Below are 56,832 nucleotides of genomic sequence, written 5' to 3'. Positions count from 1 at the left end.
TTCATCTCACTTATTTTGCTCTCATGTCAAGTACATTTTTTATTTGCTCGCTGATGTTTATCTTGTTTTTTTTGTCAAGTTCATACTATACCAAATTAGATGAGCTTACCCTGCCTGAAGAACCAGAATCACCTTTAGATGATATTCGTAAGCTGATACAACAAGCTGAATCATAACTGTAACAACACATGAACACTATATTTCACATTACCCAACGACAACAATGGCAAGAAGCAAAAGTCCTCGAAAGTTATCGCGGTGATACGCTGGATTCTGAAGGATTTATTCACTGTTCTACAGCAGCGCAATTAGTTAAGGTTGCCAATAGATTTTTTGCTAATCAAAAGGATTTGGTAATTCTTTTTATTGACTCTGATAAGGTGCAAGCTGAAATTCGCTATGAATTGGCTGAGGTAGATGAATTATTTCCTCATATTTATGGTGCTTTAAATATTGATGCTGTGTTTCAGGTGATTGATTGTGAACCTGGGGAGGATGGTTTGTTTACGTTGCCGCAAGAGGTTGTAAATTTAATTTAATACCAATTCAGCATGATATTTAAATATGTATGATCCCCCCAGCCTCTCTTTTTAAGGGGGGCTAAGAGAAATGCTATAACGAACCGCAAAGGACGCAAAGAGCGCAAAGTGAAGAAAGGAGAAGAATAAAATGGAAAGTCGTGTTTTTGATGTGGGTGTGTATGTTGATCAAATGTCTTTGTTGTTGGGTTTAGAGTTGAGGGATGAGTATCGTGATGGGGTGGTGGCAAATTTTGAGAGAATAAATGCGATCGCAACTCTCGTTAATTCTTTCTTGTTACCAGATGAAGTTGAAGCTGCACCGATTTTTGAACCATGAATGATGCTGTATCAATAGCTGCTGCTGTGGGCGAAGGCCAAGTTAGCGCGGTGGAAGTAACTCAAGCTGCTTTAGCACGCATTGCGGCGCGGAATCATGAACTTAATTGTTTTACGGCTGTGACTGCGGAAACGGCTTTGGCTGATGCAGCACGGATTGACAGGGAAATTGCTAAAGGTAATGATCCTGGTGTGTTAGCCGGTGTACCTTTTGCTGTCAAAAATCTCTTCGATATCGCTGGTTTAACAACTTTGGCGGGGGCGAAAATTAATGCCGAAAATCCCCCAGCGACTCAAGATGCAACCGCAGTCGCCAAGCTGAAACAAGCGGGTGCTGTGTTGGTTGGCGCTTTAAATATGGATGAGTACGCCTATGGGTTTGTGACGGAAAACTCCCATTATGGCCCTACTCACAACCCCCATGATTTACAAAGGGTGGCTGGGGGTTCTTCAGGTGGTTCGGCGGCGGCGGTGGCTGCTGGGTTGGTTCCGTTGACGCTGGGTTCTGATACTAACGGTTCCATTCGGGTTCCGGCGGCTTTATGTGGTGTTTTTGGCTTTAAGCCAACTTATGGGCGGTTGTCTCGTGGTGGGGTAGCTTTATTTTCTAGCAGTTTTGACCATATTGGCCCTTTTGCTGGTTCGGTGGGAGATATTGCTACAGCTTATGATGTGCTTCAAGGGGAAGACGCACAAGATCCCATTTGTACAAAACGCCTTCCTGAACGGTGTTTACCACAACTTAATCAAGATATTTCTGGTATTAGAATTGCGATCGCAGATGACTATTTCACGAAAGGCGCTGAACCTGAAGCCTTAGCAGCGGTGCAACAGGTGGCTGAGGCGTTGGCTGTAACTGAGTATGTGACGATACCAGAGGCTAACCGCGCCCGTGCTGCGGCGTTTGTGATTACAGCTAGCGAGGGAGCAAATCTGCATTTAGATAAATTGCGATTGTGTCCTCAAGATTTTGACCCAGCAACACGCGATCGCTTTTTAGCTGGGGCGCTAATTCCCAGTAGCTGGTATCTGCAAGCCCAACGTTTTAGAAGATGGTATCGCGATCGCCTTCGAGAAGTCTTTCAAAATGTCGATATAGTTATCGCCCCTACCACACCAATTACAGCACCGTTAATTGGTCAACAAACTATGCTTTTAGAGGGTCAAGAAATTCTTGTTCGTCCTCATTTGGGATTATTTACTCAACCATTATCTTTCATCGGTTTACCCGTTTTATCAGTACCTATTCAGCGACAAAATGCCTTACCTCTGGGAGTGCAATTGATAGCTGCCCCCTACAATGAAGCGCTAATTTTGCGGGTGGCAGCGGTGTTGGAGGCAAATGGTATAGTTTCAGTTTAAAATTTGGGCATTGCTAAATAATGAAGAACTTCAAAAATTCTCATTCGCAAATAGCATTTTATCTCTTAATTCAGCAACGCCGAAATTTTAATTACTTGGATTAAACCCGATCAAAAGCTGGTGGATAAACAACCTTACCTTTGTACTTTTTCTGATAGCTTTGCAGTAGTTTGACCATGAAGAAATCCTCTGGCACCGCAAAGGGAGACTCGATTTCATAATTAACTGATGGCTCAAACCCAAAGCGATTATAGAACTGGGAATGACCCAATACAATAGCTATGGCTTCTCCTCTAGCATCCGCTGTCTTTAAACCTGCTTGTACGAGTGCGCTGCCAATTCCATGCCTCTGAAACTGGGGACGAACTGCCATAGGTGCTAAACCGAGTACCTGTAGAGTTTCTTCACCCACCAAGTCAATGTAGCTGAAGAGAATATGACCAACTACAATGCCTTCAACCTCCGCAATTAAAGAAAGTTCGGGAATATAGCGGTTAGAATAGCGAATTGCCTCGATAAGTTTAGCTTCGTTCTCCTGCCCAAACGCTAGTATATTCACCTCAGATATTGCTGGGTAGTCTAGAGGAGTTTCACAATGGATGTTCATGATTTCAGATGATATATTACTATGGGTTCTTGGCAGTTAGTTAATAAGTAATTTAAAATATAATACCTGTAAAATATAAAATTCCAAATTCTCAATGGTGGCAATTCCAGTAATTAATTTAGCTGCCTTCAGCAATGGTGATTTAGCAACTCGCCAAACCGTCATCAAACAAATTTATCAAGCCTGCCATGAAATTGGCTTTATGTACTTGCAAAATCCAGGAATATACCCAGATTTAGTTGAGCAAGCATTCACACAAAGCAAATCTTTCTTCAATTTACCTTTAGAACTGAAACAACAGCAAGCCTGGAGTGATGAATTTAGCAATATAGGTTACGTTGGTATAGAGAGAGAACGCCTTGAACCCAATAAACCAGGGGACTTAAAAGAAGCATCTAATCTAGATAAAGCCAAATCAGCCCAAAACCCGGAAATTCTCGCCTTTTATGACGCTTGCACACAACTAGCTAACAGAGTTTTAGAAGGATTTGCTTTAGCATTAGAATTACCAGCAGATTTTTTTGTCACTAGACACAATCAGCAAAATCATACCTTGCGATTGCTGCATTATCCCCCGTTGCAGACATCACCCAAACCTGGACAAGTGCGTGCTGGTGAGCATTCTGATTATGGCAGTATTACCCTACTATTCCAAGATGACATTGGAGGACTGGAAGTGCAAACCGCACTTGGAGATTGGATTCCAGCCCCGGCAATTCCTGGTACGGTAGTAGTCAATACTGGTGATTTAATGCAGCGGTGGACAAATCACGTATTTTGCTCAACTAAGCATCGGGTGATCCTTCCCAGTGACAGCAGAGTCAAGCGATCGCGATATTCTGTCGCTTTTTTCTGTCATCCTAATAATGATACAGAAATTGCTTGTCTTGAGAGTTGCCAAAAAGAGGGATGTCTAATGACAAGCCGCGTTACGTCTATACCCATTTATCCCCCCATCTTAGCAGGGGAATATCTGTTGAGCCGTTTACGAGCAACATACTCAACTCAGTGAGATTAGGCTCCTCACCTGTCTTAGCATTCAGAATGTCTAACCTAAAGCGGAATCTGAATGACGAATTCTGCACCTTTACCTGGGGAAGAAATACACTGTAATTTACCGCCATGTTTCTCAGTCACAATCTGATAACTAATCGAGAGTCCTAATCCAGTGCCCTTACCCTCTGGTTTAGTAGTAAAAAAGGCGTCAAATAGTCGCTGTCGCACTTCCTCTGGCATACCAGATCCATTATCAGTGATGCTAATCATCACTTGATCGCCCAAAGTTTCGGTGTGGATAGTGATCATATTGGGATTCTTTTCAATATCAGCAAATGGCCTGCCATTATTGGACTCTTCCAAGGCATCAATAGCATTTGCCAGCAAATTCATAAACACCTGGTTCATTTGTCCAGGATAACACCCAACTAACGATAGATTGCTATACTCTTTGACAACTTGAATAGCGGGACGGGTTGGGCTAGCTTTGAGACGATGCTGCAATATCATCAAGGTAGTTTCGATACCCTCATGAATATCAACTGCTTTTTTGTCAACACTATCAGTGCGTGAGAAGGTACGCAGAGACTGCATAATGCCGCGAATACGTTCAGTTCCTACTTTCATTGAAGAAATCATCTTAGGCAGGTCTTGTAGCAAGAACTCCAGATCAATTGCCTCAATCTCATCGGCAATTTCTGCGGGTGGGGAGGGCAAGTTTTTCTGGTAAAGATCAAGTAGATTAATCAGGTCTTCAACATACTGTGTGACGTGAGATAAATTGCCTGAAATGAAGCTTACAGGATTGTTGACTTCATGAGCTACCCCAGCGACTAATTGCCCCAGAGATGAGATTTTTTCAGTCTGCACTAATTGCGCTTGGGTTTGCTGGAGTTGTTGTAAAGATTGTTGTAACTGCTGGGATCTTTCTTGTTCACGTGAGTAGAGGCGGGCATTTTCGATGGCGATCGCCGCCTGAGAAGTCAGGAGTTTGAGGATTTCCAGGCGATTTTTCGTAAATGCTTCAGTGGCTAAGTTATTCTCCAGATAGAAAATGCCTGTAAATTTACCTTGGTAAAAGATGGGAGCGCAGACAACAGATTTCGGTTGATGTTCTTTTATATAGGGATCTTCCCTAAAAAGCAGATCAGAACTGGCATCACCTATTACGAGTGTTTGCTGAGTTCTAGCAACGTAGTTGACAAGAGTTATGGGGATATCTTGACTTGTTTCTACTGGCGTTGATTGTAGAACAACAAAAGAGGAATTTTGATCGCTGTGAATAACTTCGATGAACAGTTTCTTGTCTTTTTCTAGAATCAGACAGCCCTTTTGAGCAGCAGCATTTTCTAGGATGATGGCTAGCAATTTTCCGAGGAGTTTATCTAGAACAATTTCGCTGCTAATCGCTTGGGAAAGTTTCATCACTGTAGCCATATCTAGAATTTGACCACTGCTGGTTGTACTTCCCGTTTTTGTGGTTCTAGTATTCCTGCTAATTGTGCTGGATATATTTACATCAGACTCTGTAACCTTATCACTACGGATAATCAATTCAGGATACCGTTCCTCTAAATCGTGGACTTTAGCGATCGCACCCCAGCTGTTATAACTATAGTAAGCTTCGGTCATATAAGTTTTGGCAATTTTTTCTTTGCCTAATGCTAGGTAGAACTCTGCTGCTAGTTCATTAGCCAGTGCGACTTCTTGAATATAACCATTTTCTGCGGCTCCAGAAATTGCGCGATCGTACAAAAGCATCGCTTGCACATCTTGCCCCAAAACTCTGGCTTTTTCTGCTTCTATTAGCTCATATTTATGTCGGTAGTTACAGGGAGCGTGGTAGGCCCATTTTTTCATGTTTTTCTGATTAAGTGCCACTTGCTTGAGGTATTGCTTTTGTTCAGAAGATGAAGTGTTTTTGAACTCAGCCAACAACGCCAAAGAATAGTAGAAGTTATTGACTAAATACATTAAGAATGCTGGATTATTATCTTGGTATTTTTCTGTAGTTAGCTTGGCGCTCTGAATAGCTTTTTTATAATCCTGAAATAAATAATAAAGGATGGTTTTACAAATGTAAAGAGCGCTTAACCAAGAATAATTTCCCTCAAAAACAGATATCATCTCTGTTTCATTAAATGCATCTCCTACTAAAATAGTTTTATCTAATGAGCGTCCTAAAAAGTTTAAAGAACATTGTCGAAGGCATCTGATTGCTAAAGCTGTAGGTTCTAGTTTTAATTGCCGCATTAAATCAACAGAATCTAATAATTTGTGTTCAACTATTTCCCTATTTTCTCCGCTCGATAACAAATGAAAACTTAAAGCAGTAGTGCAATAACTGGCAAATTCTATATCTCCAGTTTCCAACCCCATCTGTATCCCTTCCTGCAAGGATATGATTGTTTCCTTCAAAGGATCTTTAAAGTGACGAATCATACTATTAAATACAAATAAGACTTTACATCTGAGCGATTTATCCTTCATCTTGTCCAGCACTGCAAGGCCTAACCAGCCAAATCTATAGCCTGCTTCTATATCTCCTAATTTGTCACACAACATAGCTCCATAAAAACTATATCCAAAAGCAGCAAAAGTTGAATTGTTATATTTCACTGATAATCTGACCATTGCCATAATAGCCAGTGGAAACTGCAAAGAACCTGATTGAGAAGCGGCAGGAGTGATCAGCATTAATATTTGCATAGCTGCCAGCTTATAGGGGTCGGTCATTTGTGGCAAAGCAGCTAAATCTTCAATTCGTTTTCCAGTTAAAGTTAACTTAGTCTTTATTACTGCTGTTAAAACATCCAACTTCTTGGGTTTTTTCGGCAGTCGCACACCGAGGACTGTTAGAACTTTAACTCCAATATCTAAGGCTTCTTGTAGTCTATTTTGTGCAGTATAAGACTGGATTTCAATTTCATATACTTTGACTTTATCTAAAATATTATTAGCTTGTTGAAGGGTGATATTCGCTATTTTTCTTGACCTCTCAAAGTTGCCGTGTAAATACTCCACTTCTGCTGTTTCTCTATGCAAATTAAGCATAAGTTCATAGTTACTCTGCCAACTATTTACTACTAAAAGATTCAACCCTAAATTCAAATACTTGATTGCTGCTTCATAAGCATTGGATGTTTTGGCTTTCTTGCCAGCCAAGAGATTAAGTTTTGCCAGTTCATTTTTTTCAGCTTGGTTTGCCAGTAAATCCACACCAATATTTAGCTGGTTGACAATATCCAAGACATTTTCCACTAGTACTTCAGGTGGTGTCTGTTTTAGAAGTAACTGACCTATTTTCAGATGAGTTATCTGTTGTTGGTTTTGAGGAATGAGTGAATAGGCAGCTTGCTGCACTCGATCATGCAAGAACTTATAACCTACCCGTTTTGTATCAAAAGTGAGGTTAACTGCTTCTTCCTGACTAAATACTAAGGGAATCCGGTAAGCCTCACTTAAGGGCAAGATTAATCCAGCTTCTAAGGCTGCATACAGTTGATTGGCAGTACTTCCAGGTGACTGCTCATTCACAATTGACAGCACATCTAGGGTAAATTTATCCCCTATACAAGCTGCTAATTTTAAAACTTCTTGTGTTTCTTCTGGAAGCCTTTGAATTCGACTGGATACCAGTTCTACTATACTCTTATCAGTTATTCCAATAGCTTGTATTTCCGCAATACTCCATTGCCATGAAGCAGTAATAAAGTCAAATTTTAGCAGTTTGTCTTGATAAAGCACCTGGAGTAATTGTGTCAAGAAAAATGGATTTCCACCTGTCTTATTAAAGATTAATTCAGCTAGTCCATAGCTTCGTTCTGTATTATCATGCAATGTTTCAGTAATTAACTGAATTACATTAGTTATTGTTAACGGTTGCAATACAATGTTATTTATAAAGATGTCTGTATTCTCAATTTCCTCGATTGTCTGTTTTAAGATATGCCCAGCCTTGACTTCATTATCCCGATATGCACCTATGACTAGCAGATATTTGCTGTCGGGGTCAGTAATTAACAGTTGCGTTAACTTCAATGTAGCGGAATCTGCCCATTGCAAGTCATCCAAAAAGATGACTAAGGGATGCTCTTTTTGGGCGAAAACTCGCGTAAATTCTGAGAAAACACGATTGAAGCGGTTTTGAGTTTCGGTTCCACCCAGTTGTGGTACTTCTGGCTGAGATCCAATGATTAATTCTACTTCAGGAATCACGTCAATAATTACTTGCCCATTTAATCCAACTGCGCTAAGTATTTGGCCTTTCCATACATCAATCTGGGCGGCACTTTCTGTAAGTAACTGCTGCATCAACGAGCTAAAAGCTTGAATCAATGATATATAGGGAATATCGCGCTTGAATTGATCAAATTTACCACTCACAAAGTAACCTTTTGAGCGGGTTATAGGTTTATTAACTTCATTGACTATAGATGATTTGCCAATCCCTGAATAACCAGAGACTAGCATTAATTCAGTGCTTCCTTGACTAACACGCTCAAAGGCTGATAAGAGTAAATGAACCTGAGTTTCTCTACCATAAAGCTTTTGCGGGATGAGCAACTGACTGAGAACATCTAAGCGTCCTGGAATAAACTCAGTAATCTCATTTAGCTTGTTCAACTGGTTTTGACAGAGTTCTAAGTCGGCTACAAGTCCTGCTGCACTTTGATATCTGTCTTCAGCGTTTTTGTGCATCAGTTTCATGACAATAGAACAGATGGCTGGTGGTACTTCTGGCTTCAATTCTTTAATTGCCAGAGGCTGTTTGGCAAGATGACAGTGAACCAATTCTAGGGGGTCATTGCTTTGAAAAGGTAATTGACCCGTTAAGATTTCATAGAAGGTGATACCTAAAGAGTAAAAATCGCTACGATAATCAACTGGGCGATTCATTCTCCCGGTTTGTTCTGGGGACATATAGGCAAGAGTGCCTTCTAGTTGATTGGGGTTAACGAGTGGCGGTGTTTCTTTATAAAGACGTGAAGAGATACTGAAGTCGGTAAGCTTAACTTGTCCTGAAAGCTGGTTGATGATGATGTTAGCGGGTTTAATATCTTTGTGAATAAGCCGGTTATTATGCAGTGACACCAAGGCTTGCGCCAGTTGCAGGGCAATACTTAAAAAGGTACTCATGTCCAATTTTTGATGGGAGAGCAGCTGCTTGAGCGACTGTCCACCAAAGTCTTCACATACAAGCACTAAACGATTTTGATGGGTTTCGAGCCTCAAAAATTTGACTATGCCCTCAATATCTAGGTTTTCCGTCATTTTGTATTCGTGCTTGAGACGGGCAATGTCATCAAGGGTGGGATAGTCAGCTTTGAGGATTTTGAGGATGACGGGTTGAGCGTTGAGTTGCGCTGTACCTCGATAGATAATAGTGTGAGCGCCCTCGTGGATGATCTCGGTCAGGTCATAACCTGTAAGTATGGGGGATGCAAGCATTGCCAAATTTTAGCGGGATAATAGTGTGCCATATTTAGAATGCCCGCTTATATTCCTTTTTAAACAAATTTAGTATAAATAAAATTTTTCGGTACAGATTAAAAATAGTTTAATACCGTTGCCCGGAAGTCAAAAGTCAAAAAGCTTACATTGTATGCTGTTCGTTGATTTTGAATGGTAGCTTTATTTCCGGCCTCGTGTACTAGATTTTAGCTTTGCTTTTTTACTCTGACCAAAGTAAAATCTCTGACCCTTGTATTGAGATAATTTTTGCCAGTTAAGGTGTTTTGTAGAATTCAAATCCGGGTGAAATTGCTCAACCCAATAAACACTCTAATTTTCAGAGCAGTCTTGATACCCAGCAGCTATGTTGCGAAGAATATATTTGCTGCCTCCATTTAGCCGCACCCAAGGGTGGGTGTCGGCTAGCGATCTTTAGTTTGCTTGGAGGTAAATTTACTGAGGAGATATGTTTGACACTTGGTTACATGATGAACCAAACTTGATTTTGCCTAATTTGTTAATCTGTATTCTTTAAAAACAAGTCTACAGCTTTGGCATTCTGTTATCTCAGTGAATACACGTTGACCTTCATAGTGAAAATCATCGTAGTATACAGGAGCTATTCCTTCTACTTCTTTAAATCCCAAACGTTTGGTATTAATTTGATGGGCAATATGTCCCGTTGATTCTCCAATGCTACCCACATAACCCTTTTTATGGGCGATGCTTTCTGCTATCTTAATTAATCTCACTGATAGACCTGCATACTCTTTGTAGACACCTACCATAAATATGTGATATAACTGACCTGATTCAACTGGATATTGTTGCTTGTATGCTTTGTCAAGACTACCTAACAGTTCAAAAATGGGTAAAAATTTAGAGGATACAGTTTTAATTCTTTCTGGTGGCTCAGTCACAAAATCTTCACCAATCAAAACACCTACTACTTTGCCATTTATTTGATCCAGAGCTACCAGTGAAAGCTGATCATTAACTGCTTTTTGTAATAAAATTTCGGCAAAATATTCAAACTCCTCTAAGGTGATTTTTAATGCTTGTGTCATGGGTTCTCTGGACTGAAAAGTGCTAGAAAGGCATTCAATGGCACTTGATAAATGTCCCTCTGTCAGAATCTGATAACTAACATTTTTGCGTGATAATTCTATTACCGTTGATGTTTGCATTTGTTTCTCCAAATATTTCTAATTCATTAAAAATCGTTGCTTTTTGCACTACCTTGCTCAGATTTAGACTTACGCATTTCCATCCAGGTATGCTATTTTGAATGGATTTTAGACACCCATAGGGGTGGTTCTCAAAGAAGAAAATCTTCAATATCCAAAAATCATCTGCATTTGGCTCATAATGATAGTTGTATAGTGGTGCGTAAGTCTTACAGATTAATTTGAGGGTGTCATCTACCATTGATACTCAACTGAAATTCTGGCCAATTGTTAAGGGGTAATTAGTCATGAATTTCCAGTAACTACCAATTAAGGATCACCCAAGTTTGAATTGTAACGACAACTTGATCATACAACCACCCAAAAGTCTTGAATTATTGCTGTTAGCTAACTAACCACTAATTGCTAATCACTATTTTTGCTGAGAATAATTTTTGTCTATCAATTTAGCAAGTTTGTTCAGTCGGCTGATTGTTTCTCGAATGTCTTCTACCGTAGTGCGAGGATTAATTGTACACATACGGATAACTTTACGTTCTTTCAAGATCGTGGTGTTGACTAATGCAAATCCCTCAGTAGCTGTATCGTCTACAATTTTCTGGTTGATGGCATTAATGTATTCACAAGACCGTCCCGCAGGAGCATACCGAAAAGTAAGTACACCTATCTGAGCCGAAGTTATTACTTCCCAATCAGGTAGATTTTGCAACAAACTTTCAGTTAATTCTGCCAGTCCGATCCCCCAGGAGATTGCCTCTCGAAATGCCTCTACTCCAAAAGTTTTCAATGACATCCATAGCTTTAAAGAGCGGAAGCTACGGGTTAATTGAATCCCATAATTATAGAAATTGACTTCTTCTTCCTGACGATTTACATCTTTGAGATATTCTGCTTGACAAGCAAAAGTTTCTTTCAACCAAGAGTTATCACGAACTAAAACACAGCCAATTTCATAAGGCTGAAATAGCCACTTGTGGGGGTCTATGGTCAACGAATCAACACGTTCGAGTCCTTTAAGCAAAAAACGACCCTGTTCAGAAAGAATTGCAGCTGCTCCATAGGCGCCATCGACATGCAACCAAAGTTCTTCCTGTTGACAAAAATCTGCTAGCTCAGAAAGTGGATCGATTGCTCCACTATTGGTTGTTCCTGCATTAGCAACTACACAAAATGGTTGTTTCCCTGCTGCACGATCAGCGATGACTGCTTGTTGCAGGTGTGGTAGAGATAAACGAAAATTATCGTCGGTAGGTAGTTTGCGAATTTGGTCTGGTTTAAACCCTAATATCTTTAGAGCTCGTAAAATTGATGAATGTGTTTGCTCTGAAAAATAAACAGTTGCATTCTCAATTTTATTATTGAGCTTTATCTGACGTGCAGTTGTTAAAGCTGTGAGGTTAGCTATCGAGCCACCGCTGACAAAAATTCCACCTGCTGTATCTGGTAACTTAAAAATTTGTCGTAACCAATCAATGGTTAATAGCTCAATTTCTGATGGACCAGATCCTACTAACCAGGCGCCGGCAAACGCATTAAACCCAGATGCCAGAGTATCAGCCATCACGCTGACAAAGTTACTCGGACCGGGAACAAAAGCAAAGTATCGTGGGTGATCTGGGTGAGCGATATTGCTGAAAACATCTTGTTGAAGCTGTTGAAGTATGTTTGCAGGATCAGTCCCCGATTGAGGAATTGGTTGATTCAGGCGATTTTCTAACTCTGCTCGGCTAGCTTTGCGCGTTACAGGCTTATTAGGTACACTTTCAAAATGTTCGACTAGCATATCAATAACTTGATATCCTAACGTCTGCATTTCTGCGCGAGTTAGCTGTAGGTTTTTTTTAGCACTCAACCCAGAAAATGACTTACTACACTCGTTTATACTGAGATTTCGACGCTTAATTTTGGCTACGCCAAACCCTGGAGTAAGTTTGTAACTAACAGGTATTTCTTGTCGTGGTTCTGTCTGAGCTTGTACTTGGTTCATTAATAGAGACACCTTAATTTACAAAAAGTGATTCGCGTTTTTTAGCGATACCCAGGTAAAATCTGCACTATCTGGTGGAAATAACTACCAATAGTGCTTGCAGAAAGAATACAAATTCTGTCTGTTGTTTAATTGCTGATGGGGATACCTAAGTGTGCTTTAGGCAGTTGCCATCTTATTGATCAAAGCCGGAATTTTAGCTTACAAGCTAGAGAATTATATTATCTCAGTATATATGCCAGTAGTCAATATATAGGAGCGAATTTCTCCCGTATTTATACTACTAGATAGCCAGGAAAAAATTAGACAAATTGATTGATACCGTTTTGCTCTCAATTAAGGTGCGGCAACAAGGGTTGTTTAATCGGCTCTGGTGTTGGTCTGGTTGGATAAATTTTTCTGCTAGCTCTAAGCTGTGCCGTTTTTTGATCATTTTTGCGGTATCTACTAAGTTAACTGGGGAACAACAAACAATACTCTACATTGAGCTACTGATATTAGCAATTCCTCTAAGCCCTATAAAAAAACTCTTCATCATCTCTTTAATAAATATCTGCATAAACACTGTCATATACTAGTCAAGTTTATATTTATTTAAAATATGTGAGGTTCCCGCATTCAGGATATTGTTACAAATTTTAATAATCAATGACGTTGATCAATATATTATTGCAAAATCAGGCGGGAGCAGAATTTAAAACTGAGGATATTTAACTCTCATAAAATAAAAATAACTTTGCTTGTCAAGCGCCTATTTATAGGTAAGCTGTTGAGAAAGCAAATCAAATTACCCACTTGCTGCAAATTCGCTATCCATGAGCAATAACGACTGAAAATCCGTTTAAATACCACTATTTGTATGGATTTATGGGTGATTATGGCTTAAGCTGGTGGATGGAGAACCCCAAGCTACAAAATAAATTAGCAAGCGCCAAAATATTTTTGTTAAGTTGGCAATGTATGCATTTGAATCTCAGGATTTAATGGCGGATCTAGATTAGAAAATGCTCTGCAATTATTGCTAGAGTATGTCAAGTCTAGGGATAAATAGAGTATTTCTATGGGATTATGGGCGTGGTAACAGTTGTATTTCTATGTGATTAATTCCTAGTCTAGTTGCTTGAATTTTAATGTATAATAGATAACAATATTAGTTAGACAAGTTATGAATTTTCCTGATGTGGAGATATTGAATAAATACATGACAAATTTAATATTTGTAGATTGAAAACGTGATTTTATAGGCAAGGTTAAAGAAAAGATCAAGCTAATGAAAGTATGGAAAAGTATGAAAACCTACGACTGGATGGTGGTTGGTGGTGGAATTACGGGTGCTGCACTTGCCTATGAATTGGTCAAAAAAGGGTTATCCGTAATTTTACTAGAGCAACAGAGAAAACCACAGAATGCAACTAGCTATAGTTATGGTGGACTTGCCTATTGGTCGGGTACAACACCAATTACACGCCAACTATGCCAAGAAGCGATCGCACGACACTACATTTTGTCTCAAGAGTTAGACGCTGAAACGGAGTTTCGTCAATTAGATTTATTACTCACTATTTCTACTGACAGTGACCCAGACGTAGCTGCTGCATCTTACGCCCATCTAGCTACTCCACCTCGGTTACTCAGTATTCAAGAAGCTTGTGAATTAGAACCATTATTAAACCAAAAGGCGATCGCAGGTGCTTTAACTGTCAAACATGGCCATATCCACGCAGAAAAAACTACTCAAGGTTACATTCAGGCTTTTCTGCGTGCTGGGGGGGAAATGGAAATCACCCAAGTACTGGAATTACAGACTAGATCACAGAAGAACCTGCTAGCCGAAAGCGAAGTCAGATTTACAGGTGTAAAGACAACCACCGCAACTTTCCACAGTGCCAATATTGTTATTTGCGCTGGTGGACTTAGCCGACAACTACTCAAATCAGCTGGTATTCCCATCAAGCTCTATTTTTCTCACGCAGAGATAATTAAAACCCCACCAGTTGAGCTGCGGTTACATACCTTGGTGATGCCAGCTAATCAGCAACGATTTCAATTAGAAGCTGAATCTACCCAAGTTGATGAATTGTGGAATCAACCGGGTAACCAACCAGTACCACCGATTTTAGATGGGGGTGCAGTGCAGTTTCTCGATGGTAGTGTGGTTTTGGGTCAAATTACCCGCACTCTCACAGATCCTGATGGGAAGGTTAACTCCGAGGAAAGTGAAAAGTGGTTGCGTCAAAGTGTCGGGAAAATTTTACCAGCTTTGGGGAAGCTACCAGGGACTTGGCATCATTGCTTAGTGGCTTTTAGTAGTGATCGTCTTCCTTTAATTGGCGCTATTCCAGGATTTGCGGGTGTTCATGTTTTTTCTGGATTCAGCAACCCCCTTGTAATTATACCACCTTTGGCAAGGCGCTTTGCTAATTTTGTAACTGGTCAGGAAGATGAAATCATTGCCCAGATGTCTCCTGGGCGTTATATCATGTCCGGCTAATTAGTTATGATTCCTACATCTATGCAAAAACAGGGTTTCCCCCTGCAAGAAAGCAAGAACTGCGGTCTTAATGATAAGTCTTTAACCGGACACGATATTAGCTGTTTAATTTCGCTCCAGGTATTTGGAACTCAATGGTATCGGCAGCAATTAAATCTGCTGCTTCTTGTAAAAGCTGATGCTGTTCCTGTTGAATTTCCTCTAAGCGACTAGAAATTTCTGCTAATCGTTGCTGTTTAGTTTGGTAAATTGTTGTATGGCTTACAGGGACTACTTCTGAGGTTTTAACGCCTGTGATTTCTTGGTCTGCATAGCTACCAACTTTTGTCAAGTACAAAAAGCTAACTGTAATCACAGCCTGAAGTAATTTTAAGGGAGCTTGCAGAATTGACCAACTAGCTGTTTCAATCAAGCGGATAATTGCCTTGATGACACTCCAGAGGAGTGCGATCGCAAATAGCAGAATAATTAAACTGATAATAGGGTGATCAGTGGCCCAACCCAGAATTTGGGCTAACCGGAAAAATACAGGGTGTTGTACCAACCAATCCCCGACAGCAGAAGTAATTGTTGTTTGAATTGCGCCTGATGCTCTACTCTTGATTTGTTCGGCAGTCTGCCAGCTATGCTCTAGTGTTGTGGTAACTGTATCAATAGCCCTATCGGTAGCTTGAGTTGCTGTTTCCTGGAAAGACCCTCTGACTTGCTGCGCTGAATTAGTCAGAGAGTTAACTTTAGCATTCACAAACTCTTTGACTATTTGCAAACTTTGAAAAATTCCGTTAGGCAAATGTCTCTCTATTTGAAGTGCCATAGAACATCTTACCGGGGCTGAAATCGAACCTTTAAACCATCTTGAGGGTGATTTGTGGGAATTGGTACCGGAGCTAAACTTTGATGGGGCAATATTTCCCAATCATAGCGGCGTAAAAGCTGGGCAGCAACAATTTTCATTTCCATCTTGGCAAAGGCAATGCCAACACAGATGCGTGGCCCGCCGCCAAAACCAATTAAACTCATAGGATATTGTCTATGTTCCTGACGTTGAGGACTAAACCGTTCTGGATCAAAACGCTCTGGTTCTGGGTAAATTTCTTCGATCTGGTGAGTCATGAGAATCGAATAGTATAATTGCCAACCTGCGGGAATGCGGTAGCCATTAAACTCAAATTCTTTAATTACACCACGAAATCCCCCACCAACTGGCGGATGTAGTCTTTCAACTTCCGATAAAACTTGCTCTAAATATGGCATTTGCCCCAAATGTTCTAAATTCAATGCACCAATACTTGCAAGCTGCAATTGTTCTTCCCTAGCCCGTTGCATTACTTCTGGGTGACGGGCTAATTCTAAACACAGCCAAGTTAACATTGAGGTTGTGGTTTCATGTCCTGCAAAAAGTAACAGCAGTGCCTGGGCGATGAGTTCTTTTTCACTCATGCAATTACCTTCTTCATCCCTAGCTTGGACTAACAAACTGAGGGCGTCGTTGGTAGGATTTAGCTGACGTTCTCTGACAACTTTAGTCAAATGTTCTAGGATTTGATTACGCGCTGCTATTGCTTGACCAAATTTAGTAAATGGTAAGGGCAAAGGGTTAATCGCCAACAAACCATTTGTCAGCCTTTGAAATAATCGACTCAATCGGGCATTTTCTGCACCGGGATTAGTACCCAGTAATAACTGACTGGCGATATCAAACGTTAGTTGTTTAAACTCTTCTAACCAGGTAAATTCCTGCTTTTGCTCCCACTTTTTGAGATAGCTATCGGTGATATCCGCCATTGTGTCTGCATAATTTGCCAATGCGGGCCCATGTAACGCTGGCATAATTAAGCGGCGATTTCGGCGGTGTTCCTCTCCATCTTGCAGAAACAGGGATTCTCCCAGCAATATCTTGAAATTATTTGGCCATCCTTCACGCCAAGAAAAAGACTCCATCTGACTAGAAAGAAAAAACTCTACCGCCTCTGGCCCTACCATGACAACTGTTGGTCTACCCAGAATGTTAGTTTTAAAGATAGAGCCATACTTTTGATAACGCTTTTTAACAAAGGTATAGGGATTAGCTATAAAGGCGAATGTCTCACCAAATAAAGGTAGACCAAAACTTCCGGGAGGATTGAGATCGTTTTTCATAAAAAATTACTTCGGAAATATTAAAAATCAGAGATGAGTCGGAACATTGACTCATCTCTAGTCAAAACTTAACGACTAATAACTAATTATCAAACAAGTCTAAATCTGTGACTGCACCGACACTGCTAGAAGATACTAATTTGGCGTATTTCGCCAGTACTCCTTTAGTGTAACGTGGTGCGGGGGGTTGCCAGTTGGCACGACGTTGGGCTAATTCTGCATCGGAGATGTTTAATTGCAAACGACGAGCAGGGGCATCAATAGTGATGCTATCACCTTCTTCTACTAGAGCGATCGCACCACCAACAGCTGCTTCTGGGGCGACGTGACCAACTACCATGCCGTAAGTACCGCCAGAAAAGCGTCCGTCGGTAATTAATCCCACTGCGTCGCCCAAACCAGCACCGATAATTGCCGATGTGGGAGCCAGCATTTCCCGCATTCCCGGCCCGCCTTTGGGGCCTTCGTAGCGGATGACGATGATATCACCAGCTTGAATTTTACCCGCCAAAATAGCATCTAAACAAGATTCTTCTGATTCAAATACCCTTGCGGGTCCTGTAATTACTGGCTTTTTAACGCCTGTAATTTTGGCAACTGCCCCTTCTGTCGCTAAATTGCCTTTGAGAATGGCTAAATGACCTTGGGCATACATCGGGTTATTCCAAGGACGGATCACATCTTGGCTGGGGGATGGTTCTGCTGGTATGTCTGCTAAGACTTCGGCAACTGTTTCACCGCTAATTGTCAGGGCATCTCCATGTAGTAAGCCATGGACTAGGAGCATTTTCATCACTTGGGGAATGCCGCCGGCTTTGTGTAAGTCTGTCGCGACATACTTACCGCTGGGTTTCAAGTCACATAAAACGGGGACACGTCCGCGAATCACTTCAAAGTCGTCTATAGTCAGTTCTACACCAGCAGCATTAGCGATCGCCAAAAAATGCAACACGGCATTTGTGGAACCACCCACGGCCATAATTACAGAAATAGCATTCTCGATAGATTTACGGGTGATAATCTGGCGGGGTAAAATTTGCTGACGAATGGCATCGACTAAGACAAAGGCTGATTTTTCTGTACTATCAGCTTTTTCTGCGTCTTCTGCTGCCATGGTTGAGGAGTAGGGTAAACTCATCCCCATTGCCTCAAAGGCTGAAGACATGGTGTTAGCTGTGAACATCCCACCGCAGGAACCAGCACCAGGACAAGCCAGACTTTCAACTGCTAATAATTCTTTTTCGTCAATTTTGCCGGCGCTGTATTGACCTACTGCTTCAAAAGAACTGACAACGGTGAGATCCCGTCCGTTGTAGTGTCCAGGTTTAATAGTGCCACCGTAAACAAAGATAGCGGGGATATTCATGCGGGCGATCGCAATCATTGCCCCTGGCATATTTTTATCACAACCGCCGATAGCGATTACACCATCCATACTCTGTCCAGTGCAGGCGGTTTCAATGGAATCGGCAATTACTTCCCGTGATACTAGGGAATATTTCATCCCTTCAGTTCCCATAGAAATGCCATCGCTGATAGTAATAGTACCGAAGATTTGCGGCATCGCTCCGGCATTTTTAATACTAATTTCTGCCCTTTGTGCCAGTTGATTTATCCCCATATTGCAGGGGGTAATAGTACTGTAACCGTTGGCAACGCCGACAATGGCTTTAGTGAAATCTTCATCCCTAAAACCAACTGCACGCAGCATTGCTCGATTTGGCGATCGCTGCACCCCTTGGGTCACAACGTGGCTTTTCAAATTGTCTGACATCTTTTTTCCTTCTGTGCGATCGTCTCATCTGATTTTCTCAAAATATGCTGCACAATTGAGCATGATTCCAGAGTCACGGGTGATTACAGCCTCACGAGTGGCGATCGCCTTTGGCGCTGCGCTCTGCGCAATCGGCAAAGTCTAAGTATGTAGATTGGTGCAAAAAATAGTTACACTATATGATATCACGTCCTAGTTGTATCGGTTGGAACTATGGAACGAGAAGCTGTAACTGTCCGCATTCCTGCCGATCTGCTTCAGCAAGCAAGGCAGTTTCGAGAAGGTAGCGAGTCTTTTAATGAGATGATTGTCGAAGCCATCGCCCGCGAGGTACGACGACGGCGATCACTGGCCGCACATCAGCGGATTGTGGCTCGTAGTGCCGAAGTAGAAGCTGCAACAGGTATTCAATCAAGCTCTGTCGAGTTGATCCGTCAGCTTCGAGCAGGTGAGGAACGGCCTAAAAGGGTAAAAACTGAAGTAAGAGTGAACTAACTCCACTCACAAAGTCAAAAAAACTGGGTTTACCAGCATTTACTTTTTCACCATAGGGTGTTTGCAGTTCTTTAACAAAAGCCTGGGCTGTTTGAATTCCTGGAGCGTTATTTTGGGATGTAAACAGTTGTTCGGCTATTTGGGCATCTTTTAAGGCACTTTGTCTATCTAAGCCTTGGTAGCTGGCAATACCACGAGATAGATAAGCCCCTGCATAGTCGGGTTTAATAGCGATCGCCTGACTAAAATAATCAATTGCTGGTTTTAGATTTCCTTTTTCTGCCTCTGCTACACCCCAAGCATAAAATTCTTCTGGTTTGGCAATTTGCAATGGTATGCCAATTGCCCCTTGTAGGTTAGTGCTGTTGAGATTAACACCAGTTAATTCTGCATTAACTAAATAGGTATTTCTCAAGTCAGCACCCACCATATTTGCCCCACTTAGTTTAGCTTCACTCAGGTTCACTCCAAATAAACTAGCACCGCTCAAGTTTGCACCCCGCAAATCAGCACTGCTCAAGTTTGCACGGCTGAGGTTAGCACCTGTGAGATTGGCTCCCCTCAAATCCGCTCCCGATAAGTCAGCCATCACCAAACCAGCTACCCTGAGATCACAATTTTGACATTTTTTGGTAGCCAATAACTGCCTGATGTCTTCGGAATTCGCCCCTTGGGCTGTTGTTGTCAGGCTAATTGTTGTTAAAAATACAGCTGTTGCTAGAATTTGGCTTTTCATACTGGGTGACGCAATATCTCTTATCGATAGCAGAGATAGATTTATACCTTAAATCCTACGAGTAATCAGAGCATATTGTCCTCCGTAGATGCTCAGATTACTTGGGAATTTCAGTGAGAGCTAAAACCTCTTGGTTGTGCAAGGACACCTTTGCTGTTCCCTGGCTAGGAGAAGACAAACTCATTTGAGCAAATAAATTAAAGCTAAATGTTAAGATAACCGCCAGTATAATTTTTTCCGACATAATAGTAACTCCTCACAACCACCAAGTATCCACCAAAAATATCTCTCCTTCAATTAGTATATTTTATTCTCCTAAATGCCAAGTGACGGCAGAATAACTTAACAGTGATTTAATAGTTAAGTTTGTGTGATCCGGGTCACATATAGAGATTTATTTGTTGGCTATCACCTTTTACTACTTAGTGATTCAAAAGTTTTTTAGGTGATTTCTTTACTGAATCCAGAAGCTTAATTGCATTATTCAGAGCCATGCACACATACTTACATTATATTCACGGAGATTATTTTGTCAATAATATATTTAAAGTCTCTTGAATAGCAGTCCTACAAAACATTTGATTTACTGAATAATTATAGTTAATGCTACTTCTGATCAATCCACTTAAGATGATAATAAACTGCTAGATAAAATTGCCATATCTAAAGAATAATTAATCTGGAAATTTTGTCTTAATTTGCTTAAAAAATCAGTTTATTCTTCAAATTTTATACATAAACCTATATCTACCTATATCTAATGACAGATAAAAAGTTACTCCAATTGATTGAGGAGAAATTAATAAAAAAATGTAGTAATAAAGTCATTGACAACAATAAAAAATTCAAAAATTAAGTGTTGTATATTTTGTTAGGAGAATATAAAGATGGTTGTAGCTGTGCGTAAGCGTGCTGTAGGTGTATTTCCTCACCGCCGGGATGCAGAAGAAGCGCTGCATGAATTAAAAAATTCCGGCTTTCCAATGGACAAAGTTTCTGTAATTGCGCGGGATGCAGAACATAAAGGCAATATTGCGGGAACCGAAGTACAGGAAAAGGTGGGCGATAAAGCTGATGAAGGTGCGAAAGTCGGGGCGCTTTCTGGCGGTGCCTTGGGAGGTTTGACTGGCTTATTAATTGGTCTTGGCACTTTAGCAATTCCCGGAATCGGCCCTGTCATGCTCGCCGGAGCTGCAGCAACCACTTTGGCGACAACTTTAGCTGGTGCTGGTATTGGTGCAGCAGCTGGTAGTTTAATTGGGGCTTTGATTGGTTTAGGAATCCCCGAAGAACGCGCTAAAGTTTACCACGAGCGAGTGGAGCGAGGAGAGTATTTAGTTATTCTTGATGGTACAGAGGCCGAAATTGCTACAGCACAAGCAATTCTCCATCAGCGGGGTATTGAAGAGTATGGCATTTATGACCACCCAGATGGTAGGCATGGGACTACCGATGTTACTCCCACTACTACCAGCCAACACGCTAGTACCAAACGGGCTATCGGCGTCTTTGCTCATCGCCGAGATGCAGAAGCAGCGCTGAGAGATTTACGAGATGCTAGTTTCCCGATGAGTCAAGTTTCTCTGATTGCTAAAGATGGAGGTAGCGATCGCGTCGGAGCAGGTAATAAAGCCGATGAGGGGGCAAAAGCCGGAGCAGCTACAGGCGGCGTATTAGGCGGTTTAGGCGGCTTATTGGTCGGTCTTGGCGCTTTAGCCATTCCTGGAGTCGGGCCCGTAATTGCCAGTGGTGCATTGGCGACTGCTTTGGCGAGTACAGCGGCTGGTGGCGCTATAGGTGCAGCAGCTGGGGGTATTACTGGCGGACTTATTGGCTTAGGAATTCCCGAAGAGCGGGTGCGAATTTATAGCGATCGCTTCCAAAGAGGTGATTACTTGGTGATTGTCGATGGCTCAGAAGCAGAAATTCACCAAGCTGAAGCAATTCTCAAACGTCGAGGAATCGAAGAATTTGCTATCTATAATGCCAGGGATGTAGGCGAACATCGCCTTAGTTCCGACCGAGTGGAACATCGTGAAACGCCAATTGTTAACAATATTCACCCCCATCACGCAGACGATCCTGCTGTATTGATTATTGATCGCCGAGATCAAAAAGTTTAAGCCAATTTTTAGGAGCCAGATTTTGAGCCTCTTGCTCCTAAAACTCCCATAAACACCATTTTGTCATTTATATCAAGAATTCAACCAATGAAAAAACTAACTCCCTTCCTAATTAGTTCTTTTTTAATCTTGGGTGCAGCGGCTTGTCAAGATACAGCCAAAACAACTGTAACTGCACCAGAACCTGGTGAAGCACCAGCAACACCAACTTCACAAGTAACCCAAGCGGCTAAAGAAGATGCCCAAAGTGAAGTCCGCAGAAGACAACTTAATGCTGATATTCGCGCCCGTGAAGAGCGGAATAATACAACTGGGGGCGATACAAATAGAGCCACAGGAGACCTTGCTAGTGAAGTTCGCTCTAAATTAGAAGCTAACATTCCCAATGGTCAACTAACAGTTAATGCTACAAAAGATGGCATTGTGACTGTAGCAGGAACGGTGAACGATCAGCAGCAATTAGCCAAAATTGAACCTTTGGCAAAAGAAATTAAAGGTGTCAAACAAGTGGTAGTCAAAGCAGCCGTTGCTCCTCCAAGTCCAAGCCGCTAAAGTGGCTAAAAGCAAATTCCAATAAATAGCTGGACATCATAAATAAATCCTAATAGTTAAGGCTCAAAAGAGATTACCCAAACTTTGTGCAGCCTTACTAACGATTGCAAGTCAGGGGCTACACAAACAAAGGTGGATTACATTTATTTGCTTGTGCCATTTTCCATCCCTGGGTATTTTTTTTAGTGATATGCTCTTGTTTTGGCTCAAGACTGTTATATTTATTTACGTCCAGTTATTGATCAAAACTGTTGTGCTTGCCCAACAAGAAACACTATGGAAACCCAACAACAGCAACCGGAATCAGTCAATACTATCTCATCACAAGGTGTACTAGCCCTTGATGGTACAAACTCTGCTAATGTGCCTAAGCTACTGCCAGCTAGGGAATCTGAAGCCCAATGGCAGCGAATTGGCAGACAAGTTTCTGAATTTTTAGCGCAATTGCCTGAATATTTAGGCAGTCTTTTTAACAAATATAAGCAGGCGCTGTTATCCCTTGCTTTAATTTTGTCGGCGGTTGTTACAGTTAAGGTAGTGCTAGCATTACTGGATGCGATTAATGATATTCCACTGCTATCGCCGACATTTGAGTTAATTGGCATTGGTTACATAACCTGGGTTATTTTCCGTTATCTTATCAAAGCTGAAACTCGGCAAGAATTAGCTGAAAAACTTGGATTCTTCAAAAAACAAATTGTCGGTAGAGAAGGTTCACAAACATTGAACTAGCTCTATAATCTAAGGTGGAAATTCTTCAGCTTACACCAGTTTTTCTCAGGTGAATGGAACACATATCTTGTAGAGACAAGGCTATTGCGTTCTAGATATAACCCGCCCAGAATTGAAGTTCAGGGCTAATAACTAAAGTTCGTTAAAATCGACTAGAAATTTCTTTTAGTCGTCTAAAGACGAATCAGTGCTATTAGACTCAGAATGAATTCTGAGGCGGGCTTCAGCCCTACTTTGTAAAGCCCTTTCTTACGGAACGCTCCGCGAATGGGCATAGCTGTGCTTACCGCCTAGCTTCGACGACAGGAGATAGAGAGGGCTAAAGCCCTTACTACCAACCTTGAATTATTTACGCCAAGCTACTTATTTAAATTTTAACCATAAATTTGTTTTGGGTAAATTAGCATTTAAAATGCATCTCTAGACACAGAAATATGGTTAATGCTTTAGTTTTATTCACTCCTCTAGATAGTATCTTTATTAAGTTCAATAGCCTAATCTAGTTTTCAAAGTTATTCTGCAAATTTTTCAGGAGGATATGATTTATGGCTAATGAAGCAGCTAATAAAGCGATAGATTCACATGAGCGAGCTGAAGTTGATACTTATGATAGGGGAATTATTCCCGCCGAAACTGCGGCTCGTATAGAAAGAGAAGGACAAAACTACAAAACCCTACCGACAGAAGAAAAGCTGTCAAATGAGCCTACCGACGACCAAACCGATAGCGAAAGCATACGTACCACTGATGGCTATACAGTGGATAATGAAGGGTTGTTGAATAACTACGCAGTTGAACCGGAAATGTATTATGAAGAACCGGGTGATGCACGCCAAAAAGCCGCACAAGAAACTGCACAAAGGGTTGAAGCACTGCGAGAAGTTAATGAAGATCAGGAAGGTAAGTTAACAGAAAAAGGTGACAGACGGGGTAAGGGAACGGGAATAATTTAGTTGTTTTCAAGATGGCATTTTGATGGTGATGATCAGGTTTGATTCTTGATCATCGCTGTTTTTCAAATAATTATTGGCTCAAGTTCTTGATTATGCCACTGCTGCTGATACCATTCGGCAACTAAAGGACGGACAATAAACTGAGGATAGCGATCGCCTTTGACATCAATGCGTAAACAAGAGTAAGGTCTTCGCTTGCGGGAACCTTGACCACTGCGACCAACAAAAAGATGCGATCGCGCTACTAAGCGATTTTCTTGTTTACCCCCATCCCCGAAACTTTCCAGCAAATCCGGCCCTTCAGTCCGCTGACGTCGGAGACTAAAGCCACTACCACCACAAACAATCCACTGGATATGAGCATCACCATGTCCTGTATCCCCTGTTTCCAGGTGTTCTAAGCAGTGTGCATGACCGTTTAACACCAAATCCACCAAAGGACGCCCTTGACTCAGGGAACCTACGGTTTTAGCTACGGCATCCAGCACACCACGTAGGCGGCTACGAATTGCCAAAGTTTGCGCCTGTTGCCATTTTGTCGCCTCTGTGACATAGGGAGGATGGTGAAAATAAATCACCCTGCCGCGAACTTCTGCCGTATTCCAAGAACCAATTAGTTTTTCCTTCAGCCATTCTAGTTGTGCAATATCAGTCTGGGTTGATTGGTCAGAATGTAGCTGTTTGTCGATATCAACAATAATTTCCTCAATTTGAGACAGCTTGGTTTGCAAGTCGTCCAATTCGTCAGCGTCCCTGGGGTTTTCGGGATTTAGCTTGGTTGAAATTTCCATAATTTGCAGCTTTTCCTGTTCTAAATCCTCTCGGCGTTGGGCCAGAAGTCTGCGGTCTGCTGCGCCTTTTTTGGTTTTCGGTAGGGGTGGCGGATCATTAAATGTATTTGAGTCCAAAGCAAAGAAGTCAAGACCACCGTAGCGAAAGGTGTAGTAACGATTGGGGAGACGGGTGAAACTTCCTGGTTGGTAGTGAAGACAGCGCCCGTTGTCTATCTCGGCAGTGTAGTATTTATCTAAGTGTTGAGCTAACTCTGCTGGCGAATTAAACCGCTGAAGGTAGTCGAGAAATGCCTTTGCATAAGCGTCACCTACTCCTGAACCATGCAACCCCACATCCAAGTCTAGACGCGATCGCCATAAATGACGGACAGGAAGTGTTGCCAGGGATATTAAACTCAAGAGAATTGGCAAATCATAATAATCGTGATTTCCCAGCACAGGCAGAATCGGCAGTTTAAAAATCATTTGGTCATAGCCGATGCGGTGGGGGTGTTCACCGCCTAAGAGAAACTCGCGGTAAGGTTGGATAAAGTTCTGCTGGTAGTATTCACTCGACCCCACTAAATAGATCACATCACCTGTGTGCAGCATAAAACGGCATTCTTGGTGATGTCTCAGCATGAGTTCCGCTACCTGGCGTTGGGGGTTGTGTCCCCGGTGAATTCCTGAACCACTGTCACCCACAACCAAAAATGAGAACTCACCGTTATTTTCTTGACCATCTTCGAGCACTAGCCGAGTTTGGTCGATGTTTCGTTCCTTAATTAACGGATCTTGCCATCGTACCCGCTGCTGCATTTTGTGAATTTTTTTAGCGATCGCCGAATCGGAAACAAGTTTCAAAGCAGCTTATTCTCCATTATCTGCCGTGTCTTTCAACTCCACAGTCAAATTAGGCAGTCCCTCTAATTTTTCCGTTAGTACCTCTTCTTCTACTGTAGGCACAAAAATCGTCAAGCCTGCGGGTACACACCTAACTTCTATAGGGGTTGTCCCGACTAACTCACCATCCACAACTACCTTTTGCGGTGGATCAGTTGTGATTTTAAATTGTTTACCTCGCAGATAGCCAATATCATTCCGTTCTACTGCTGTACCAGTAGAAGCAGTTTGAAACAGATGGAAAGTTGCGGCGATCGCACCTGCCTTACTAACCGGAGCGACAATTGTTAAATCTAGCAACCCATCATCCACAAAAATACCTGCTGGCCCTTGAGCTAAAACTGATGTGGGTGGTGCAGCATTTGCCACTGTCACCGCTGCGGCAGTAGTTTTAATGATCTTATCTTCAGTTTCAATTTCCACATTAAATGTCTGAAAGCTTCGCAGTTCTTGGAATCCCGCCAAGACATAGGCCAGCATCCCAAAGCGATTTTTAGCGTTTCTGTCTGCCCGTTCTACAGTTTCTGCCTCAAAACCAATACCTGCCAACAGCACCATCGGCTGGTCATTGCAATAACCTATATCTACCTTGCGAGTTTTACCCTGCAAAATTGTTTCACAGGCAGCTGCGATCGTATCTGGAATGCCTAAAGCGGCGGCAAAAGCATTTGCTGTTCCCCGCGAAATAATCCCAAAGGGAATATCAGTTCCCACTAAAGCCGCCGCTGCCGCTGACAATGTACCATCTCCTCCAGAAGCAATAATCGCATCTACCCCCCGTTTTACCGCTGCATCGGCCAATTCATCAGCATCGATTTCTTCGGTTGTCAAATAAATATCCAGGTCAATTTCTGGCTCTAACATTGCCCGAATTTGTCCCAGTTCTATTTCTGGATCACCCTGACCCGCAACCGGATTAAAAATAAGGCAGGCGGAACGACGCATAAAATTAAAAATAAGCTTTTAAGTAAGACTAATTATTTCATTGTAGCATTTCTATCAAATTTAAACCTCCCTCTAACGATAGGTTTAGCTATTTTTAGGGTGGATGTAATCAACAACAGTGGCAGTATTACAAAGGACATATTCCCAGAAAATATCTACTAGATCAGATCCTCAAACACTGCAAAACCAAAGGCTGGTTGAAAACAAGAGCCTCTTCATAGATGTCATAAAAAGTTTGGTAAATAAATAATAGTACCTACTTTTACCGAAGTATACTGATGTAGTAATTTGTAGCCAATAGCAGCGAGGTTAAAACCCCTGGGGATTTAAAAGTTCCTTTGGTTCGCGAAAATACTACGACAATTTGGTGAGCAGTAGGTGAATAGATATCTGATTACAGGAATGGTTGCAACTGTTTTATGGGAAGCTTTATTCTGCAAAGGTTGGGCCCAGCCACCCAATTGCATTACCAAAAACCTACCTGAAGTGACCAAATCCGCCAATAGTTTTCAGCAGAGTAATGTTATCGTTATTGGAAAAGTGCCAGACCGTCCTTATGTGGTAGTTGTTCCTGAAAAGTCAGACAAAGTGTTAAACCTTGTCAGGAGCTATATTGCCGACGCATTTCTAGCACAGCACAGGCTCGGCGGTTATGTATATGCTGGAGGATTTTCCCAGCGGGAATCGGCAGAGTGCTTGTCTAATTTGTTGAGATCCCACGGATTAGATGCCAGAGTTGTGTATTTCCACTGAAAGTGATGTTAAAAAATGCCCTGCTAACCCCTCATGGGATAGCGGTGGGAGGATGTCAATAAAAAACTATTTTGTTAATCAGTAGAGGAAATCATCTGGAGACACGTATGAAGAGTTGGTGGGCTTGTAACTTTATTTTGGTGCTAGTTGGGCTAGTTGCTACTCTTCGTGCCTCCGCCGCAGATGATCAATTACAGGTTAGTGTCAATCGCTGGATAGAAGTGCGCCGTCCAATTGGGCAAGTGCTGTATTCCCGTGGGCAGACATCCCAACCGGCTCGTAGTGGAATGCGACTCCAAGCAATTGGAGAGGGAATCAGTACCAAGAAAAGCTCCAGTGCCGTGCTGGCAATAGATATAGGCACTGGGTTCATTAATGTATCAGAAAATTCAAATATAAGTATCCAGAAACTGCTGACAGGAAAGGGAGGTGAACGGATCACCCAACTCCAGGTAAAAGCTGGACAAGTTCGTCTGCAAGTTCGTCCATTCACGAATTCAGCCTCGCGTTTAGAGATTAACACACCTGCCGGGGTTGCCGGGGTGCGGGGCACTGAGTTTGGTGTGAGCGTACAGCAGAATGGCAAAATGGGCGTAGCCACCATCAAGGGTAGCGTAGCCACCAATGCTCAAGGGCAGACCGTTCTGGTAGACGCTGGTTTCCAAAATATAACGATTCCAGGAGAGCCGCCTTCGGCACCAGTGCCCCTAAAGGAAGATACTCGGCTAAATATCCGTCAACTCGTAGCCAATGGCAGCCAAGTGCAAATTGTCGGTAGTGTTGATCCAGTGAATCTGCTGATCATCGCCAAACAGCCCCAGAACACCGACAAGAGTGGCAATTTTGAATTGACGGTTCCTTTACTCGCTAACCGCAGAGTAGAAGTTGTTGTGGTAACTCCCTTAGGTAAAAAGCAATTGTATGAACTGGCAGTTCCTTAGTTGGCTATGGTTGGGGCGTGGTCGTAATTTTTCCTTTTTACTGTTGCCTGGAGTATTGACTGGACTGTTTTCAATGGGATTATGGCAAATAGGTGGTTGGCAACCCCTAGAAGCTCTAGGATTTAATTTATTATTCTGCACGCGCAACTTTTTACCTCTACCTCATGGCAGTTGGGATTCGCGGGTTGTTGTCATTGGGATTGACGATGCTACATTGCGTCAGTATGGGCAGTTTCCCCTGTCCCGCGATCGCTATACACAGTTACTGGAAACTCTAGAAGCCTCTCCTCCAGCAGCAATCGGATTTGATATTCTGTTTACCGAGCCTAGCAGTCACGATGCAACACTGGCTGAGGCAATGGCCATCAATGGTCAGGTTGTCTTAGCGATCGCCCCCGATTTGCACAAACAGATGCTTCGTCCAGTCGCAGTTCTCGATCACGTTACTGCCAAAGGGCATATTGCCAGCAATGCCGATCTCGACGGAATAACGCGTCAATTATGGCTCTACGTCGATCAAGTTCCCTCCCTTACCATCATGTTATTGCAAGCATACAACAATAGCTTGCAGCAGACCTTTACCGCAGATTCCACTAACTCCACAAAGTCCCTCATTGCCTTACCACCTCGACCATCGGCAGAGAAAGTCCAATCAATGTGGATTAACTGGGTAGGGCCAACTAAGGGTGAGCGGGGAATCCCCACCTATTCCTTTGCCGATATTATCCAGAGAAAGGTAGATGCAGCCAAACTAAAAAACAAAATTTTGTTAGTCGGGCTGACTGCAACTGGAGCAAACGATCCCTTGAAAACTCCATTCGAGCAAATACCACCAACATCTGGTGTCTATCTGCACGCTGCTGCCATTGACAATCTACTCAACCACCGACAGCTACAACTTTTTCCCCGGCAATTTGAACTCTTGCTATTACTCGGTCTTGGCATCGGTTCCAGTCTGATACTGGCTGCTTTGAAATTTCCCCAACGAATTCTGCTTCTAGGGCTACTGCCTGTTACTTGGTTCAGTATCTCAGTTTCTGCTCTCACAATCTCCAATCTCTGGTTGCCTACTGCCGCACCCATCGGCACGATTCTCTTAGCTGGACTGAGTGTTCAGTGGCTGGAACAAAGAGAAAAACAACAATTGATGAATTTATTTGCTCGTCATGTTTCTCAAGAAACAGCAGCATTAATCTGGCAGCATCGAAACGAGATTTTCCAAAACGGTCAATTGGATGCTCAAGAAATGGTAGCAACAGTTCTGTTTACCGACATTCGCAGCTTTACCACGATTTCTGAGAGCATGAAACCACGAGAATTGCTCGACTGGTTAAACTGCTATCTGGGTGCTATGGCTGAGTGTATTCACGAGCATCAAGGAGTAGTTGATAAATACATTGGGGATGCTGTGATGGCTGTTTTTGGCATTCCCTTGCCCCACACACTCCCAGAGGAAATTCAGCAGGATGCAATTGCTGCTGTCTCGGCGGCAATTGCTATGCAGAAAAGATTAGTATTGTTAAACCAAGAATTAGAAGAGCTTGGCAAACCTACCATTGCCATCGGCATTGGCATTCATACAGGTGTAGTGGTTGCTGGCAGCATTGGCGGATCTCAACGATTGAATTATTCCGTCTTGGGAGATGCTGTGAATATTGCCGCTCGTTTGGAACAACTCAACAAAAGCACCAAAGAAGATAATCCTTATAGTATCTTAGTCAGCGAAACAACGTTTGAGCTGATCAAGCAGCATTTTCATACCCAAAAAGTACAGCAGTTGCAGCTGCGTGGACGGCAACAATCAACAATGATTTACTCTATTACGGGACGAACAGAAGTTTAGAGATTCAAAATTCAAGGTTTCCAGCCTGTGAGTAGATTCGGGTAAGCTGTTGTGGTGGGGAATATTTTCTGGAAGCCCTGCTGACGCCCTAGGGGTTTTTCTTGACTCATGTTCCAGAGAGTTTCATAAAAAAAGAAAGAGACTCCAGCAAAATTGCGATCGCGTACTTTTTGCACTTGTGTCTGAATCTGTGACATCGGCACTGACCTATTTTTTAACCCACTCAAAATACCAATACTTACAGGAATATGACTTTGAGCAGCTTTTACTTCTGGATACTCTAATTCGCTGATAAAGACATTTAGATCATTGCGGTATATCTGCAAAACCAAGTCTTCGATAATTCCCATCCGTTCCCATTTCTGCCAGTCGGCTAAAAAATATTCATAGGAAAAACGCTGGGGATTAGGTGCAACGGAAACAAGGCAATTTTTTTTATTGGCTTTGATAGCTGTGAATACCCGCTTCATAAAGCCGGTGATTTTGTTCGCTCTCCAACTTACCCATTCTGGATCTTTCGGGTTTTTAGAAGGCCCTTGACCTCGGTGTTCTTTTTTGTAGAGCGCTACTGTATAAGCATCGTAGCCTAATTCCGATGGTAAGCCAAAATGGTCGTCAAACTGAATACCGTCGATGTCGTAGTTTTTGACGATTTCCACAATTAAATCTTGGATGAATTGTTGCACATCTGGGCGAAAGGGACTCAGCCAAACCCGTTCATGTGTCCCTTCTTTAACAATCCGCGTACCGTCGCTGCGACTAGTTAGCCATTGGGGACGATTTTTGGCTAAGAGGGAATCAGCCGGTGCCATAAAGCCAAATTCAAACCAGGGAATCACCGTTAACCCTTTTTTATGCCCCTCGGTGACAATTTCTTTCAGCATATCCCGCCTTTGTAGTCCTGGTGTGGGATCGACCAATCGCCCAATCACTTTGGCTGCAACCTTGCTGGGGTAGAGTGTATAACCCCAATTCCAAACTGCGGGATATACGGTATTAAAGTTAAGTTCAGCCAAGCCTTCTAAAGACTTTTTCAGGCGATCGCGCTCAAACAGCACATCACTATCTATATTTGTTAACCACACCCCTCTTAACTCGGATGTTAGCGATCGTACCCCAGTATTTTGGGCATTCAAGGGTAAGGTTAGCATTAGGACAGTTACTATGCTCAGAGCCACCATCCCCAGCCTTCTACTTTGGCCCATATTCCAGCCAGAAACAAGGGCAAAACACCACACTACAAGTTTTTTGATCATTATTCTACAGGCGGAGTGAAATTATGGATAATGACTGGGAATAGTTCCAAATCACATAGTCAAATATAGTCAGACATCTGCAATTTAGATTTAAGCAACTCTACTTTAGGCATGGACACGCTTAAATAGTGGAGTTATCCGCCTTGGATGTACTACCAGACATCCCCTATCCCTCAGAATAGACTTGAGACAATCAAACCCTTCGGGATTACTTTTTCTGCCGATGTTCAGTCCTGCGTTGACATCGGCATGAATCTTAAAACCATCCTTGCTCACATACCACGCTCTTTTGACACGTCGTCCTGAGAAGATGTGTTTTATCTTGTTGTTAGGTTCATGGATTGGGATAATATCCCAATCAATCGCAGAAGCCTTGCTGGTATAGCTTTCTTCTGCAACCTTGACGGTGATACCGACTCTTTGTAGTTTGTAAGTCAGAATCTCGATAAATTTAGCGTGTGGTATCTGAGTAAAGTTCTGGTTTGTACGCTTTCCTAAATTAAGATGTGTTTTCCATTGCTCGTTTTTTCCTATTGAAACGTGAGTTACGCCCAGGCGCAGAAATTCATCTACAATCATTTTTGTAGATTGATGTAGATATGAATCTAGAAAATTATTCCGGTTACGAACTATATTTGCAATTCGCCGCGATTTCCCTTGTACCTTAGGTAGAACGGAGCGAAAAAACGCAACCTGCTTGTTGTAAAACTGGTTGACTGATTTTAATGGCTTGCCATTCACAATAATCGGCTGTATCTCTAGGTCGTTAAAAACAATCGTCGCTAGATTGTCTAAACCAATATCTATCGCCGCATTCAACCCAGGATTTAAGCTACAAAAGAAGTCTGATGTTTCGGGAATTTCATAAACTACTTCTATAACAAAGTATCCGGTTTTGGGAATAATTCGCACTTCACACAAGTCCTGCAACTTTAGTCCAGGTTTTACCGGAATCCTGATTGGCGACATTGATGGAACAATGCAACCCTTACCAAATTCCCTTTTACCAATTGCTTGATTATTGAACTTAACTAGGTTTTTATCGTCAACATAACTGGGTGGCTTTGGTCTACCTGTGAACTTACTTGAATCAATTTTATAGGCTGACAATGCTTTGTAGTAAGCAATCCACCCATCTGCATTCTGTTTCAAAACAAGTTGGGCGACTTTGGCAGGCATTGATTTATAGTTCTGGTTTTGTTTAAATAAAGTGTCTAAGCTCCCTTGTGTTTGAGTCCCCCATCTGTAGAAAAAACCTTGACGTTGGGTGAATTGAGCAGCGTTGTAAAGCTGTCGGGAAATAGTGGTAATGTCAGTGCAATAATCAAACCATTCATGTCTATACTTAATTATGTGCTTTTCGACTTGACGCATATTGATTAATATTGGCAAGGAAATTAGTATATCACTAAAGATATAGTCAAATATATTTGACTACAAAACGCAATTAATCTGTTGGAGAATTTAAGGCTTCCACAATTTTTTCTGTTTTACGTTTTGCCCGGCGCTGACCATATAATCGCCCTGCAAAGCTGGTAATTATCGCCACCAAGTCTTGCATCAATTCATCACGTCCATTATCGGCTAGATTAACAATCTCTAGATTTACCCCTAATCTTCTCAGTAAAATATCGATGTAATGTGTACCAAATCTCCCTAATCTATCTTTATGTTCGACTAGCAAGATATCATAATCATTTTTCAGTAAAAGCTTCTCTAATTTCTTGCGATTGTCATTTAGACCGCTCCCTATTTCCTTGATGATATAGACGATCTGATATCCTTTGGCAATTGCATATTGAGTTAATCTCTCTCCTTGCCTATCCAAGTTATCTTTATTTTCAGCACTTGATACCCTGGCATAAATCGCCACTCTAACAGCACCCCCTGGCATCTTTTTTGGGTCGTAATCAACAATTACGGTTCCTGTGGGAAGTTGCTCTGTTGGGTATGGTATTTTACCTGCTTTGTAATGTCGCCAAGCTGTAAGGTACGAAATCCCCAAGGTTTTTGCATAATCAGACAATTTCATTAGAACTCGGTTTTAGACTATATCTGAATATATTAGACTATATTTTGTTTAAAGTTTTATCATACTAATTATAAGTTGCATTGCCACCTGACACCTACCAATAGATAGATTATTTCAGCTTTCTTTAGTCACCGTGACTATATTCCTTGAGATAATTTCATCTCCAATTAACGCCAATATCGGAATTTAGGGTACAATGGGGGGTGATACCCCATACACCTACTAAATTAAACCGTGGGTAGGATTGTATTATGGTTTACAAAAAGAAGTTCATTTTTGCGCTATACCCATAGCATTTTTGAGTCAAGGCTAAGTTGAATAATTTATCGAAAATTGGTTGATAACTTCTTAAAAAGAAAAATTTAGGATTTTTCATGACTAGCTTAAGTGATTCTGAAGACAGCACAGCCAGCAACACAGTAGCCATTAAAAGGCTAGCGAGAGCCATGATGCTTGCTACAGGCGAATTTGCACTGATTTTGGCTTGTTGTAACTCAGTCACAAGTCAGGAGCAAGTAGTAAATTTGTTAAAAGAATCATCCTCAGCAGACATCCAAGAAATCTTCCTTCCAACAGGGGCCGAAACCCTTTATACCACCATCACTAGTTTACTAGGTGATGCTCAACCCGAAGTTTTGATCGTCAGGGGTTTAGAATCTGTGGAAGGGATTAATCAACTACTCATCAGTACTAATATGACGCGAAATGAGTTTCGGAAGCAGCTTAATTTCCCTCTAGTATTATGGGTAAATGATGATATTCTGTGTAAGTTAGTCTGGTTGGCACCTGATTTCAAAGACTGGGCTGCTAGCACTATTAGGTTTGATGCACCTAATAACCTGTTAATTGATCAAACAGCACTCAGCGCCTAATGTTTTGGGCTGAATCTAGATAGGTTAACTTCAGATTTTAGATGATCCCACGAATAAATTTTGAGATATTCGATTTTAGATTTTCTCTTCAATCCAAAATCTAAAATTGTCACTGTTAGGACAGTTAATTAATATATAGCAATCCTATTTGATTTGTGAACATAAAGTGAGTCAGATACCCGACTTCTTGGAGAAGTCGGGTATCTTTGTGTTCACAAATGATTTAGGACTGCTATATTTTTTGTAAAGTTTCCGGAACAAACAGTCATCACACTCGCGTCTATCTTCATATCTGCCTCTTAAAAACTAATATCAAAACATCCTCAACTATTTCAGTTTTGGGAAAATATGCAATTTTGGATATTCCTAAATCAGGCTAATGATAGGAAGAATTCCAACAAATTTATTGTGTAGTTGCATAAATTTATCAGCCCTTTCTGATAAGTTAGTAGGTATTTGCATTGAAGAGAGCAGATTTTTACATTTCTCTACACCTGCTTTTGTGATTAGTTATTAGTAATTTAATTACTAAATAATCACTACTGGGTACTGACTACTAATAAGCTATCTTGCTAAAATCACTAGGAAAAACCTCATGAAAGGAAACTTAACCAACAATCAAGAGCAATTTTTAACTGCTTTGATTTTAACTGGAATTTTGTCTGTTAGTAGCGGATTAACACCAATAAAAGATGCCTCTGCCGCTTCTACAAATCTGTCGCTAGAAACTACAAATCAAGTTTTAAAAGAGAACGCTAAACCAGACAGTATTAAACCTGTACCAATTCCCGCCAATGAGTTACCACCACCTTTAGATGAAGGTGTGGTACTTCGAGAAATCGCTAGTGGTGGCATTACTGGCAGAACCTACGAAACTGTTTTACGCAAAGATGGCATATTGATCCGTGTGCGGATAGGTGATGCTAATGATTCTGAACGTAGCGTACGCCGCGTTTCTTTGCAACAGGTGCAAAAGTTTGAACAATTACTAGATAAAAAGAGATTTAGTAAATATCAAAATCTGAGTTATCCAGCACCCAACGGTTCTGCGGATTTCATTAGCTACACCCTCACGAGCCAAGTAGGTACTTTTCAGTATAATGATATTTCTCAAGATAGCCTACCAAAGACATTACAGTCTGTTGTCGAAGCCTGGAATCAACTCAGAACTAATGCCCAATAATGTTTTGAAATTTGTTTCTGGTGGTTATTGCTGAAATTGGAGGAAGGGGAGAAGATTTACCGGCGTTGCTGAATTAGAATATGAACTTGGGAAATTCAACCTTTTTAAGCTTGATTCTTTGCGACGAAAGCGCCTTTGCGTGACACATATTCATATTTTTAATCAGCAACGCCGATTTACCTTTTCCTCTTTAATCAAGGCTTTTATAGCGGTTCTCCCTGGATCGATGGGTAATCAAAGTGGACACTCGCACCACAGTTGGGTACAATCTCATAATCCTGCACAGCTAAAGTTGAAATTGCAACAACAGCCACACCGAGAGCAAATGTTTTACTATTTTGCTTATGGATCTTGTATGTGTCCTGTGGATTTAAAGCGATCGCTTGGTGAAAACACTCACCCTTACGTCATCAGCCCAGGAATCTTAAAAAGTTATCGACTAGGATTTTATCTCTATTCTCCTAAACGCAATTGTGGGGTTTTGGATGTAGTCAAAGATCCCCAAGCTAGCGTTAAAGGGGTGCTTTATCGGCTACCTTGGCGACTGAGTGAACACTTAGATAAACGAGAAGGTGTCCTCCAAGGCGTCTATCGCCATGAGTTAGTAGATATTCACTGCCACAATCAGATATATAAAAATGTTCGCACATATACAGTAGTTAATAAGTTGCCAGAAGAAATGCCGCCAAATGATTGGTACTTTAACGTTGTGATGCGGGGTGCTATTACCTGCGGGTTACCAGAAGAATATTGTTGGCATTTGTTTAATCATATGCACCAACTACAACAGCGCCATCAAGAAGGGCAAATTAGGCGATCGCCTTAATTATCTCCCATCACAACCCAAGCAATGACAGACAGAATGTGCAAACATTCATATTAATAACCATTTATTGTACCTTGTTAAGGTGTAAAACTATGAATCATGCTTGTTGTGGCCCTGGTTATGCTTCCCCAGCAGCAGCGATGGAGGGAGAACGGGAAAAGGTGCTTTATGCGATCGCACTTTATACAGGAACAGGTATCGAAGAACCAGATTATCTCGCCACTGTAGACGTTGATCCCAATTCCCCTACTTACTCTAAAATCATACATCGCCTATCAATGCCTTACATTGGCGATGAATTGCACCATTTTGGGTGGAATGCTTGCAGTTCATGCCACGGCGACGCTAATAAATCTCGGCGGTTCTGCGTAATTCCCGGACAAAGGTCTAGTCGCATTTATATAGTTGATACAGCAGAGACGAAAGCGCCAAAACTGCACAAAGTTATTGAACCAGAAGAAATTTTAGCCAAAACCAATTTAACTGCACCCCACACAGTACATTGTTTAGCAGATGGTCATGTAATGATTTCCATGCTAGGAGAAGGGGAGGGAAATGGCCCCGGTGGCTTTTTGCTATTAGATGAGAATTTTGAGATAGCTGGACGGTGGGAAAACAAAGCTGATGGGATGCGGTTTAACTATGACTTTTGGTATCAGCCGCGCCATAATGTAATGGTCAGCAGTGAATGGGGCGCACCTAAAACCTATTACCCAGGCTTTGACCTCAAGGATGTAGCCGCTGGTAACTATGGTCATCATATCCATTTCTGGGATTGGTCAACAAGGGAGATTACCCAATCTGTTGACTTGGGGGAAGAAGGGTTAATTCCTTTAGAACTGCGCTTTCACCACAACCCCGACAGCACCCATGGATTTGTCGCTGCTGCACTTAGTAGTAATGTTTGGCATTGGCAAAAGTCTAACGAACAATGGCAAATAGAGAAAGTAATTGACATCCCATCGGTGGAGGTTGCAGGCTGGCCCATACCTGTACCATCGTTGATTACAGATATCTTAATTTCGATGTGCGATCGCTATATTTATTTCTCCAACTGGCTACATGGAGACATTCGTCAATATGATATCAGCGATCCTGCTCATCCCCAACTCACCGGTCAAGTTTGGTGCGGTGGTTTGCTGGGTAAAGGTGGTGAAGTTCAAGGTCATCAATTGGCAGGTGGGCCGCAGATGTTACAACTAAGTCTAGATGGTAAGCGGCTATATGTGACAAATTCTCTGTTTAGCACTTGGGATAATCAGTTTTATCCTGAATTATCTAAAACTGGCTCATATTTATTGCAGGTTGACTGCGATACTGAAAATGGCGGTCTGAAAATCAACGAAAATTTCTATGTTGACTTTGGTAAAGAACCAGCAGGCCCATCTCGCGCTCATGAAATGCGCTATCCTGGCGGTGATTGCACCTCTGATATTTGGATTTGACTTGGGGGCTAGAAGATTTTTGTTTTACCAGAATCTAGAAAACCTACTGGTGAACTTCTCCCCACCCCCTTTTTAGCTAGATTTCTGGATGCTAGTTGCGCGGATGGGTAGGTGTACAAATTTGATCACTGAAAAAAACGCCTGTATCTCAATGACTGTAAGCATTTCAGCCTCTTATCACCCAATTTCGATCCGCGCAAACTCTGAAAGGCTTACAATAAAAGGGTTTCCGCCTTTTTTTTCTTTGTCCCTCTTTTCAACCAACGGCTGGAATGGTATATTAATGATCGATTCGCGCAACTGCACCTTGAAAACTAAATATAGTATGGGTTCCAGACCCCCGCGGTTGCAATTCATCAAAATCCCTATTAGGGATTGAAACTATGTTAACCCCCCTACGCCATCGAAAAAATGGGGTTGCAATTCATCAAAATCCCTATTAGGGATTGAAACACGTGATAGCGGTAGTATCCGAGAAAGTGGAATCAAGTTGCAATTCATCAAAATCCCTATTAGGGATTGAAACAGGGTGCAAGGAAATAATTGATCAATTTGATCAATAGTTGCAATTCATCAAAATCCCTATTAGGGATTGAAACTTTGACGGCGATCCATCTTCTTTGCACCAAGGCGAAAATGTTGCAATTCATCAAAATCCCTATTAGGGATTGAAACAAAGGAATACCTTCGACAATATATTGGTTGGCGTAGTTGCAATTCATCAAAATCCCTATTAGGGATTGAAACGTAGATATTTACTTTAATCTCCTGACCGTTCAAAACTTTGTTGCAATTCATCAAAATCCCTATTAGGGATTGAAACGAATGTCTGCTACATAAAGATCCTGTGACTGCCTCTCGTTGCAATTCATCAAAATCCCTATTAGGGATTGAAACGATTGATAAGTAAACTTGCACAAACCTATGGTAATGTTGCAATTCATCAAAATCCCTATTAGGGATTGAAACTTCTTCCTCTTCACCCTTTAAAATTTGCTGAACTTGTGCATCGTTGCAATTCATCAAAATCCCTATTAGGGATTGAAACTAATTTATTGGGGACTGATTGCATTTTTCACACGTTGCAATTCATCAAAATCCCTATTAGGGATTGAAACTAGCTTGCACTAATTCCTTATTTGCAATCCTGGCTTGGTTGCAATTCATCAAAATCCCTATTAGGGATTGAAACTTACTTGCGTTTGACACAGTTCGGCACTCATCAAAGGGTTGCAATTCATCAAAATCCCTATTAGGGATTGAAACTTCGGGCTACATGGTATTCCATCAATAATCATTGTTGCAATTCATCAAAATCCCTATTAGGGATTGAAACCATCAAATCAAGAAATTTTCTTTACACCTCGAAGTTGCAATTCATCAAAATCCCTATTAACCCAAGTTGCGGATAATAGGTAATGGGCAATAGGTAATTGGTGATTAAATCCCAGCTTTCATCCTGTTCATCCTTTAATCCTGGACATCCTGATGCTGACAGTTTTCCTAACTAGCAACTTACGTTATTAGGGATTGAAACAAAATCTGCCGCCGTAGTTCCCCATCTGTCTACAGGGTGAAGAATTACGGCGATTGGTGAAAAAGGTTAATTTTAAACCTTAGCCGGCGCAACAGGCAAACTCACCTTCAACCGCTTCAACATCGATTCCCGCGCTTGCATTGCCAAAGTGTCATCTAACTGTGACAAAGTAATAGCCTGCTGATACTTTAGGCGCAAACCAGTTTGAATTAACCAGTCAGCGACAAAAGGATTTTTTGGTAACAATGGCCCGTGGGAATAAGTGGCGATCGCATTTTGATAAAAAGCACCCTCTGTCCCATCCTCACCATTATTCCCCAAACCATACACCACACGCCCCAAAGCTTCCACCTTCCCTAGCTTTGTACGTCCACCGTGATTTTCAAACCCCACCAAATAGGGTGTAGTTCCCGTCATCTCTTTTAAGTCCTGCGCCAACCGAGAAGCGGTAACTTCAATCACCAAATTACCAATACAGCGCTTAGTATTTTCACCAGGATGGATAGAAACTAAATCCAGAATGCCTAAACCTTCAATTCGCTGTCCTAATGCCGGTTCATAATAATGTCCCAGCAATTGGGGAGAACCACAGGTAAAAACTCCCGGTGTGCCATTTTCTATCTTCTCCCGCATAGCCTCGGCCTTTGCACCCTGCAAATCCCGCATGACTATCTCTTGCTGGCGATCTTGTGCACCACCACCGACGATCACATCTACAGACTTAATATCTGCTGCTGTAGAGTTTTGATCGAGAGGTAACACCTTTACATCATACCCCCGCCACTGAGCGCGACGTTCTATAGTAATCACATTTCCGCGATCGCCATAGGTACTCATCAGCGTCGGATATAGCCAACCAATTGTAATTTCTAACTTTCGAGAACTCATAACTTTTTACCCATAACAGCATAATTCATAATTTTTCTCCCTATGCTCGGAGAATCCGGTGCAGATCCAACACTGGGGGGTCAATTTCCGTTTGGCACAGCATATCGTGAATTTGTCCTCGATGGTGGGTTTGGTGATTAAAAAAGTGAGCCACCAACAAGTTAACCGGGTCGGTATAAATCGTACCCTTAACATTTTCGTAAGTAATTGTTCCCACCAAGAAGTCACGATCTAAACCAGCAATAAACGCTTCGATGAACTCATCTTCTAATACCCGCGCTCTACGTAGCTCATCGTAATCATCATAGAGAATAGCATCAACTCCTGCCCATGGCATCTCTTGACCGGCAAAGCGTCCCATCCAAATGCGGTCAACTATGATTAAATGATTCAGCGTTCCATGAATACTTTTAAAAAATGCTGGTCGAATCTGCTTCCGTTCTGCATCGGTTAGCAGCGCACAAACTTCATATAACCGCCGATTTGCTAGAGAATTGTAACGTGCGAGCATCTGAAAATGTAGAATGGGCATATAGCTAATTTGATGATTTCGTATTTTATGTAACAGTTTTTTGGTATCATTGTCACGATAATCACAAAATAACTAACAAAAAATTTAGCCGAAAATCTGGGTATTAGTTAAATTCTTTCTGTTTAGGGCACAGAGGGCTTCAATTTCCCTTCATAACCAGATAAATATTTTTATGGATTGCAAAACCGCCACTTTGGCTTACCAAACAGAGAATCATCTGGAAAAAAATCACAATATTTTTCTAGAAACTTAGGAGTTTTTTAAATAGCAATATTTATTTAAATTCTGTTGTGCTGTTGGTAAATTGTTAATTTAAAGTCTTAATGGAGATTGTATATGCAGCTGATTGAAGCTCCCAATTTGGCAATAATTGCTTCTGAAAATGCGGTTCCTCTTTCTCAACTACCTCTGGTGTGGCAAAATATTGCCACAGGTGCAGCCAGTGTAGGACTCGATAACCCACAGAGTTATATTGAGATGGCCCAGTTGTTCCAATACAAATTAGAACAGGGTGACGTTGACTTATTTAGCGATCGCCCAGAGCTAGCTTACCTCAAACCGGCATTCTCCCAGCTATTCGGACAACTAGCTTATGAAGCTTTGGACTTTTACGGAAATGACCTGATAATTGATAGCTATCCCAATTTTGAAAAAATTCTTCAAGATATTGAGTCAAAAGGTGCAGAATATGCTAATGAGGCAAAAGTTGCTCGCATTGGCATAGAACTTTTCGATGAGTTCGGATACGAAATGCCTGCTAGCTTCTATCACGTCCATCTAGCTCCAATTTACCGGGATCATGTGTTTGAAGAACGCGCTTTACGATTTGACAAGCGTGACATAGCACATAAGCGTTCCTGGGATGCTGTGCTACATGCGGGAAAAGTCTTCGCTATCCAAATGAAGGTACAAAGCATCGCTTCCAAGTACGGTTTTACTTATCAACACGGCTGCGGTTGCAATTCTCACCTATCTTCTATTGATGCATCTGAAGGAGTATTTGAGTATGAATTCAGTGCAGAAAAGCGTCAACGCTGGATTAGAAGTTTTATCTGGACTGCTTGGTATGAGTATGCTTTCTTTCCCATTGTGCCTAACACTAGTTATTTAGTGTGAATTTAAGATCATCCTAACTAACTAAATACAGAACAAATAACCCCTGATATTCCATAGGAGTGTAGCAACTCTACTTAATTAGGACTAAAGCTGCGTGTCATAAGCTGACAATCCTATAATGTGCATACCATCATTCAATCTAACTCTTGTGGGGTGGGCAGGAAAGCCCGCCCTTGATGTTCAAATTAAAAGCCCAACAGCTTACTCAATGTAAGATTGTCGGGTGCGTCAGATAGCGAAAATCTGTTGATTATTACCGAATTATCAAGCCTGAGGTACCCTACAAAGCCATGCCAGTTACGTAAGTCCTGTTTATTAGGGGTTTTTCCCAATTATCACATCATCACCATGTTAGCCATGAGATGATTGATGAGCTATTCAAGTTAATAGCTGGCTTAGTGCTATTCACAATGTTTCTACAGCCGTTGAAGCCTCGTAAACGGGCGAAGCTATTGAGGTAAGGGTACGATTAAGTTAGTCTTACTTTTTTTCGGATTGTAAAATCATAGGTTTGTGATAATTAGATGTATAACCAGGTAAGATTTCTACCCCAGGCTGAGTTAACCTCAGTGTTAAAGAAAGTCGGATTTTACCACTCTGATTACGTATAGAACGATGTACGAGCTTATCAGTAAATAGCACGAATTCCCCAGGACGTAACACTACAGGAATAGCTTTTTTTGCAACTTCATTAGGAATCTCAAAAAAGTGATTACCACTAAAAGGATCAGTTACTTTGATCTGACAGTTCTTAAAGCAAGCATTAGGGATATACTCAAAACCATTATACTCATTAACTTCTGTCAAAGCTATATAAGCATGAATAGTTTTACCATCTCCTTTAAGCAATTTAGGATAAGAGTCTTGATGCCAAAAAGGAATTAATTGTTGAGCCGGATAATTTACCCACAGTTCTGTCCGCCATAATACTAAATTCTCTCCTAAATGTTCAGTTAGCTTTTCTAATAAAGCCTTATTGTGACATAATTGCAAAATTATGGGTGAGTCTAAATGTCTCTCCATGTAAAAAGATTTTTTAAATAATTGAATTATTATCAGGTAAAAAGACCCCAAATCAAATTTAATCAATGCTAATAATAGTTGAGTAAATATTATCCTTTTTGGCAATCTTGGCAAAACTTTAGTTAAAACATTTTTGGTAATATCAGCCAGTTCCTTGCTGTTTAAATTGAGAGAATTTGCTCCCCAAATGCCATCAGTTCCATGATAATTAATTTCCTGCAAATTCTGCTGTTGATTGCAACCAGTCCATAATAAACTACGTTCCCATAGTTCCTGTAGTATTTCTTGATTTTGTGCTATTTTAGGTAATGGAATTTCTTTGTTAAGACTGTCTAAAAATTTTCCACTAATATTTTGATAGTCTGGGGAAGTAGTACAAACAAGCGTGCTATATGCTCCAGCTTCCGGGGAAATACCTAAACCTAAATATTTACTCAGGCGATGCCATATAGTAATATTTGATTGCACAAACCCTGGATGAATTGCGTTAACAGTAATTTGAAAATTATTTAATCGTTGAGAAAGTTCTTGAGTTAATAGCAATAAGCAGAGTTTAGAAATGGCATACAGGTTTATAAAATTAAACGGTGTTTTTTTCACTAATAAATCCCAGTTAATGCCACTTGGATACAATGCTAAATCTGACGATATCATAATAATGTGACCAGGGGCAGATTTTTGCATTTTTTCTAGTAATAAATAAGTGAGCAAGAAGTGCCCTAAATAGTTAGTTCCCCAAATTAGTTCAAACCCTTCTTTTGTTGTACCTCTGCGGTTAAATATACCTGCATTATTGACCAATATATGCAACGGTAAATTTTTGTTATTGAATAGTGTGACACAGTTACGAACTGAATCTAAAGAAGCTAAGTCAAGTGGTAAAAATGCGACATTTTGATTCCCTGTAGTTTGCCGGATGTATTCTATAGCCTTTGCTGCTTTAGTTGCTGAACGACAGGCAATAAATACATAATTACCTAATTTGGCTAAACCTACAGCCGTCATTAAACCTACACCGGAGTTACCACCTGTAACTAGACAGACTTGCATAATTGACTATCTCTCAGTATTTACTCACAATCAGTTGCTAATCTTGATCAAAATGTATTTTATTCACTTTGTAGTCATGTTTCTCAGGGAATTTACTGTTTTAATAACCGAATCTAATAATACTATCACACAGTAGCTTTTCACTCTCCCCACCTCTAAAATAAGAGTTTGCAGTCAGCAATTCCAAATTCAAATTTTGACAGGAGGTGAAGTCTACCTTGACGATAAAGGAGTATCTCTTCAAAGGCATCGAGACAGAGCCGATGACACTGAGTTTTGTGGTTTGATTAAAGTAATCCAAAATTGGCAGTTTTTGATCCAAAATCTACTCATTAACTGTTAGCTGATTTGAGACAATATATCGACTTCTAATATTCAGATTTATTCTTAAAATAAATGTGAAAAGTAAAAAAGTCATGCTGCACACAGCCATAGCTACGCGAACAGCATGACGTTTTACACTTTCCAAACATCCTCTTACAAAATTTTCCGACCAGTCAAGACTTCCCGCACTTCTAGCATGGCTGAATAGGTGGGTAGAATGTGTAACGTTTGATCTTCTGGTGTATGCTCTAAGGCAGTGGCGATCGCCTGACGCAAATCTTCTTCTACAATCAAGTTAACTGGACTCTCAACAGATGTCTGGCTATAACGCAGACGTAGAGCCATATCATAAACGCGATCGCCACTAACTACCAAAGTCCCGCCCCGTTCTACCAGTTTTTCTGTGTCTACATCCCAAATCCATGATACATCAGTACCATCAGGCGTGCGATCGTTTAAGACTAGCAGAGTAGTTTTATCAGTACTTTGAGTTACCACGCGAATAGTCTCATTCGTCCCCACGGGATTTTTTGATAACAGAATCCGTACCCGTTTACCATTAATTGTTAAATCTTCCGCCCGACCAAAAGCAGCTTGGAAATTGTTAATTGTATCTCTAATTGTCCCTTGATCAACTCCCAACTCCTGGGCGGCTGTTGCTGCCGCCAAAGTATTATATTTGTTGTATAAACCAACAAGAATCTGCGACCATTCCCTACTTTCCAAAGTCGGTTTACTCTTAGTAAAGCCGCAACTAGGACAAGTGAAATCTCCCAAATGAGATAAATAAACACCTTTGTAATCTAGAGAATGTCCACACTTAGGACAGTAGATAGAATCAACAGCGTGAGGTATGGCTTCTAGATAGTGTTCTGGTTCATTCAAGCCAAAAAATAACACCCGTTGAGATAACTGCTGACCGAGAAGTGATAAAGTCGGGTCATCAGCATTGGGAATAACCACCGTTTCCGGTGGTAGAGTAGCGATAACCTTTGTCCAACGCTTGCTAATGCTGTCTACCTCCCCGTACCTGTCGAGTTGGTCACGGAACAAGTTTAAACAAAGGATAATGCGCGGTTGCAGCGGTTTCAATACCTTGGGTACAATATTCTCGTCAACTTCCAAAATGGCATAATCTACATCCAGCGTTCCCAGCAAGTTAGTATTTTCAATCAACGCTGTCATCAAGCCATTTTCCAGATTTGCACCTGTAGAATTATGAGCGACGCGGTATCCCTTGCGTTCCAACATGGTGCATAACAGCAGCGATGTGGTAGTTTTGCCATTAGTACCAGCAATCAAAATCACCCCATTTTTGACTTGCTGACTCAATAATTCCAAAATTCGGGGTTCAATGCGACGGGCAATTGAGCCTGGTAATACACTAGCAGATCCCAAATGTAGCGATCGCACTAAAAACGTCACACTTTTTGCCACCGACACCGCGAAACCTAGTCGCAGTCTATCTATGAATTGTATTTTGTTTCCCACAGCGGTTGCTAAAAATAGCCTTTAATTGCAAATTTAATCTTGTGAGTCTAGCGAATCCTTGCCGAAAAAGCCAGACAGATTTTGGAATGTAAATACTCCTAATTAAGGTGTTTCCCCACCCATTGACAAGAAAGCATCCCACTAAGCGTTATCTTAAAAATGATGCGTGGACGTAATTGACGTAATTATATCTCCAGCCAAGTTGGCTGAGTTCAGCACAAACTTAGGGAAAATAGTAGCTTGAAAGGTTCCATTTGATGAATAGCATAAAGTGGCTTTTTTTACAAAAAAAAATAATCGCTGACTGGCACCGATTAGTATCTAAATGCTTGGTGCTGCTGGCTTGCTTGTTGATAATCAGTATGCAGCCAGCATTGGCAGGCATTAAAGACGACAGATATGACGGCAATATTTTTGTAGTTTATGCTGGTAATGGGTCACTAGTGCCTCCCAGAGAAACCCTAGCCCAGGCTTTAAAAGAACATAAACCGATAATCTTGTTATTTTATGTCGATGACAGCAGCGATTGCAAGGAATATGCGATCGTCCTTTCACAGGTGCAAGCATACTATGGACGGGCAACAGAGATTATCCCTGTAGATGTCGATATCATCCCACCCCAACAGACATACGAACCTACAGAACCAGGATACTACTACTCTGGGGGTGTTCCCCAAGTCGTAATGATTAACCAATCAGGTCAGGTAGTCTTAAATCAGAAGGGTCAAGTGCCCTATGAAGACATAGACGACAAGTTTCGGGAAATGCTGGATTTATTACCCCGCACCGAAACAACAGAGTTAAAGCGACGCGCATTCAATGAGTTTAGCAGTGAGCTAAGTAAGTGAATTATCTGACTTTTCACTGTTATTTGCAAAACCTCTCTCCTTGAAATGTAGAGACGTTAAATACAACGTCTCTAGATTGAATTTTCTCCTGAACCATTAGGGACATAGCAATGCTGTGCCCCTAGGGACTATTGCATTCAACGCAAAACCTTAATTTTAGTTTTATCTGATACTGCAATTCTATTTCTGCCAAGAGATAATGTTTAAATATCATCTCATATAGCTAGCATCTAACAAAAAGCTAGAAATTAGTCCCTAGTTAAGAACTAAGTGACTAATCACTAATGACTAACAGGTTGGTTCTGATGACAAAGGTTTACACTACCCAGCAGTTAATCCAAGTTTTGGCAGCCGAACGCCAAGCATGCCTTAAGGGAGAACGCCTAAAGTTAGAGTTAACAGTTTCTGGCAATCCTGTCTTAGACCAGTTTATCAGAACTGATGGGCTGCAACAGTTCTCCGCCTATCAAGATTTTAAAGCTGCTATTCACGACTATCAAAGAGAAAATCAAGTTTCTGGCATTATCTGGAAAGATGTGACGCTTAAAGGTCAAACCTTGCATTATCCAGAAGTCGATGCTGAATTAATTGCTTTAGCCAGTGACTTGGAAATATTAAAGGCGTCCAAAAATTCTATTTGGGAATTTTGGTTTGTAGTTACTGCGGCAATGGACTTACATTTGAGTTTTAGTAACGGCAAATTATATCAACAAGTTAGCATTATAGATGTTGAGAGAATTGCTCAAAGAACAGAGTGGGCAAGTTTGTGGAAGTATGAAAACTCTAACTTTTTAGAAATAATTTTGCAGTTGGGTTGGGGTAAACCAGAAGAAGCCAAATATAAAAGAGGAAGGCCGCATTCAGGTAGCGAATTTATTCATGCGGTTAATCCGGGTAATCAACCTATTGGCTGATAATTGGCTGTTTCAATTCTCCGTCTCCGCAAAGGGGGACTGTAAAGCACTGCCTTTTTTCTAGAAGGCGTAAAAGGCGTTAAATATACTTTACTAAAAAAGTAAGAACAATTAGGGCGCGGCAGGTGGGTTTCAAAGCACGTATTCTCCATAGCGTCCCCAATTCCACCAGTTGCACAGTCAGGGTTTGCCGACAAAACTTGGGATTTTTGAGAATGGCAGTCTCTGATTGAAAACAGGTTAAGGTAGTAACAGACTTGGCAAGAATACTAAAATATAAACTCAGTTTTTCTTACCAAGCCTGTTTGTTTGCTTGCAATATTTAAGAACCCTGTGAAGTCGGGCTTATTGACAAGAACAACCCCTATTTTGAATGGTTTATTTTTCCCTTAACGACAAGAACTATTGGGCTACAAGCACAAGTTCCCAAGCCTGTGTAGGATCAGTCCCAATAACTTCGATTGGAGCTCTTGGTACAGCAAGAATAACCGGAGTACCTAAGTCACTACTGCCGTTTAAAACCTCTAAATGGAAGCCAGTCTCCTTATTTACAATCGTGCCCTTGTCTGTAAACAGCCATTGCTGAGTAGCTGTACCTATAGGATTAGCAACAACTTGTCTATTAAGCCCTTGACTTTCAATCGCAGAACCATTGAACTTACTAACTATTAGCCCCTGCTCATTAAATTTCCATTGCTGATTAGGTGTACCTATGGCTGCGTACAAAATGATTGGTGCTCCTGGTGCGGGATCGCTTGCTGTAATGTCTAATACAAGACCATTGAGCTTGCTTTTGATAAAAAAGTGGGTGGGTATACTCATGTTTGTTCCTTAGTTGAAAAATATTTGTTGGACTATTTGATTGAGAATGTTGGAAGCTTTGATGTCTTTCCAATGGCAAATTCAGGAATATTCTTTAAAAATACCTGAGTTTTTCAATCAATAATTCAGTCAGATTAAGTCAAATTCAGTTAAATTTCAGGTAATTTCAGGTAATTTCAGGTAATTTCAGGTAATTTCAGGTAATTTCAGGTAATTTTAGGTAATTTTAGGTACTTAATCTGAATTTGGCGGAAGTTTTACTGAAGTTGAGTTAAATTCAGGACTTAAAAACAATGCTTTTTGGAACTAATATAACTATATTAATGTTTGTGGTTTTCCTTTGATTTATCTCGCTTATCTAAGTAGCAGGATTTGCTTGACTCAAGATAGTTTAATTTAATTACCAAATATGATTAGCAAATAAGATGCGTTCGCCCTGATGTCATCTGTAATTTTTAGAAAGGTAAAATAATGAGTAAACATATTGTGCTGGCTACTACTGGCTCTTATGGGGATGTATTTCCCTTTATTGCGATCGCTCGGCAGTTAAAAGCACGGGGACATCATGCCGTAATCACAACCAGCGAGATTTTTCGCCAAACTATAGAATCGGAAGGAGTGGAGTTTTGTCCAATCAGACCTGATGGGTATATCAATATAGAACAAGCGGGGCAGTTTATCCAGTTGCTGGCAGAGTCTCAACAGGTGCTTGATTATGGCATCAGCTACTTAACAATGCCCCATTTACGGGCAACATATGATGATTTGATGCAGGCTGCACAAGATGCCGACTTACTGGTGACACACCCTCTGTCCTGCGCGGCGAGCCGAGTCTATGCATCTAACGACTAGATTTTGGATAAGGCTGACCAATGAAAGGATAACTTTAATGAAACCCCACAAAATGGATAATTTATTTCTTAAAAATCCCTAACAACAAAAAAAACCCCGGCGAAACTAACCGGGGCTAAGGAAAAATTACGAATGACGATTTAGATACAGCAAATCATGGTTAAAAAAGTATTAGCTAACCCCCAAGGCGACGAGAACTAAAGCTGCGACGAATAAAATGGCTGCTGCGCCTTGGAAGACATAGCGGCTTTGTTGTTCTGGTGAGGGGTAGGTGGCGTAGTAAGCTTTTGGCTCATTAGCGTAGTTATTTAGGATGCCTTGTTCGTTAACGGTGGTGTACATAAATTAAATTCTTTTCTTTTTTTTGTTAACTTATGTAAATAAATTTAACAATATTATTACGATTTGTCAATAGGGGTTGACACAAGATGTCAGACAAATTTAATAAGAAATACTTATACTAGATCAGAGATGTCTAGCGTAGATGCTTAGTCGCCTGCTGCCAGACACCTTTGTGTGAGGGTATTTCCGGGGAATATAGAGCCAGCAATCAGCACCTTAAATTTTGTCCTGGCGGCTCTGCTGAACTCCCCCTGAACAGATAAAATTTGTATCCTGAAGTTAATAGCTCTTAATGGTTCTTTTAAAAACTTGTGCAGGAAGATTTTAGGTTAATTGTTGATTTAGTGTCAGTTCTCGCCGTCGCCGCCTGTGGTGGACTGTTGGCGTCACTGTTAAAACAACCTGTGTTATTGGGGTATCTCATCGGCGGGATGATCGTTGGCCCTACTGGGTTGGGACTCATTAAAGAAGTTGTGCAAGTAGAAACCCTGGCTCAGTTTGGGGTGGCTTTTTTGTTATTTGCCTTGGGGGTAGAATTTTCGTTTGCGGAATTGAAGAAGGTAAAAGCGATCGCACTTGGGGGCGGTGGACTGCAAATTATTCTCACCATTTTGATTACAGTTGTGGTCTGTGGCGTCACCGGAGCCTGGGGAACCTTACCCGCTAAAGGTGTATTCTTGGGGTCAATTCTCTCCTTATCTTCCACCGCAGTTGTGCTCAAGTGCTTGATGGAGAGCAACGAAACAGAAACGCCCCACGGACAAGTGATGCTGGGAATTTTGGTGGTGCAGGATTTAGCCCTGGGACTGATGATCGCCGTCTTACCCGCTCTCCACGAACCACCAGAAGTCATTGGTGTCGCGGTGCTAACAGCGCTGCTGTGGATTGCGGTATTTGCCGCTGGTGCGATCGCTGCCAGTATTTGGCTAATTCCCCCTTTATTGAGAATGCTAGCCCGCACCGAAAGCCGAGAACTATTTTTGTTAGGGGTGGTAACTCTGTGTTTGGGTATTGCCCTACTGACAGAACATCTGGGGCTATCGATTGAGATGGGAGCCTTTGTCGCCGGCTTGATGATATCTGAGGTGGAGTACGCCGACCAAACCCTAACTTATGTAGAACCCCTGCGAGATATTTTTGCTAGTTTATTTTTTGCCGCCATTGGGATGTTAATCGACCCAGTGTTTTTGTGGAATAACCTAGAATTAATTCTCGGTTTAGTGGCCCTAGTTTTCGTTGGTAAATTTTTAATTATCACCCCCTTGGTGAAACTATTCCGCTATCCCTGGAAAACAGCCTTAATTGCTGGCTTGGGACTGGCGCAGATTGGGGAATTTTCCTTTGTTCTCGCCAGTGAAGGACAGGCCCTGGGGTTAGTTTCGCGCCGCATATATTTACTGACTTTGGGAACCACAGCAGTCACACTGATGCTGACACCGTTCGTCTTGCGGTTGGTGCCATTTTTATTTAACTTAGCTGAATCAATGCCTTGGCTGAAACCCTACTTAGACGGAGAAGGTCAGCCACAGGATGCTTCGGAAGATGTGCCACTGAAAGACCATGTAGTAGTTTGCGGCTATGGGCGAGTGGGTAAGAATTTGGTGAAGTTGTTGCAGCTACATCAGATTCCTGTAGTGGTCATCGATCAATCAGAAGCTAGAATTCAGCAGTTGCGGGAGGCTGAAATAGCTTACGTTTATGGCAATGGCGTCAGTTTTCATGTTTTGGAGACTGCTGGGGTAAACCATGCTAAAGGAATGGCGATCGCACTTCCCGACCCGATGAGCATCCGTCTGTGCTTGAAACGCGCTTTAGAACTGTGCCCAGAGTTGAATTTGGTTGTTCGCGCTACCCAAGATAAAAATATTGAGGTGCTTTACCAACTGGGGGCTAGGGAAGTAGTGCAACCAGAATTTGAAGCCAGTTTAGAAATGGCAACCTATTTATTAACTGATTTAGGCTTATCTACAGAAGTGGTGCAACGAGAAATGCAGCAAATTCGCAATGACCATTATTTAGATTTGCGCCCAGAACGTTCTGCTTCCGAGGTGTCCCGCTATTTGCAGCAAGTTACCCGTGATTTAAACCGCCGTTGGTATGCCCTACCAGCTGATTCGCCTCTCATTGGCATGAGCTTAGAAGAAGCGGATATGCGCTACCTCACAGGAACCAGCTTAATGGCTATTCGCCGCGCTAATGGTGAGGAAATCGATTATCCCAACAATCAAACTAAACTAGAAGCTGGCGATCGCTTGTTGGTGGTGGGAGCAGCTGAGGAACTGGCAGCTTTAGCAGAATTCGCTCAGGGACAGGTGGCTGTTCCTGGAGAAAATAGCGCTTGTCAGTGGATTGCAGTCAAGGCTGATTGTCCCATTTTGGGTAAAATCCTCGCGGATTTGGCCATTAGCGAGCAGTATGGGGTGAAGGTGCAGGCAATGCGGCGAGATGGCAAGTTTATCCGCTTCCCTAATGGCAGTATGGACTTACGAGACGGAGATCAAGTGTTGTTATGCGGTAGCCTGGCGAGTCTGAATCAACTACAACAGTTATTTGCCGCTAGCTGTAAAGTGCCCCTTGTGATTCCCCTAGGGAAAGCTGGTGAAGCAGAAGCCCTAAAAGAGTTTCTGCCTGTGGAAAATCCCTGGGAGTAGAGTCTAACTTTTGGGCTTGATGTAAGCGATCGCCTGCTTCCAAACAGTGAGTTGCTGACTGTTTTCATCCACAATACACATACATTGTGAGTCTTGCCATAAAACTCTACCTATGATCAAATCACCAGTCAACAGTTTCAACTCAATCGTTGCGGTTTGCTTAATCAGGTTTTGCACTTGCCGAATACTAGGCAGTGAGGTATCAAATTCAGTTGTTGCCATTTTTGGTAAAGCTGTATGCACATAATTTGGTAATGGGTAATGGGTAATGGGTAATGGGTAATGGGGACTGGGGACTGGGGACTGGGGAAAAAGCGATTACCAATTACCAATTACCAATTACCCATTACCCTTCGGGTTCGCCAGTTGCTCATGGGGGAAACCCCCAAGACCGCACTGGCTCACCAATTACCAATTACCAATTACCAATTACCCAATTCTTAATCATTAATAATTCATCTGCGGGAAAATGGCAATCGAATTTACTAAGTATCACGGTCTAGGCAATGATTTCATTCTGATTGATAATCGCGCCTCATCTACACCACGACTAACGCCAGAGCAAGCTATCCAATTGTGCGATCGCCATTTTGGCATTGGTGCAAATGGTGTGATTTTTGCCTTACCTGGGGAAAAAGACACGGACTACACCATGCGGATTTTTAATTCCGATGGTTCAGAACCGGAAATGTGCGGTAATGGCATTCGCTGTTTAGCCGGGTTTTTGGCAGAGTTAGAAGGAATGTCTCGGAACAAAGACCGCTATCGCATTCATACCCTCGCTGGCGTGATTACACCCCAACTCACCGAAGATGGTCAAGTGAAGGTGGATATGGGTTTACCCCGGTTACTCCCAGGCGAAATTCCCACAACTCTGGCAGCCGCTGACGCTAAAGTAATTAATCAACCTCTAGAAGTAGCGGGACAATCTTGGGATGTCACCTGTGTCAGCATGGGTAATCCCCATTGCATTACCTTTGTGGATGATGTAGCCGCCATTCCTCTAGAAAGCATCGGCCCCCAATTTGAACATCACCCAGTTTTCCCCCAAAGAACTAATACTGAGTTTATTCAAGTAGTCAGCCGTGACTACCTGAAAATGCGAGTTTGGGAACGTGGCGCAGGTATCACCTTAGCTTGTGGCACTGGTGCTTGTGCAGCCTTGGTGGCTGGGGTATTAACGGAAAGATGCGATCGCCTTGCAACTGTAGAATTACCTGGTGGCACATTGGAAATTGAATGGTCAGAAATCGACCAACGCATTTACATGACTGGGCCAGCAGAACGGGTATTCACAGGTAAGATATAACCTTTTGCGACTGTCTAGGGCGGGCTGAAAAGCCTGCCACGCCAATAAACAAGTTAAATTTGATGTTTCTCCCAGTCAAATATTTCCTTTTGTGAACGACCAGACTGACGCCAGGTGATTTTGCCTGTCGAAGTATTTATCAATGTTTGCTCAACAACAACAGTTAAATTTTCCCACGATAAATCTTCACATTGGAGCAAGACTTTTAGTCCTTGTAAAGCGACCGACGCTGCATTTTCTTCAGCAAAGATCAGCGGATCATTAGCACGCAGCGGATCTTGCTGTACAGCGATAATTCCCTGCCGTACAGCCGTGGTAATTTTCTCATACATCTCGGTTTTGCCGCGATGCCATTGGCGCTGCCACCCTCTTTTACTAGTAGCATACAGAGCAGGCAGACGATTCAAAGCATAGGCAATCACTTCAGACGCTTTAATGTATTTGACAGTTTTAGTGGGCAATGATTGGAATTGTTTCTCCATCTCCTCTGCCACTAGCACTTCCATCACATTTCGAGAACTTTTTGCGAATAGATTCTGCTTAGAATTTTGAATTGAAGAATTGGATGATGAATCAAAGATTGGCATCTTTAGCTAATTTATTTCAATCTAAGTTAAAGTTTTTAGTTTCTACCCCTACCCTGATGCTAATTGCAGCAAAATAACGCTAAAAGCCTTGTTTTGTAAAAATTCTGGGTCGATTTGAATTGAAATAGTTACAGAAAAATACTTTCAGACGTTTTGAATCCTATTCTTTTGCATACAGGTTGCAGCACAGTCAGGTCTTATCACAAAATTCGATAAGAATATTCTTTTTTGAAAGATTTTACATTTTAATGCAAGTATCTTATCTATTTTTATTGTTGTAAATGTGGATTATACTGATTTTTATTGTGTCCAAAAAATATTTTTTATATTTACTTTTTTAAATTTCTAGCTATTAGACATCTCCGACAAAATAGAGATGTTTCAGGGAACGTCTCTACAAGGGTTTTGGATAACGCATATTTAATTTTCACTGCTATGTCTATATGAATTTCTTGATGAAATTTTTATTTTCGGTTAATCCTATTTTATTTTTATCAACAGGTAGCTACTTACCACACTGATATTTGCTAACTCACATCTTGAACAACCATAAGTTAACACAGTTGTGTTGCAAAAAAAGGTTTTGTTTTATCCAGACACCCTTGGTTAGTCACCTTAAGTCTAGCCATATTTATGCCAGTCAGTTGTGTCTTTTGGTTTATTTTGGTTTGTGCGATAGCTGCGATCGCCGTTCGCGAAGCGTCTCGTAGAGAAGGCATCGCAGACTTAAAACCAATGCTAGCAGAAAATCAAGCCCTTCACAAGTTTAGTAACCGTAGATTTACTAACAGTAAATCCTGTTCATCAGCAACTGTGGCGAGACTAGTATTAATACTGTCCTAGATCCAGGGATAACTTTTTGTTTACACTACCAATTACACTAGAGTAGCTACTGTCTACCCCAGGTTAGCCATCTCAAAATATACCATTATGGATCCAACAGCTTTAAATCTAGCCGTTAAGCTAGCAATTATAGCCCTCTCGGAAAACAGCCAATGCTCATCTAATTTTTTTATCTGATCTGGATAAAAATACACAAAATAGATGAACTTATGGTATATAGTTTTTGTGTTTCCATCATTACCGTCACCAACCCTAGCAATAGTGGTACTGGTTCATTAAGAGATGTGATCACTAAGACACAAAATATCAATCCTTCCCGTCACCAACGATAGCACTACTAGTACATTAAGAGACACGATTGTCGAAGAGCGGGCGCAAGGCGCCATTGCATAGACTCAAGCGGGTTCGACTATTGCACTAGTATCAGATTTGCCAAAGTAAACAATTATCCCCACCAAGTGGCCAAATATATAATATGACTCTGATTATCACTCAAACTGATAACGTCACCTCCGTCAGCGAAGATGGTCTGACAGACAGTTACACTATTAAACTCAACAGCCAGCCAACAGATGTTGTTACTGTTACCATCACTAGCAGCGACAGCAACCAACTCACCACCAATGTTGCAACTTTGACCTTCGACGCCAACAACTGGAATGATGAGCAAACTGTAACCCTGTCGGCAATTCATGATTCGGTAGCAGAAGGCAATAACCAATTTTCAATCATCAATACAGCTACCAGCGCCGATACAAAATATAACAACCTTAGCACTTCTGTGACTGCGAGTGTTGGCGACAACGATACCGTAGGTCTAGTTATAACTCAAACTGATAACGTCACCTACGTCAGCGAAGATGGTCTGACAGACAGTTATACTATTAAACTCAACAGCCAGCCAACAGATGTTGTTACTGTTACCATCACTAGCAGCGACAGCAACCAACTCACCACCAATGTTGCAACGTTGACCTTCGACGCCAACAACTGGAATGATGAGCAAACTGTAACCCTGTCGGCAATTCATGATTCGGTAGCAGAAGGCTATAGCCAACTTTCAGTCACAAATACAGCTACCAGCGCCGATACAAAATACAACAACCTCAGCACTTCTGTGGCTGCGGATGTTGGCGACAACGATACCGTAGGTCTGATTATCACTCAAACTGATAACATCACCTACGTCAGCGAAGATGGTCTGACAGACAGTTACACTATTAAACTCAACAGCCAGCCAACAGATGTTGTTACTGTTACCATCACTAGCAGCGACAGCAACCAACTCACCACCAATGTTGCAACTTTCACCTTCGACGCCAACAACTGGAATGATGAGCAAACTGTAACCCTGTCGGCAATTAATGATTCGCTAGTAGAAGGCAATAACCAATTTTCAATCATCAATACAGCTACCAGCGCCGATACAAAATATAACAACCTTAGTACTTCTGTGGCTGCGGGTGTTGGCGACAACGATGTCGCC

At 41.6% G+C, this 56,832-nt stretch carries 49 protein-coding genes, 1 pseudogene and 1 CRISPR repeat array; of the genes and pseudogenes, 28 read left to right on the top strand and 22 right to left on the bottom strand.

What is annotated here, in order from left to right; all coding sequences use genetic code 11:
• Positions 1-188 precede the first annotated feature (188 nt).
• The 3 genes from H6G32_RS19975 to H6G32_RS19965 all read left to right on the top strand — a co-directional run bounded on the left by H6G32_RS19975 (position 189) and on the right by H6G32_RS19965 (position 2,219).
• Positions 189-539 (top strand): DUF952 domain-containing protein, encoded by a 351-nt coding sequence (locus H6G32_RS19975; RefSeq protein ID WP_190461380.1) that lies wholly within the window; start codon positions 189-191, stop codon positions 537-539.
• Between the two features lie 130 nt (positions 540-669).
• Positions 670-858: a DUF4089 domain-containing protein gene (locus H6G32_RS19970; RefSeq protein ID WP_190461378.1), complete on the top strand. Its 189-nt coding sequence runs from the start codon at positions 670-672 to the stop codon at positions 856-858.
• Positions 855-2,219 carry an AtzE family amidohydrolase gene (locus tag H6G32_RS19965; RefSeq protein WP_190461376.1) on the top strand — a complete coding sequence of 455 codons (1,365 nt, stop codon included), beginning with the start codon at positions 855-857 and terminating at the stop codon, positions 2,217-2,219. The genes H6G32_RS19970 and H6G32_RS19965 overlap by 4 nt, the downstream gene beginning before the upstream one ends.
• 100 nt (positions 2,220-2,319) lie before the next feature.
• On the opposite strand, the gene H6G32_RS19960 is transcribed toward H6G32_RS19965, so the two are convergent.
• Positions 2,320-2,826 carry a GNAT family N-acetyltransferase gene (locus H6G32_RS19960; protein ID WP_190461374.1) on the bottom strand — a complete coding sequence of 169 codons (507 nt, stop codon included), beginning with the start codon at positions 2,824-2,826 and terminating at the stop codon, positions 2,320-2,322.
• 94 nt (positions 2,827-2,920) lie between these two features.
• Between H6G32_RS19960 and H6G32_RS19955 the strand changes: the two genes are divergently transcribed.
• Entirely contained in the window at positions 2,921-3,838 is a 918-nt protein-coding gene (locus H6G32_RS19955; RefSeq protein WP_190461371.1) for an isopenicillin N synthase family dioxygenase, read from the top strand.
• 41 nt (positions 3,839-3,879) lie between these two features.
• Here the strand turns inward: H6G32_RS19955 and H6G32_RS19950 are convergent, their stop codons facing one another.
• The 3 genes from H6G32_RS19950 to H6G32_RS19940 form a co-directional block, all read right to left on the bottom strand.
• On the bottom strand, positions 3,880-9,273 hold the full coding sequence (locus H6G32_RS19950; RefSeq protein WP_190461369.1) for a trifunctional serine/threonine-protein kinase/ATP-binding protein/sensor histidine kinase: 5,394 nt from the start codon (positions 9,271-9,273) through the stop codon (positions 3,880-3,882).
• A 512-nt stretch (positions 9,274-9,785) separates the two neighbouring features.
• A complete protein-coding gene (locus tag H6G32_RS19945) occupies positions 9,786-10,463 on the bottom strand; it encodes a hypothetical protein (protein WP_190461368.1) in 678 nt (225 codons plus the stop codon).
• 412 nt (positions 10,464-10,875) lie between these two features.
• Entirely contained in the window at positions 10,876-12,450 is a 1,575-nt protein-coding gene (locus tag H6G32_RS19940) for a pyridoxal phosphate-dependent decarboxylase family protein (RefSeq protein ID WP_199328178.1), read from the bottom strand.
• 1,288 nt (positions 12,451-13,738) lie between these two features.
• Between H6G32_RS19940 and H6G32_RS19935 the strand changes: the two genes are divergently transcribed.
• Positions 13,739-14,941 (top strand): NAD(P)/FAD-dependent oxidoreductase, encoded by a 1,203-nt coding sequence (locus H6G32_RS19935; RefSeq protein ID WP_190461382.1) that lies wholly within the window; start codon positions 13,739-13,741, stop codon positions 14,939-14,941.
• Positions 14,942-15,038: 97 nt separating this feature from the next.
• Here the strand turns inward: H6G32_RS19935 and H6G32_RS19930 are convergent, their stop codons facing one another.
• The 3 genes from H6G32_RS19930 to ilvD all read right to left on the bottom strand — a co-directional run bounded on the left by H6G32_RS19930 (position 15,039) and on the right by ilvD (position 18,854).
• Positions 15,039-15,755 (bottom strand): hypothetical protein, encoded by a 717-nt coding sequence (locus tag H6G32_RS19930; RefSeq protein WP_190461366.1) that lies wholly within the window; start codon positions 15,753-15,755, stop codon positions 15,039-15,041.
• Positions 15,756-15,763: 8 nt separating this feature from the next.
• Complete coding sequence (locus tag H6G32_RS19925; protein ID WP_190461365.1) at positions 15,764-17,080, bottom strand: cytochrome P450; 1,317 nt, start codon at positions 17,078-17,080, stop codon at positions 15,764-15,766.
• 82 nt (positions 17,081-17,162) lie between these two features.
• Positions 17,163-18,854 (bottom strand): dihydroxy-acid dehydratase, encoded by a 1,692-nt coding sequence (gene ilvD / locus H6G32_RS19920; protein ID WP_190461363.1) that lies wholly within the window; start codon positions 18,852-18,854, stop codon positions 17,163-17,165.
• On the opposite strand from ilvD, the gene H6G32_RS19915 reads away from it, so the two are divergent.
• Entirely contained in the window at positions 18,844-18,999 is a 156-nt protein-coding gene (locus H6G32_RS19915; protein WP_190461360.1) for a hypothetical protein, read from the top strand. The genes ilvD and H6G32_RS19915 overlap by 11 nt on opposite strands.
• Before the next feature lie 68 nt (positions 19,000-19,067).
• A complete protein-coding gene (locus tag H6G32_RS19910) occupies positions 19,068-19,349 on the top strand; it encodes a YlcI/YnfO family protein (protein WP_190461358.1) in 282 nt (93 codons plus the stop codon).
• Here the strand turns inward: H6G32_RS19910 and H6G32_RS19905 are convergent.
• Entirely contained in the window at positions 19,315-20,085 is a 771-nt protein-coding gene (locus H6G32_RS19905; protein ID WP_190461356.1) for a pentapeptide repeat-containing protein, read from the bottom strand. The genes H6G32_RS19910 and H6G32_RS19905 overlap by 35 nt on opposite strands.
• A 97-nt stretch (positions 20,086-20,182) precedes the next feature.
• Positions 20,183-20,329 carry a hypothetical protein gene (locus H6G32_RS19900; RefSeq protein ID WP_190461354.1) on the bottom strand — a complete coding sequence of 49 codons (147 nt, stop codon included), beginning with the start codon at positions 20,327-20,329 and terminating at the stop codon, positions 20,183-20,185.
• Positions 20,330-20,972: 643 nt separating this feature from the next.
• Here H6G32_RS19900 and H6G32_RS19895 point away from each other — a divergent pair.
• The 4 genes from H6G32_RS19895 (at position 20,973) to H6G32_RS19880 (ending at position 24,445) form a co-directional block, all read left to right on the top strand.
• Entirely contained in the window at positions 20,973-22,208 is a 1,236-nt protein-coding gene (locus H6G32_RS19895) for a histidine kinase (RefSeq protein WP_190461353.1), read from the top strand.
• An 87-nt stretch (positions 22,209-22,295) separates the two neighbouring features.
• The gene (locus H6G32_RS19890) at positions 22,296-22,760 is read left to right on the top strand and encodes a BON domain-containing protein (protein ID WP_190461350.1); all 465 of its coding nucleotides are present in this window, start codon (positions 22,296-22,298) and stop codon (positions 22,758-22,760) included.
• A 276-nt stretch (positions 22,761-23,036) separates the two neighbouring features.
• Positions 23,037-23,492, top strand: coding sequence for a CAAD domain-containing protein (locus H6G32_RS19885; RefSeq protein WP_190461349.1), 456 nt, complete (start codon positions 23,037-23,039; stop codon positions 23,490-23,492).
• A 545-nt stretch (positions 23,493-24,037) separates the two neighbouring features.
• A complete protein-coding gene (locus H6G32_RS19880) occupies positions 24,038-24,445 on the top strand; it encodes a hypothetical protein (protein WP_190461347.1) in 408 nt (135 codons plus the stop codon).
• A 62-nt stretch (positions 24,446-24,507) separates the two neighbouring features.
• On the opposite strand, the gene H6G32_RS19875 is transcribed toward H6G32_RS19880, so the two are convergent.
• The gene (locus H6G32_RS19875; protein ID WP_190461344.1) at positions 24,508-26,082 is read right to left on the bottom strand and encodes a metallophosphoesterase family protein; all 1,575 of its coding nucleotides are present in this window, start codon (positions 26,080-26,082) and stop codon (positions 24,508-24,510) included.
• Positions 26,083-26,088: 6 nt separating this feature from the next.
• Positions 26,089-27,066 (bottom strand): YegS/Rv2252/BmrU family lipid kinase, encoded by a 978-nt coding sequence (locus H6G32_RS19870; RefSeq protein ID WP_190461342.1) that lies wholly within the window; start codon positions 27,064-27,066, stop codon positions 26,089-26,091.
• A 402-nt stretch (positions 27,067-27,468) separates the two neighbouring features.
• Here H6G32_RS19870 and H6G32_RS19865 point away from each other — a divergent pair, with 402 nt between their 5' ends.
• From H6G32_RS19865 to H6G32_RS19855, 3 genes are all read left to right on the top strand, one after another.
• Positions 27,469-27,819 (top strand): hypothetical protein, encoded by a 351-nt coding sequence (locus H6G32_RS19865; protein ID WP_199328177.1) that lies wholly within the window; start codon positions 27,469-27,471, stop codon positions 27,817-27,819.
• A 107-nt stretch (positions 27,820-27,926) separates the two neighbouring features.
• Complete coding sequence (locus H6G32_RS19860; protein WP_190461338.1) at positions 27,927-28,760, top strand: FecR family protein; 834 nt, start codon at positions 27,927-27,929, stop codon at positions 28,758-28,760.
• Positions 28,741-30,603, top strand: a complete 1,863-nt coding sequence (locus tag H6G32_RS19855; RefSeq protein ID WP_190461336.1) for a CHASE2 domain-containing protein — start codon at positions 28,741-28,743, stop codon at positions 30,601-30,603. Before H6G32_RS19860 ends, H6G32_RS19855 begins: the two co-directional genes overlap by 20 nt.
• An 11-nt stretch (positions 30,604-30,614) precedes the next feature.
• Here the strand turns inward: H6G32_RS19855 and H6G32_RS19850 are convergent, their stop codons facing one another.
• The 3 genes from H6G32_RS19850 to H6G32_RS19840 form a co-directional block, all read right to left on the bottom strand.
• Positions 30,615-31,859 (bottom strand): glycoside hydrolase family 10 protein, encoded by a 1,245-nt coding sequence (locus H6G32_RS19850; protein ID WP_190461334.1) that lies wholly within the window; start codon positions 31,857-31,859, stop codon positions 30,615-30,617.
• 105 nt (positions 31,860-31,964) lie between these two features.
• Positions 31,965-33,233: an RNA-guided endonuclease InsQ/TnpB family protein gene (locus H6G32_RS19845; protein ID WP_190461333.1), complete on the bottom strand. Its 1,269-nt coding sequence runs from the start codon at positions 33,231-33,233 to the stop codon at positions 31,965-31,967.
• A 73-nt stretch (positions 33,234-33,306) separates the two neighbouring features.
• Positions 33,307-33,885, bottom strand: a complete 579-nt coding sequence (locus H6G32_RS19840; RefSeq protein ID WP_199328180.1) for an IS607 family transposase — start codon at positions 33,883-33,885, stop codon at positions 33,307-33,309.
• Positions 33,886-34,265: 380 nt separating this feature from the next.
• Between H6G32_RS19840 and H6G32_RS19835 the strand changes: the two genes are divergently transcribed.
• The 4 genes from H6G32_RS19835 to H6G32_RS19820 all read left to right on the top strand — a co-directional run bounded on the left by H6G32_RS19835 (position 34,266) and on the right by H6G32_RS19820 (position 38,217).
• Positions 34,266-34,763 (top strand): hypothetical protein, encoded by a 498-nt coding sequence (locus H6G32_RS19835; protein WP_190461330.1) that lies wholly within the window; start codon positions 34,266-34,268, stop codon positions 34,761-34,763.
• A 595-nt stretch (positions 34,764-35,358) separates the two neighbouring features.
• Complete coding sequence (locus H6G32_RS19830) at positions 35,359-35,946, top strand: hypothetical protein (protein ID WP_190461328.1); 588 nt, start codon at positions 35,359-35,361, stop codon at positions 35,944-35,946.
• Positions 35,947-36,172: 226 nt separating this feature from the next.
• Positions 36,173-36,772 carry a gamma-glutamylcyclotransferase gene (locus tag H6G32_RS19825; protein WP_190461326.1) on the top strand — a complete coding sequence of 200 codons (600 nt, stop codon included), beginning with the start codon at positions 36,173-36,175 and terminating at the stop codon, positions 36,770-36,772.
• A 92-nt stretch (positions 36,773-36,864) separates the two neighbouring features.
• Entirely contained in the window at positions 36,865-38,217 is a 1,353-nt protein-coding gene (locus H6G32_RS19820) for a selenium-binding family protein (protein WP_190461324.1), read from the top strand.
• A gap of 345 nt (positions 38,218-38,562) precedes the next feature.
• Positions 38,563-39,553: a CRISPR direct-repeat array (repeat unit 37 nt; unit sequence GTTGCAATTCATCAAAATCCCTATTAGGGATTGAAAC).
• 273 nt (positions 39,554-39,826) lie between these two features.
• On the opposite strand, the gene H6G32_RS19815 is transcribed toward H6G32_RS19820, so the two are convergent.
• Together H6G32_RS19815 and H6G32_RS19810 are read right to left on the bottom strand one after the other, a co-directional pair.
• Positions 39,827-40,642, bottom strand: a complete 816-nt coding sequence (locus H6G32_RS19815) for a type 1 glutamine amidotransferase (protein ID WP_190461322.1) — start codon at positions 40,640-40,642, stop codon at positions 39,827-39,829.
• A gap of 40 nt (positions 40,643-40,682) precedes the next feature.
• Entirely contained in the window at positions 40,683-41,174 is a 492-nt protein-coding gene (locus H6G32_RS19810; RefSeq protein WP_190461320.1) for a DinB family protein, read from the bottom strand.
• 336 nt (positions 41,175-41,510) lie between these two features.
• Here H6G32_RS19810 and H6G32_RS19805 point away from each other — a divergent pair, with 336 nt between their 5' ends.
• Positions 41,511-42,290 carry a hypothetical protein gene (locus H6G32_RS19805; RefSeq protein ID WP_190461318.1) on the top strand — a complete coding sequence of 260 codons (780 nt, stop codon included), beginning with the start codon at positions 41,511-41,513 and terminating at the stop codon, positions 42,288-42,290.
• 480 nt (positions 42,291-42,770) lie between these two features.
• Here H6G32_RS19805 and H6G32_RS19800 read toward each other — a convergent pair whose 3' ends face one another.
• On the bottom strand, positions 42,771-44,363 hold the full coding sequence (locus H6G32_RS19800) for an SDR family NAD(P)-dependent oxidoreductase (protein ID WP_190461316.1): 1,593 nt from the start codon (positions 44,361-44,363) through the stop codon (positions 42,771-42,773).
• A gap of 477 nt (positions 44,364-44,840) precedes the next feature.
• On the bottom strand, positions 44,841-46,178 hold the full coding sequence (locus H6G32_RS19795; RefSeq protein WP_190461314.1) for a MurT ligase domain-containing protein: 1,338 nt from the start codon (positions 46,176-46,178) through the stop codon (positions 44,841-44,843).
• A gap of 257 nt (positions 46,179-46,435) precedes the next feature.
• Here H6G32_RS19795 and H6G32_RS19790 point away from each other — a divergent pair, with 257 nt between their 5' ends.
• The gene (locus H6G32_RS19790; RefSeq protein WP_190461312.1) at positions 46,436-47,026 is read left to right on the top strand and encodes a thylakoid membrane photosystem I accumulation factor; all 591 of its coding nucleotides are present in this window, start codon (positions 46,436-46,438) and stop codon (positions 47,024-47,026) included.
• 305 nt (positions 47,027-47,331) lie between these two features.
• Positions 47,332-47,940 carry a hypothetical protein gene (locus H6G32_RS19785; protein WP_190461310.1) on the top strand — a complete coding sequence of 203 codons (609 nt, stop codon included), beginning with the start codon at positions 47,332-47,334 and terminating at the stop codon, positions 47,938-47,940.
• Between the two features lie 402 nt (positions 47,941-48,342).
• Here H6G32_RS19785 and H6G32_RS19780 read toward each other — a convergent pair whose 3' ends face one another.
• Positions 48,343-48,762 carry an RICIN domain-containing protein gene (locus tag H6G32_RS19780; RefSeq protein ID WP_190461308.1) on the bottom strand — a complete coding sequence of 140 codons (420 nt, stop codon included), beginning with the start codon at positions 48,760-48,762 and terminating at the stop codon, positions 48,343-48,345.
• 471 nt (positions 48,763-49,233) lie between these two features.
• Between H6G32_RS19780 and H6G32_RS19775 the strand changes: the two genes are divergently transcribed.
• Positions 49,234-49,614, top strand: coding sequence for a glycosyltransferase (locus H6G32_RS19775; protein WP_190461306.1), 381 nt, complete (start codon positions 49,234-49,236; stop codon positions 49,612-49,614).
• Positions 49,615-49,785: 171 nt separating this feature from the next.
• Here the strand turns inward: H6G32_RS19775 and psb34 are convergent, their stop codons facing one another.
• A complete protein-coding gene (gene psb34 / locus H6G32_RS19770; protein ID WP_190461304.1) occupies positions 49,786-49,956 on the bottom strand; it encodes a photosystem II assembly protein Psb34 in 171 nt (56 codons plus the stop codon).
• 311 nt (positions 49,957-50,267) lie between these two features.
• On the opposite strand from psb34, the gene H6G32_RS19765 reads away from it, so the two are divergent.
• Positions 50,268-52,607, top strand: coding sequence for a cation:proton antiporter domain-containing protein (locus H6G32_RS19765; RefSeq protein ID WP_190461302.1), 2,340 nt, complete (start codon positions 50,268-50,270; stop codon positions 52,605-52,607).
• Between the two features lie 3 nt (positions 52,608-52,610).
• Here the strand turns inward: H6G32_RS19765 and H6G32_RS19760 are convergent, their stop codons facing one another.
• Positions 52,611-52,829, bottom strand: coding sequence for an Hfq-related RNA-binding protein (locus tag H6G32_RS19760; RefSeq protein WP_190461300.1), 219 nt, complete (start codon positions 52,827-52,829; stop codon positions 52,611-52,613).
• A 53-nt stretch (positions 52,830-52,882) separates the two neighbouring features.
• On the opposite strand from H6G32_RS19760, the gene H6G32_RS19755 reads away from it, so the two are divergent.
• The gene (locus H6G32_RS19755) at positions 52,883-53,110 is read left to right on the top strand and encodes a hypothetical protein (protein ID WP_190461299.1); all 228 of its coding nucleotides are present in this window, start codon (positions 52,883-52,885) and stop codon (positions 53,108-53,110) included.
• Positions 53,077-53,916, top strand: a complete 840-nt coding sequence (gene dapF, locus H6G32_RS19750) for a diaminopimelate epimerase (protein WP_190461297.1) — start codon at positions 53,077-53,079, stop codon at positions 53,914-53,916. The genes H6G32_RS19755 and dapF overlap by 34 nt, the downstream gene beginning before the upstream one ends.
• Positions 53,917-53,969: 53 nt before the next feature.
• Here the strand turns inward: dapF and H6G32_RS19745 are convergent, their stop codons facing one another.
• Positions 53,970-54,422, bottom strand: coding sequence for a late competence development ComFB family protein (locus H6G32_RS19745; protein WP_242046664.1), 453 nt, complete (start codon positions 54,420-54,422; stop codon positions 53,970-53,972).
• Positions 54,423-55,136: 714 nt separating this feature from the next.
• Between H6G32_RS19745 and H6G32_RS19740 the strand changes: the two genes are divergently transcribed.
• The 3 genes and pseudogenes from H6G32_RS19740 to H6G32_RS19735 all read left to right on the top strand — a co-directional run.
• On the top strand, positions 55,137-55,346 hold the full coding sequence (locus tag H6G32_RS19740) for a hypothetical protein (RefSeq protein WP_190461293.1): 210 nt from the start codon (positions 55,137-55,139) through the stop codon (positions 55,344-55,346).
• A gap of 209 nt (positions 55,347-55,555) precedes the next feature.
• On the top strand, positions 55,556-55,678 hold the full coding sequence (locus H6G32_RS27150) for a hypothetical protein (RefSeq protein ID WP_255502573.1): 123 nt from the start codon (positions 55,556-55,558) through the stop codon (positions 55,676-55,678).
• A 143-nt stretch (positions 55,679-55,821) separates the two neighbouring features.
• A pseudogene (locus H6G32_RS19735) lies at positions 55,822-56,832 on the top strand (hypothetical protein); the annotation flags it as partial.

Origin of the sequence: Cylindrospermum sp. FACHB-282 (genome assembly GCF_014697195.1) — a bacterium.
Lineage (GTDB): Bacteria > Cyanobacteriota > Cyanobacteriia > Cyanobacteriales > Nostocaceae > Cylindrospermum.
The sequence above is the reverse complement of the archived record's forward strand: the minus strand, read 5'-3'. Positions and strand labels throughout refer to the sequence as shown.

What these genes read in the sequence shown, in the direction of transcription:
- H6G32_RS19975 (WP_190461380.1), top strand. Translation starts at nt 189, where the DNA reads ATGAACACTATATTTCACATTACCCAACGACAACAATGGCAAGAAGCA.
- H6G32_RS19970 (WP_190461378.1), top strand. Translation starts at nt 670, where the DNA reads ATGGAAAGTCGTGTTTTTGATGTGGGTGTGTATGTTGATCAAATGTCT.
- H6G32_RS19965 (WP_190461376.1), top strand. Translation starts at nt 855, where the DNA reads ATGAATGATGCTGTATCAATAGCTGCTGCTGTGGGCGAAGGCCAAGTT.
- H6G32_RS19960 (WP_190461374.1), bottom strand. Translation starts at nt 2,826, where the DNA reads ATGAACATCCATTGTGAAACTCCTCTAGACTACCCAGCAATATCTGAG.
- H6G32_RS19955 (WP_190461371.1), top strand. Translation starts at nt 2,921, where the DNA reads ATGGTGGCAATTCCAGTAATTAATTTAGCTGCCTTCAGCAATGGTGAT.
- H6G32_RS19950 (WP_190461369.1), bottom strand. Translation starts at nt 9,273, where the DNA reads ATGCTTGCATCCCCCATACTTACAGGTTATGACCTGACCGAGATCATC.
- H6G32_RS19945 (WP_190461368.1), bottom strand. Translation starts at nt 10,463, where the DNA reads ATGCAAACATCAACGGTAATAGAATTATCACGCAAAAATGTTAGTTAT.
- H6G32_RS19940 (WP_199328178.1), bottom strand. Translation starts at nt 12,450, where the DNA reads ATGAACCAAGTACAAGCTCAGACAGAACCACGACAAGAAATACCTGTT.
- H6G32_RS19935 (WP_190461382.1), top strand. Translation starts at nt 13,739, where the DNA reads ATGAAAACCTACGACTGGATGGTGGTTGGTGGTGGAATTACGGGTGCT.
- H6G32_RS19930 (WP_190461366.1), bottom strand. Translation starts at nt 15,755, where the DNA reads ATGGCACTTCAAATAGAGAGACATTTGCCTAACGGAATTTTTCAAAGT.
- H6G32_RS19925 (WP_190461365.1), bottom strand. Translation starts at nt 17,080, where the DNA reads ATGAAAAACGATCTCAATCCTCCCGGAAGTTTTGGTCTACCTTTATTT.
- ilvD (WP_190461363.1), bottom strand. Translation starts at nt 18,854, where the DNA reads ATGTCAGACAATTTGAAAAGCCACGTTGTGACCCAAGGGGTGCAGCGA.
- H6G32_RS19910 (WP_190461358.1), top strand. Translation starts at nt 19,068, where the DNA reads ATGGAACGAGAAGCTGTAACTGTCCGCATTCCTGCCGATCTGCTTCAG.
- H6G32_RS19905 (WP_190461356.1), bottom strand. Translation starts at nt 20,085, where the DNA reads ATGAAAAGCCAAATTCTAGCAACAGCTGTATTTTTAACAACAATTAGC.
- H6G32_RS19900 (WP_190461354.1), bottom strand. Translation starts at nt 20,329, where the DNA reads ATGTCGGAAAAAATTATACTGGCGGTTATCTTAACATTTAGCTTTAAT.
- H6G32_RS19895 (WP_190461353.1), top strand. Translation starts at nt 20,973, where the DNA reads ATGGTTGTAGCTGTGCGTAAGCGTGCTGTAGGTGTATTTCCTCACCGC.
- H6G32_RS19890 (WP_190461350.1), top strand. Translation starts at nt 22,296, where the DNA reads ATGAAAAAACTAACTCCCTTCCTAATTAGTTCTTTTTTAATCTTGGGT.
- H6G32_RS19885 (WP_190461349.1), top strand. Translation starts at nt 23,037, where the DNA reads ATGGAAACCCAACAACAGCAACCGGAATCAGTCAATACTATCTCATCA.
- H6G32_RS19880 (WP_190461347.1), top strand. Translation starts at nt 24,038, where the DNA reads ATGGCTAATGAAGCAGCTAATAAAGCGATAGATTCACATGAGCGAGCT.
- H6G32_RS19870 (WP_190461342.1), bottom strand. Translation starts at nt 27,066, where the DNA reads ATGCGTCGTTCCGCCTGCCTTATTTTTAATCCGGTTGCGGGTCAGGGT.
- H6G32_RS19865 (WP_199328177.1), top strand. Translation starts at nt 27,469, where the DNA reads ATGGTTGCAACTGTTTTATGGGAAGCTTTATTCTGCAAAGGTTGGGCC.
- H6G32_RS19860 (WP_190461338.1), top strand. Translation starts at nt 27,927, where the DNA reads ATGAAGAGTTGGTGGGCTTGTAACTTTATTTTGGTGCTAGTTGGGCTA.
- H6G32_RS19855 (WP_190461336.1), top strand. Translation starts at nt 28,741, where the DNA reads ATGAACTGGCAGTTCCTTAGTTGGCTATGGTTGGGGCGTGGTCGTAAT.
- H6G32_RS19850 (WP_190461334.1), bottom strand. Translation starts at nt 31,859, where the DNA reads ATGATCAAAAAACTTGTAGTGTGGTGTTTTGCCCTTGTTTCTGGCTGG.
- H6G32_RS19845 (WP_190461333.1), bottom strand. Translation starts at nt 33,233, where the DNA reads ATGCGTCAAGTCGAAAAGCACATAATTAAGTATAGACATGAATGGTTT.
- H6G32_RS19835 (WP_190461330.1), top strand. Translation starts at nt 34,266, where the DNA reads ATGACTAGCTTAAGTGATTCTGAAGACAGCACAGCCAGCAACACAGTA.
- H6G32_RS19830 (WP_190461328.1), top strand. Translation starts at nt 35,359, where the DNA reads ATGAAAGGAAACTTAACCAACAATCAAGAGCAATTTTTAACTGCTTTG.
- H6G32_RS19825 (WP_190461326.1), top strand. Translation starts at nt 36,173, where the DNA reads ATGGGTAATCAAAGTGGACACTCGCACCACAGTTGGGTACAATCTCAT.
- H6G32_RS19820 (WP_190461324.1), top strand. Translation starts at nt 36,865, where the DNA reads ATGAATCATGCTTGTTGTGGCCCTGGTTATGCTTCCCCAGCAGCAGCG.
- H6G32_RS19815 (WP_190461322.1), bottom strand. Translation starts at nt 40,642, where the DNA reads ATGAGTTCTCGAAAGTTAGAAATTACAATTGGTTGGCTATATCCGACG.
- H6G32_RS19810 (WP_190461320.1), bottom strand. Translation starts at nt 41,174, where the DNA reads ATGCCCATTCTACATTTTCAGATGCTCGCACGTTACAATTCTCTAGCA.
- H6G32_RS19805 (WP_190461318.1), top strand. Translation starts at nt 41,511, where the DNA reads ATGCAGCTGATTGAAGCTCCCAATTTGGCAATAATTGCTTCTGAAAAT.
- H6G32_RS19800 (WP_190461316.1), bottom strand. Translation starts at nt 44,363, where the DNA reads ATGCAAGTCTGTCTAGTTACAGGTGGTAACTCCGGTGTAGGTTTAATG.
- H6G32_RS19790 (WP_190461312.1), top strand. Translation starts at nt 46,436, where the DNA reads ATGAATAGCATAAAGTGGCTTTTTTTACAAAAAAAAATAATCGCTGAC.
- H6G32_RS19785 (WP_190461310.1), top strand. Translation starts at nt 47,332, where the DNA reads ATGACAAAGGTTTACACTACCCAGCAGTTAATCCAAGTTTTGGCAGCC.
- H6G32_RS19780 (WP_190461308.1), bottom strand. Translation starts at nt 48,762, where the DNA reads ATGAGTATACCCACCCACTTTTTTATCAAAAGCAAGCTCAATGGTCTT.
- H6G32_RS19775 (WP_190461306.1), top strand. Translation starts at nt 49,234, where the DNA reads ATGAGTAAACATATTGTGCTGGCTACTACTGGCTCTTATGGGGATGTA.
- psb34 (WP_190461304.1), bottom strand. Translation starts at nt 49,956, where the DNA reads ATGTACACCACCGTTAACGAACAAGGCATCCTAAATAACTACGCTAAT.
- H6G32_RS19760 (WP_190461300.1), bottom strand. Translation starts at nt 52,829, where the DNA reads ATGGCAACAACTGAATTTGATACCTCACTGCCTAGTATTCGGCAAGTG.
- H6G32_RS19755 (WP_190461299.1), top strand. Translation starts at nt 52,883, where the DNA reads ATGGGTAATGGGGACTGGGGACTGGGGACTGGGGAAAAAGCGATTACC.
- dapF (WP_190461297.1), top strand. Translation starts at nt 53,077, where the DNA reads ATGGCAATCGAATTTACTAAGTATCACGGTCTAGGCAATGATTTCATT.
- H6G32_RS19745 (WP_242046664.1), bottom strand. Translation starts at nt 54,422, where the DNA reads ATGGAAGTGCTAGTGGCAGAGGAGATGGAGAAACAATTCCAATCATTG.
- H6G32_RS19740 (WP_190461293.1), top strand. Translation starts at nt 55,137, where the DNA reads ATGCCAGTCAGTTGTGTCTTTTGGTTTATTTTGGTTTGTGCGATAGCT.
- H6G32_RS27150 (WP_255502573.1), top strand. Translation starts at nt 55,556, where the DNA reads ATGGTATATAGTTTTTGTGTTTCCATCATTACCGTCACCAACCCTAGC.